The sequence below is a fragment of the Mangrovimonas cancribranchiae genome, from assembly GCF_037126245.1.
Classification (GTDB): Bacteria; Bacteroidota; Bacteroidia; order Flavobacteriales; family Flavobacteriaceae; genus Mangrovimonas; species Mangrovimonas cancribranchiae.
Genome location: NZ_CP136925.1, coordinates 607,672 through 665,342 on the forward strand (window position 1 = coordinate 607,672; position 57,671 = coordinate 665,342).

Genomic DNA, 57,671 nt, shown 5'->3' on the forward strand with positions numbered 1-57,671 from the left:
TTAAGGCGGTTAAAGTATTGTTTATTTCGTTTTGCATAGTGCAAAAATAATTTAATTGGTTTTAAATTATACTAACAAAAGAAGATATTCGAAAAGTTATATTTTTTATTAGGATAGATAACTTTCTTTAGTTAATTTAACTTTACTAAATTTATCAGCTAATTAAATATTCAATAATAACCTAATGAGGGTGATAGATAGGCTTAAAAGAAAAGAAAAAGTAGACAAAGTTGTTATACATATAGGAAAATGTGGCGGGTCTTCTGTTATTGAAGAGTTAAAGAAAAGAGACGTTAAGTTTTTTGAAAAGCATGTAGGAGAGGTAACTTACAGAAAAAAGAAAAAGTATATAATTGTAATTAGAAACCCGATATCTAGATTTGTATCGGCGTTTAATTGGCGTTATAAACTTGTGGTTGAGGATGGAACTCAAAAAGATTTATATCAAGGTGAAAAAGAACTTCTTGAAAAGTATAGTGATATAAATAGTTTAGCTGAAGCTATTTATGATGAAAAGGGAGCCTTAGCATTAGACTTTAAAAAAGATAAATTTTATATTCATCATCTTAAGGAAGATATTGATTTTTATTTAGGTGATTTTTTAAAGAAGTGTAAAAAGGAGCAAATTATAGCTATTCTTGCTACCGAAACGTTAAGTGAAGATTTAAAAACTCATTTCAATATTACACTTAAAAGCCATTTAAAGAAAAATAAAAAGAAAACTAACTTATCGAATCTAGCTGTTAATAATTTGATACAGTATTTAGAAAAAGATTATGACTGTATTGAAAAACTAAACAGTATGGACGTGTTAACAGAAAAGCAATACGAAAAATTATCTAATAAAGTATTTTAAACACCCTTGTTTGGTAAAGTAATAATATGAGAATAGGAAAATTAACGCTTTCTAAATTTATAAAAGGCTTTATAGGAACAAGACTTATAGATTCTATCGAGGTTTATTATATACCAGAAACAAATACGTTTTACCCCATAATATCTAAATCTGGTTGCTCTACAGTTAAGGTAGATCTTATAAGACGTTACAAACCCAATTTTACAAGTAAATTCCCTGAGATACATCAAGTTGATCCTGCTCTAAAGACTGATAACAAAGTATTGAGAAAACGTTTTTATAGTTTTAAAAAATACCGCAAGTTTAGTCGTGGTAAAGTGGCGCATTTAGTAATAAGAAACCCCTATGAGCGTATCTATTCATGTTTTTTAGATGTAATTGCTAACAAAAATGTAATGTATGAAGACCCTTCAGGACTTACTAGCTTTTTTGGGATTAAAAGCGAAATAAGTTTTGATGAGTTTCTTAAGAAAGTGGTGAAGTTACCCGATTATTTATCTGATAGACATTTTAGAAGTCAATCGTTTTATTTACAAAGAGGAGTAGAAGAAGTCTTAGAAAATAAAGAGATTGTTTTACTAGAAAACTACAATAAAAAAACAGGCGAAAAGGCAAGTAAGCTTAACACTAACAATAAAAAAATTCCACAAGAAATTCTTCAGAAGCTTAAAAAAAGTAATGCGTTTAATAAACGTTTTTCTAAGGATATAGAGATATATCAAAACATTAAAAACGGGTAGTTTTCTTTAAATACCAGCTTTCAATACGCTTTAAGATACTTTTTTTATTGGTGTTTCTAATTAACCTAAAAGCTTTTTCGGGATTGTTAATGGCATAATGTTTAAAAAGGTTATACTGTTTTGTTTTCTTAGCGTTAAATTTTAGGAAATCTTCAATTTTAAAATTCCCTAGATGTCTTTTTATTAAAGTTGTGCCTTCTTCCTTATATGTAATATTCTTATTCTTTTTTATAAATCTGTAAAAAGCAGCAACTACTGTAATTTGAAAGTTTAAAATATAAGTGCCTGTAATTAATTTATTCTGATTGTCCTTTTCGGACTTATAATATTTAGTGTAAATATCTTCAATTACCGTTAAATACGATGTAAGATTGTATAAGCTGTAATTTTTTGTTATAGAACTTTGATTGCCAATGTTATAATAGTACGTGACTTTAGAGTTGAAAATAATGTTCTTAGCATAATACATAGTTTCAAAAAACCAAAGTTCATCTTCATGGACAAATCCATCTTTAAACCACAAATTATTAGTGGTAATAAAGCTAGTATTATATAGCTTATTCCAAGCGACAACACTAAAAGGTGTTTTTAAGGCCAGCTCTACAAAATTCTTATCTTCAAGTAATGTATTTGTTGTATTATAATGTTCTAAAGTGTTAATAATTGTTGTTGTTTGGTTGCGAACGGAAGCGTTTTTTCCTACAACAATATCGATGCTTGGTTGATATAAATTGGTTAGACTTTCCAAACAATTTTCATCTAACATATCGTCTGGATCGAAAAAATAAATACAATCACCTTTAGCGTGCTTTAACCCTGTATTTCGTGCGCCAGAAAGCCCTTTGTTCTCTTGAGAAATTAGTTTGAAGCGCGCATCTTTATCTACCCATTTTTTTATTTCATTTTCTGTATTGTCTTTGCTACCATCATTAATAACTAAACACTCCCAGTTTGTATAAGATTGGTTTAGTACGCTTTCAAGTCCTTTATTTATAAAGTTTTCTACATTATAGCAAGGCACTATAATGCTTACAAAGGGTAATGTTGTGTTTTTACTCATCTTGTTTAAAATAAACTTTTAAAGAAAATTACTATCTTATCTATAATGGGCATTTTAGAGAAATAACCAGACTCTTTTTTTAAGTAATTAAAGAATGCCATGTTGTAGCTTTTGGCGTTTCTTATGGTTCGTATCAAAATATTGTCTATGTGTGCTTTAAATAACTCTTGATTATAATACTTATATTTTAAATTTAAGTTTTTAAGTGTTTTAGCAGCTTCAATTACTTGCTTAATATCATTTATAGGTAACTTTCGCTTTAATGAGACAGCATGTAAATAGTAATTGATATTAGTATCATTCTCGTCAATTCCTAAATGTATTAACTGACGCTTTTTTATAAGGATTTCAGATTTTATTAAATTGACTTTTTTTGTTTGACTAATATTTCCCGGATGCCACCTGTAACGCAATAAAGATTCTGGTATATTATGAAACTTAGTTTTAGCAATTAATTGACTCCATAAGCCGTAATCTTCAGCAGGAACATATTGGTGTTCAAATTGCAAATCACCTAATACCGACTTTCTAAACATAACCGTTGGGTTGCCAATACCACAGCTACTTAAAAATTGTATTTTAAGAGCCTCATGGTCTATGGCATGTTTTAATACCTTTTCTTTTTTATCACCAAACACAGTAAACCAGGTCCCGCAAACGCCCACATCGGGATTGGATTTTAAAAAATCTATTTGTTTTTCAAATCGGGTAGGAAGTGCAATGTCATCGGCATCTAATAAGGCAATAAATTCTGTTTTGGCCAACTTAATACCTTCATTTCTTAAGTTAGCAGGGCCTTGGTTTTCGGTTTTGCTTACAACATGAACCCTATGGTCTTGTTCCTTATAGCGATTAAGAATGTTGGGGGTACTATCAGATGAGTTATCATTTAACACTAAAAGCGTAAAATTTGTGTAAGTTTGGTTTAAAACACTATTTACAGCTTCTTCTAGATGTTTTTCGCCATTATAAACAGGCATAATAACAGTTAACTCAGGCATCTTAATTACAATTTATGCAACAAAAGTAGTTATTTATAGGTGTTAAAGTATATTTGTAAAAAATTATTCATGAAAAAAATACACGTTGGCTTTTTAGTATCCTACGATTATTACCTTTTAAAAAAGGCGTTGCCTTTTGTTTATAATGATGCCGATGAGATTTTTCTTGCCATTGATATAGATTTAAAAACATGGAAAGGAGATGATTTTACTATTGAAGAAGACTTTTTTTTATGGATTAAAACTTTTGATGTTGATAATAAAATAGCGCTTTATAAAGACCATTTTTACGTGCCAGAATTAACCACCATGCAATGTGAAGTTAGAGAGCGTATGATGCTTTCTGAAAAAATGGGATTAGAGAATTGGTGTATTCAACTAGATGCCGATGAGTATTTTATAGACTTTAAAGAATTTGTTGCTTATTTAAAGCAGAGTAATCACTTACTAAATTCTAAAAAACCTATACAAATAGCGGCCTTTCTTTATAACATGTTTAAGAAGTTAGACGATGGTTATTTATTAGTTAAAGAACCTACAAGAGTTTTAGTAACCACAAATACACCAAATTATAAAACAGGTAGAAAGGCCAAACAGCAAATAGTTTATAAGCGTCATATGGTTTTACATGAATGCTTGTCGCGAACAGAGGAGGAATTGATACAAAAGCTTGAAAATTGGGGGCATAACAAACAAGTTAACAATACCTTTTTAGATAAGTGGAAAACGACAGACAAATCTAATTATAAAAATAGAAGAGACTTTTTTTATATCGAGCCAGAAAAATGGAAAGAGCTTATTTATGTAAAAGGGAATAATATAAAAGAATTACAAGAAAATCTGTTACAAGACAACCAGGTGTTACCTTCTAAGTTTTATGTTTGGAAAAAAAACTTTGGACAGTGGTTTAAGTTTTTATTCAAGTAAACTTTTATAAACGTTTAAATATTGCTCAGCTGTTTTATTCCAAGAGTATGATTTGGCGTGAGCAATTAAGTTTTGAGTGTTTTCTTCTGGGTTTTTATTAAATTCCTCAATACTGCTACTATATATATAGCTCATGTAATCAGCGTTAAATTTTTCCCAGTAAAAGGCATACTTTCCGCCAACTTCTGGTAACGAACTTTTATTAGATAAAAACACGGGTTTGCCAAAGTTCATCGCTTCAATAGGTGGTATTCCAAAACCTTCGCGTAATGAAGGAAAAACAAAAGCTTCGCAGTGTTTGTAGTAATAGTTTTTATCGTTTTCAGGTATTTTGCCTAATAAAAACACACGATTTTCAAGTTTGTGATTTTTTATTAATTCTGAAATTTTGTTGGCATATTCAGTTGTGTTTTTTCCTGCAATTAATAATTGCCTGTTAGGTAAATGCGTCATCATTTCAACTAAAACATGAAAATTTTTCTTTTCCAGCACTTCACCAATAGTGAATAAAAAAGGCAATTTAGCAGAAAACTTAGGCGACTTAAAAGTTTGTTGCGTGTTAATCTCAGGACTCCCATTGTAAATAATGTATTCGGGTACATGGGGTACTTTAAAATACTTATGAGTCATGCTTTTGGCGTAATTAGAAATATAGGTTATGGCTTGACTTCGGTTAAGTTTTTCGTTAAACGCATGTATTCTTTTATTTAAGTCATCGCCAGTTAATTCTTCCATGAAATTTACATCATGAACCGTTAATAAATAAGGAATATCGTGATAAGGTTCTATTTTTGTATTCTGGTTTAGACTATGCCATAAATCGTATTTTTTTCTTATTCTAAATAATGGATAGCGCCTAAAAGAATGGTATTTTTTATAAGAAAATGTTTGACCAAATTCAGCTTGTAGCTTGTCAATATTTTTAGCGCAAAGTGTTACATTGTATTTTGATGGAATTTTTTTTGAAAGCGCTTTAATTAAATGGTAATTAAATTGTCCAAAACCAAAGTTGAGGTTTTTTATGTTGTGCGATTCTAAAAATATTTTGGGCATTCCAAGAGAGTTTTTACAAATTAACTAAAAGTAATTGTAATTTTGCTGTATGAAGCATGTTGTTGTTAAAAAGTTTCTTCAAGATGAAGTGATGCTAACGAAATTTATTTCAAACTTCGATTCCGAAGGAGAAGATTTCGGTAATCAAGATAGAAATTCGTTAAAATTATTTGATTTAAATGGGCTAACTATTAACGTAAAGTCGTTTAAAGTGCCTAATGTAGTTAATCAAATAGCCTATAAGTTTTTTAGAAAAAGTAAGGCGCAACGCTCTTTTGAATATGCTAACAAACTTGCTAAATTAGGAATAGGTACACCACAACCCATAGCTTATTATGAGTTTACAACCCCGTTTTTATTCCAAAAAAGTTATTATATAAGCGAACAATTAGATTGCGATTACACGTACCGCGATTTAACCCAAGATTTTAACATTCCCAATTACGAATCCATACTAAGAGCATTCACTAGGTTTACATATAAACTGCACGAAAATAATGTGTTGTTTTTAGATCATTCACCAGGAAATACACTTATAAAAGTAAATAATAACGATTATGAGTTTTTTCTAGTTGATTTAAACCGTATGGCGTTTAAACCTCTTGATTTTAATACTAGAATAAAAAATTTCGCGCGGTTAACCATTCATGAAAAAATGGTAGAGGTGATGAGCGATGAATATGCTAAATGTATAGGGGAACCTTATGAAAAAGTGTTTCGCCTTATGTGGCAATACACAAACGAGTTTCAATATAGGTTTTACCGAAAAAAAAGGTTAAAAAAGAAGCTTAAGTTTTGGAAAAAAAGCTAACGATTTTGCTTTATTAATTCTCTTAGTTTAATGTATTTTAAAAAACGCGTGTTTGCTGTTTGTACAGAAATTATTAATCCGTTTAACCCGTCTAAAAAACCAAGTTTAATAATATAGGATTGAAAAAATGCCCAAGTTGGGTTTAAAACTATTTTGTAAATAGGTGCCTTTTTACCTAATTTAAAATACGAATTAGCAGAAATTGTTGTAAAGTTTTCAACTTGCTTATTAAACTCTGAGTAGCTTTGATATGTTTTATGTAGAATATCTCCCTTTAAAAAACCAGCCTTGCTTTTTACTGGATCTAGAATTATTTTATCGTGTGGGTTAATACCACCCCATTGCGCCTTTTTTCTATTAAATACTCTAAGTTTTTTATCTGGATACCAAGTGGTATGTTTAATCCATTGCCCGCAAAAATAATTTAGTCGCTTACAATAATATCCATCATAAACCCAATTAGATTTTAATTCAAGTATAGATTTTTGAAGTGTTTCAGATAAGGCTTCGTCTGCATCTAAGGATACAATATAGTCATGAGAGGCTACATTCATAGCAAAATTCTTTTGCTCTACATAACCTAGAAATGTTTGTTCAATAAACGTAATATTATATTTTTCACAGATAGACTTAGTGTTGTCTTTAGAGAAAGAATCAACAACAATAATTTCATCTACTACTGGGAGTAAAGATTTCAGGCATCGTTCAATTTTAGCTTCCTCGTTATAGGTTATAATAACTCCCGAAAATTTAATCATCTTTTAAAAGTATTTTGGTAAAAATACCCAATTTAGATATAGAAATAAAGAAAAGGAATTAAAATGCTTTCTCGCAAAATAGTTTAATATATGTACATTTGTACTATAGCAGTCCGTGTAAAAAAGATGAAGCTATAAAGTAAAATAAGGTTATACGGCAAGTAGTCAAGTACGAACTAAATAACAAAAAACACCTAGGAATTTATTTAAAAATTATGTCACAATACCCAAAAATAACCGTTATCATGGCTACTTATAATAAAGTAGATTGGTTAAGTAAAGTTTTAGAAGGCTATAAATACCAAACGTATAATGATTTTGATATTATTGTAGCAGATGATGGTTCGACTGAAGAAACCAAAAACCTAATAGATAGCTTTAAAAAAGATTATCCCGTAAATATTACCCATTTGTGGCATGAAGACTTAGGATACAGAAGGCAAACCATTTTAAACGAGGCGATTATTAAAGCAAAACACGACTATATTTTGTTTACCGATGGCGATTGTATTCCAAGAGAAGACTTTGTAGAAACACATGCCCAATTGGCAGAAAAAGGATACTTCCTTTCAGGTGGGTATTGTAAGTTGCCTATGAATACAAGTGAAGCCATTACTCCAGAAGACATAAAAAACCAAGACTGTTTTAAAGTAAATTGGCTAAAAACTAAAGGAGTTGTGAGTTCAAAAAATAAATTAAAGCTATCTGCAAAAGGCGGGATAGCCAATTTTTTAGATGTAGTTACCCCAACAGGAGCAACATTTAATAACTGTAATTCATCGGCTTGGAAAAGTGATTTAATTGCTATTAATGGCTATGATGAGCGTATGCAGTATGGTGGTCCAGATAGAGAGCTTGGAGAACGTTTGTTTAACAAAGGTATTAAGTCTAAACAAATACGATATAAAGCTATTTGTGTTCATCTAGACCATGCCAGAGGCTATAAAACTAAAGAGTCTTTAGATAGAAATTTAGCTATTAGAGCTGAGGTGAAACATAAAAAGAAAACCTGGACAGACTTTGGGATAAAGAAAAAACAAGATTAAAACTGTTCTAAAAACAACTCTAATTTAGGAGTGATTAATTCCGGTGGAAAAATATCATAAAGCGCAAAAACATCTTTTTTCATCTCTTTCATGGTTTTTCCGTCGTAAAGTTCTGGTTTAATATCTTTTAAATGAATGGAAGCGTTTGTCTTGCCATCTTCAAAAAGACTCCAAGCGTCTTTTTTTATCCAAGGCGAAAAAATAGAAAATGTAGGTATGTTTAATGCTTTAGCCATATTTATGGCGCCACCTTCATTACCTATTAAAGCTGTGCAATGATTTGTAATGGCTAAAAACTCACGAAGGCTTTTACCAAAAACATCAAAATAAATGTGTTTTTTAGTTTCCGATGAACAAAAATTATAAATCGTTTTTGCTTCGGTATATTGTTTTGGAATGTAGTTAAATAAGATTTGACCTTTAGTTTGCTCTACAATAAAATCGATAACCTTTGCCATATGTGGTAAAGGGTAGGTTTTGGTGTTGCCACTTCCTAAAACGCCAATCATGAAAACAGGGTGCGATAAATTAATCCCAGCATCGCTTAGTTGTTTTTGTGAATTAACAATTTCATTATTGGTTAAGTAAATTTTTGGCTTGACTATTTCTTTAGATAATGCTTTAGAAATAGGGGCTAAAAGTTGTATTCTGTTTTCAATAGCTAAGCCTGCATTGGTGTCAGCTTTGTCTTTGTTTTTAAACGTATGCGTATAAATTGATTTGGTGTACCATTTATATTTAGAAATTTTTGTTTTTGCTCCCGAAAATGCTGTAATTAAATTACTGGAGGTTTTTGAATACACATCAATAACAACATCGTATTGTTCTTTTTTAATGTGTTTTAAAAACCGCCAAAAAGCCCGTTTATTGTCTTCTATTTCAGGAGTGAAAAATTTAAAGTCATCAATAAACGGGTTATTTTCTACAACAGGGAATGTGTGCGAATTAATCAAGTAATGAAGCTCCGCTTTAGGGTATTTCATCTTTATGGCTTCAAATAGAATACTACTTGTAAGCACATCGCCAATCATTTTTTGTTGTATAATAAGAACTTTCATTACACGGCTACATCATATTCACGTAAGGCATCGTTAAGTGAGGTCTTTTTATTAGTGCTTTCTTTACGTTTTCCAATAATTAAAGCACAAGGGACATTGTATTCGCCAGCAGGAAATGTTTTCGTGTAACTACCAGGAATAACTACCGATCTAGCAGGAACCAGCCCTTTTGATTCAACAGGGTTTTCACCTGTTACATCAATAATTTTTGTCGATGCAGTTAGCACAACATTAGCACCAAGAACAGCTTCTTTTTCAACCCGAACGCCTTCAACAACAATACAACGTGAGCCAATAAATGCATTATCTTCAATAATTACTGGGGCTGCTTGTAGTGGCTCTAAAACACCGCCAATACCAACGCCTCCAGAAAGGTGTACGTTTTTACCAATTTGAGCACAGCTCCCTACAGTTGCCCAAGTATCTACCATAGTACCTTCGTCTACATAAGCTCCAATATTTACGTAACTTGGCATCATTATAACACCTTTTGAAATATACGCGCCATGACGTGCTACAGCATGTGGTACAACACGAATACCCTTTTCTTGATATCCTGTTTTTAAAGGAATTTTATCATGATATTCAAAAATACCAACCTCTAAAGTTTCCATTTGTTGGATAGGGAAGTATAAAACAACAGCTTTTTTTACCCATTCGTTTACTTGCCAACCGTTTTCTGTTGGTTCGGCAACACGTAAATTACCAGAATCTAATAAGGCAACAACCTCACGTATGGTATTTATGGTGTTTTCTTCTTTTAGTAATGCTCTGTTATCCCAAGCTTCTTCTATAATTGATTTTAAGTTATTCATTTTAATAAGTATTTATGTTTGCAAATATAAGTGTATATACTTTTAATGTATAACATATCAAAAACTTTAAATCAAGTTGCTTATTTTTGTATAATATGGGAAGAATTTTAGCAATAGATTTTGGTGCCAAAAGAACAGGAATAGCTGTTACCGATGAATTACAAATTATAGCCTCTGGATTAACAACGGTAAACACAAAAGAGTTGTTGGCGTTTTTAAAAGCGTATATTTCAAAAGAAAAAGTAGAACTTTTTGTAGTTGGAGAGCCTAAACAGCTAAATAACCAAGCTTCTGAAAGTGAGGTATTAATTTTACCTTTTTTAAAGAAACTTGAAGCTGAAATTCCTAGTATCCCTATAAAGCGCATCGATGAACGATTTACCTCTAAAATGGCATTTCAAACCATGATAGATAGTGGCTTATCTAAAAAACAGCGTCGTAATAAAGCTTTGGTCGATGAAATTAGTGCGACTATCATTTTACAAAGCTATTTAGCTAGTAAATAAAAGCCATAAACTTTTAATTGTAAGTTAAAAGTGCTGTAAAACCTTAAAGGAATTGTATTTTTGCATCTGAAAAATTAAAACCATGATTTTACCAATTGTTGCTTACGGCGATCCAGTACTAAAAAAGAAAGCCAAAGATATTCCTAGTGACTACCCAAAATTAAGCGAGTTGTTAGATAATATGTATGAAACTATGGAAGGCGCTTATGGTGTTGGATTAGCCGCGCCTCAAATAGGATTGCCCATTAGAATTTTTATATTAGATACAGCACCTTTTGCCGAAGACAGTGAATTGCCCGAAGAAGAGCAGGCTTTTTTAAAAACATTTAGAAGAACATTTATAAACGCCAAAATTACTAAAGAAGAAGGAGACGAGTGGGCGTTTAACGAAGGGTGTTTAAGTATTCCAGATGTTAGAGAAGATGTGTTTAGAAAACCTAAAATAACAATTGAATACTTTGATGAAAACTTTAACAAGCATGTTGAAACATTCGAAGGACTAGCGGCAAGAGTCATTCAGCATGAATACGATCATATTGAAGGTATTTTATTTACCGACAAGCTATCTAGTTTAAAAAAGCGCTTAATAAAAGGAAAGCTTAATAATATTTCAAAAGGGAAAATCAACGTTGATTATAGAATGCGTTTCCCTAACCAAAAAAAGAGACGATAAATTTGGCAAACAATGCCAAACAAAGCATATTTGCACTTTTTAAAATAAACCTATGGGATTAGAAAAAGTTTTAGCTATATCAGGAAAACCGGGATTGTATAAATTAGTAGCACAAACAAGAACAGGGTTTGTAGCAGAATCTTTGGTAGATAAAAGAAGAATTTCTGTAAATATTCATCAAAATGTTAGCCTATTAAGCGAAATAGCTATTTACACGTTAACTGAAGAAAAGCCACTTCAAGATGTTTTTACTTTAATAAAAGAAAAAGAAAATGGCGAGCAAACAGCTATAGGTCATAAAGAAAGTAAAGACAAATTAGAAGAGTACTTTTTCAATATTTTACCAGATTATGATGAAGATCGTGTGTATGCTAGTGATATTAAAAAAGTAATACAATGGTATAACTTACTTCAAAAACATGACTTGTTAGATTTTGAAGAAGAAGTTTCAACTTCAGATGAAGAAGAATAAAAATTAACCTCGATTATCGAGTGTTTATAAAACACAAATAAAAATCTAGCTTTAACGGCTGGATTTTTTTATTTTAAAAAGTAACTTACACAAAAAAACACAATGAATTCTAGAGCAGAGCAATTAAAAGGGTTTGAACGTTTGTTAGACATTATGGACGATTTACGAGAACAATGCCCTTGGGATAAAAAGCAAACTATGGAAACATTACGTCATTTAACCATAGAGGAAACCTACGAGTTAGGCGATGCTATTTTAGATAACGATTTAAATGAAGTGAAAAAGGAGTTAGGCGATATTTTATTACACATTGTGTTTTATTCTAAAATAGGTAGTGAAGCCAACGACTTTGATATCGCTGACGTTTGTAATAGTATTTGTGATAAATTAATAGAAAGACACCCGCATATTTATGGCGATGTTACTGTAGAAAACGAAGAAGACGTTAAGCGAAATTGGGAAAATATTAAGCTAAAAGAAGGTAGAAAAAGTGTACTAGAAGGAGTGCCAAAAAGTTTGCCTGCTTTGGTAAAAGCAAACAGAATTCAAGATAAAGTAGCAGGCGTAGGTTTTGATTGGGAAGAACCTAATCAAGTCTGGGAAAAAGTAGAAGAGGAGCTAAACGAGTTTAAAGAAGAAGTGCAGAATGGCGATAAAAACGCTATGGAAAACGAGTTTGGAGATGTAATGTTTTCTTTGGTGAATTATGCTAGATTTTTAGGTATAAACCCCGAAAATGCTTTAGAAAGAACTAATAAGAAGTTTTCAAACAGATTTCAGTATTTAGAAACTAAATCTAAGGAAATAAACAAGTCTTTAAGCGACATGACCTTGAATGAAATGAATGTGTTTTGGGAGGAAGCGAAAAAAAAGTAATTTTTTTTTAAACTCTGTAATCCAAAAAAGAACTTTAATCGTATATATAATAAATGACGTTTAAAACACAGTGATTAATAGCTACATTTACTTCAAAAAATAAACGTCATTTTATAACATAAGTAGGTTATTTTAGTTGGGAAAAATAACTGTTTAGTTAGTTTAGTTAGGAACCTAAATCCTATTTGCTCTCGCAAATAGGATTTGGTTATTTTATACTAGTATAGTTTCTTAATTTTCTGAAGTTTTGTTTTCCATAAACTAAGTTCATCTTTATGTTTTTGAATGTTTTTATGAACATCTTTAACCAGAGGGTTGTCATCATCAACATTAGTGAAAAACTGGAGGTTGTTTTCTAATTGGGTGATTTCGCCTTTAATTTCCTTAATTTTCTTAGAAATAAACACTCTTTCATTATCAAGGTGTCTAGAGTCTTGATGGTTGTTTAGAACTTCTAATTTTTTATCAAATTTAATAAGCTCTGCTTCAGATGGGTTTAAGCCAAGTGTTTTAAAAAAACCATCTAGAGTTTTGTTTAACTCTTTTTCTATGTTGCGTTTATTTCTAGGAACATTACCTAAAGCTTTCCATTTTTCAACATAGTCTTTTATTACAGGTAAATCGGTTTCTTTATCGGCTACTTTTAAACCTTTAATTTCCTGTAGTAACTCCGATTTTTTATTGAAATTATCAAGCTCTTCTTCACTAGCTTTATTTCTTGAAGTGTGAAACTTGTCAAAATAATGATTACAAGCGGCTTTAAATTGTTTCCAGATTTTATCGCTATCTTTTCTAGGAACGTGACCTATTTTTTTCCAGTCGCTTTGTATCTTTTTCATTAAAGGCGTCGTGGTTTCAAAGTCCTCGCTATCCTTGTTGTCTTCGGCTATTTTAACGAGCTCTCGTTTCTTTTCAAGGTTTTTATATTGTTCCTTTTTAAGGTTTTTATAGAAGGCGTTTTTCTTTCTATTAAACGTTCTTACAACATCTTTAAATTTTGCCCATGTGGCTTCGTTAACTTTTATAGGTACTTTTCCTGCATTAAAAAAAGCTTCTCTTAAGGCTTCAACTTCTTTAATACTTTTTTGCCAACCATTGTGCGATGTTGCTCCGGTATCGCTTATTGCTTTAATTTGATCTATTATGTCCTGTTTTTTCTCAAGGTTCTTTTCGTAGATCTTATCTAATTCATTAAAGTAAATCTGTCTTTTATCATGAATTGTTTTGGTGGCATTTTTAAAACGTTGCCAAATTTCTTCGCGATATTCTTTGGCAACTGGACCTAATTCTTCTTTCCACATTTTGTGCAAAACTTGTAACTCTCTAAAGGCATGGTTAACGTCTTCCTCTTGTGCTAAAGCTTCGGCGTGTTCTATGATTTTTATTTTCTTCTCCAGATTATGTTTAAAGTCTAAATCGCGTAAATCTCTATTTAGATGAAGGAAGTCGTAAAAATTCTCAACATGATGATGGTACGTATTCCACGTATTATTGTATTTGTCTCTAGGAATTGCACCAGCATTTCGCCAGCGTTCTTGTAAGTCTTTAAAGTGTTTGTATGTGGTATTTATGTTTTCTTCAACATTTAACAACCCTTTTATTTCTTCTATAATTGAAAGGCGTTCTGCTAAATTTTCTTTTAAGTTTTTTTGTAAATTATTGTAGTGCGAATTACGCTTTTCTTTGTAAATGCTATACGCCTCGTTGAAGCGTTTTTGTAGTGGATTGGAATAATGGAAGTCTATTTCGTTGCCACCATTTTCTAGAAATTCTTCTTTCTTTTCTTCAACAAGAGCATTGAAATGAGATTTAAATTCTTTCCTAATTTCATACACGTGTTGCTTAATGGCTTGAATTTTTTCGTTTTTAACAAGCTTTTCTAATTCGTCAACCAATTCTTCTAACGACATTTTTTCATACGCTTTCATTTCAATAGATTCGTTAGAATCGTCGTCTTCTGCATCTTTGGCGTTGGACTCATCTATTTCTGAAATGGCTTTATCATCATCATTCGAAGCTTTATTATTAGCTTCGGTTTCTTGTGGTGTCTCGGCAGTAGTTTCTACGTCGTTTTCTGGTGTAATAGTTGTTTTGTTGTTTTCTTCTCCGTCTGCTTGTGGCAGGTTATCTTTCTCTGTTGACATCTGAAAAATGTTAAGGTTCTTAAAATCGCTTGTGCGTTAAAGATAGTAACAACTTTATTACAAACAAAACCTTATTTTTCTAGTAAAAGAAAATACAGTTTATTTATTCCAAATTGTCCAGGCTTTATCTGCTTGAAGTTGCAGCATTTTTAGACCATTTATTGTAATAGCTCCTTTTTTACGTCCAAGTTTTAGAAATGTTGTTTCTTCAGGGTTATAAATTAAATCGTATAAAATATGCCCTGTTGTAATGGCATTGTATGGTATTTTAGGGCAGTCTTCTACATTTGGGAATGTGCCTAAAGGTGTGCAGTTTATAATAATTTGGTAATCGCTAACCAGTTCTTTGGTTAAAGCATTGTATGTAAAGACGCCTTTATTTGAAGGGGTTCTTGATACAAACATGTAATCTATATCAAGTTTTTTTAATGCCTGTTCTATAGCTTTGCTGGCACCACCAGTTCCTAAAATCAACGCTCTTTTATGATGTGGTTTTAAAAGCGGTTTTAAAGATTTTTTAAAACCATAATAATCGGTGTTATAGCCTTTTAAGTTTCCTTTTGAAGTAATTTTTATAGTGTTTACAGCTCCAATTTTTTTTGCTTTTTTGTCAAGTTTATCTAAAAAAGGAATGATAGCTTCTTTATATGGAATGGTAACATTTAAGCCTTTAAGTCCTTGAGTTTTGGTTATAATATGCGGGAATTTTTCAATGTTATCAATATCGAAATTTTCATAAGAAGCATGGATGGCTTGTTTTTCAAACTTTTTTTTAAAGTAAGCTTTAGAAAATGAGTAAGCAATATTCTTTCCTATAAGTCCAAATTTATCCATTGATTTTTCTAGTTTTTTGTCCATAAATTTCTAAAGCCAAGACAATAAGAATTCCAAAAAAAGCAAAACCAATAGCGGTAAAGGTTTCCGTAGAGAGTTCGGGGATATAACGTTGGTAGTTTTCGATAATTTTTTTGCCTGCAGAATCTAAAATGAAACTATCATTATTCATTTTATAAATTGTTTTTTTCCAAGGCCAAACCACGCCTAAAGAACCTACGATAAACCCAATTATAGATGCTGTCGTAATATTTTTGTAATGTTTTAAAATGTAATTTAAAATATGGGAAAAAGTTACTAACCCAATTACAGAGCCAGCAGTAAAAACACCTAAAACCTTGAGCATTTTAACACGTTCGGGATCTTTTAAGAATGCCCAATTACCTTGAATTAAATCGGAAATACTATCGTAAAGCGCATTTACAGAATCTACTAATAGCAACACATAATTTCCTAAAAGGATAAGAATAAATGAGCCGGAAAACCCAGGGAGTGTCATTCCGGAAACACTAATTATGCCACAAAATAACACAAACCAAAGGTTGTCGTTTTCTTTTGCAGGATCTAAAAAACTGATACTTATGCCTAAAATGGTTCCTATTATAAGTGCGGAATATGTTTTAACATTCCATGCTTTAAAATCTTTACTAATGTAATATATAGAGCCGATAATCATACCAAAAAACACACTCCAGACGTAGAGTTGATAGTGTTCTATAAGATAATCTAGTATTTTTGAAACACTAAAATAACTTATCATCATACCTGTAAATAACAAGGCTAAAAAACGACCATTGATATATTGAAAACAAACCTTAAATCTTCCATTGATTAAAAGTTTAAAAGCTTTTCCGTTTATTTTTTGAAGCGAGTAAATAAACTCTTCATAAAAACCAGCAACAAAAGCCACAACACCACCAGAAACACCAGGCACTTTATTAGCGGCTCCCATACCTAACCCTTTAAAGATTAGGAATATTTTATCTCGAAATGTTCGTGTACTTTGCATGCAAGTTATTTTTTAGAGCCTATTTTTTCAAGAGCTAAGATAGTAACAAAACCCAGAATCATTAATACAATAGCTGTAGTTGTATGCGCATCAATATTACCATTCATATTTGAAAATGTGGTTGGTAAAACACTCCTTTCGGTAGCTACTTTATAGGTTTCAAAATTATGTATTTGCTGCTGAAATAAGCTTAAGGTATTTAAAGGGGTTAAATCACTTAAGGGGATTATCGTGCCTGTCGCTTTTTCCATAACAGTTTCTGTAATTTTCCAAGGCCATATTTTGTTTAACGATCCTAAAATAAAGCCGGTTAGAAGCGCCATTGTTAAGTTGTAATAATGTTTAAACAGCCATTTTAAAATTTTGCTGAAACTTAGCAGACCAACCACAGCGCCTAAAATAAAAAGCGCCAATCGTTTAAAATCCCAATCATGCACAGCGTCGCTAAGTGTTTTATAAGCACCTAAAACAACCAGTATAAAAGAGCCTGATATGCCAGGTAAAATCATAGCACAAATAGCTATAGCGCCTGCAAAGAATAGGAAAAAACTACTGTTGTTACTTGCTAAAGACGGTAGCGTAGAAATGTAATAAGCAAATGCTGTTCCTGCTAATAATGCAATGACTGTTGAAAGACTCCAAGAACTAACTTGTTTGCCTACGTAGTAAATACTTGCGATTATAAGCCCAAAAAAGAACGACCAAATAAAAATGGGATGGTTCTCGATCAAATATTTGGCTATTTTCATGAAAGAGACAAAGCTTATAACAATGCCTGTTAACAAGGCTAGTAAAAAGTTGCCATTTAGTTCTTTCCAAAATGTATTAAATCCTTCATTTCTTAAGGTGATAATGAGTTTAGGTTTAATATTGCTAATGGTGGTAATTAATTCTTGATAAATTCCTGCTATAAGGGCAATGGTGCCACCAGAAACACCAGGAACAGCATCGGCAGCTCCCATAGCGATACCTTTTAAGGATATAAAAAGATAATCAGAAAAACGTCTTCCCATGGTTAGGTTTTAATCTAACGTCAAAGGTAGCTATTTTTAAGTAGACGTTGTAAGTTAAGACGTGGCTTTTAATAAGTTTTTAACTTGTGGGTTAGAAATAACTTTAGGAAAAAGTTCTTCTAGAATAAAAGCATATTCGTGGTTATGTGCTAGAGCATTTTTTAAATGATATTGGCCTTTATCATTTTCATGTGCGGTATAGTATAAACCAGATAATCTATATTCAATTTCAGCATTTTCAGGATAAAATTCTGAGGCTTGTAAAAGACTTTGAATAGCTGTGTTAGATTCTCCTAAACGTAAAAGTATATCGGCTCTTAACAGCCAAGTATCTAATTCGTAATTGCCAAGTTCTAAGGCTTTTTTATAGCCTCGTTCTGCTTCTTCTAAAAAGTTAAGTCTATGATTAATTTTAGCATACTGTTTCCAGTATACTACATTATCACCATCAATATTAATAGCTTTATTTATGTAATAAAGCGCCTTTTGGAAATTCTGTTGTTTGGTGTAAAATTTTGTGATAGCTATCCAGCCTTTATCTAATAAAGGGTCTTCATGAATAGTTTTTTTATAATATTGAACAGCCAAGTCTTTTTCGCCTAATTTTTCATGACAAAATCCAATTCTTAAAAGCGCAAATGATGTTGGATCATCCAGATTTAAACTTAAAACATAGCATTCTAAGGCTTCTTTGTAGTTTTTAAGTTTCTCTAAAACTTTGCCTTTTTCTAAATAAGCACCCACAAAACGATCATCAGAAATTATGGCGAAATCAAAAGCGGTTAGTGCTTTTTTATAATCTTTTATCGAGAAATATTGCTTTCCTAATTGATGCCAAGCAACTTCACAATAAGGGTTACTATCTAAATATGTTGTAAGATATTCGATGGCTTCTTTGTGTTGATCAAGAAAATCAAAACAATACATAATGTTATACAAGGCCGAATAATCATGAATGTCTGTTTCTAGGCATTTCATAAAAAAGTATTTGGCCTCTTCAAACTCGTCTAGAAAAAGATGTTCCATGCCAATTAAAGAATAAATATCGGCTACATCATCGGTTAATTCTAAGGCCTTTTTTAGAGCTTTTATAGCTTTAGAATGATTATCTAGTTTAGACAGTATACTCGCTTTTTGAATATATATTTCTTCGTTTAAAGGTTCTAGTTCATGAAGTTCATTTAGAAGTTCATCGGCCAGATTTAATTTGTTTTCAAAAATATAAACTTCAACTCTAAATAATTTTAGATTGGTTGATGTTGGGTGTTGTTCTAGTCCTAATTTAATGGCTTTTTTAGCTAAAGCTACTTTTCCTTGTGATAAGTAGTAGTGGACTATATTTTCGAATTCTCCAGAGTCAAAAAACAACACGTGGTTTGTTTTTAACATTGATTCGAATTTGGTAAGTGGTAAATTGTTGTCTTCGTTAGGATTTAACTCCATAAGCACACGTTATATATTTACATGAATAAATGTAGGGTACTATTTGCCTTGTTTTATTTAAATGAGGGAAATGTTTTCAACAGATTAATCAACAATTGTTGTTTTACGTTAAAAAACACATGGCATTTAGGCTAATATTAAGGGTTTAGTTCATTTAAAGCATTTGTGATTATTTGGCAGCCTTGTACGATTTCCTCTTTAGTTATGGTGAGTGGCGGTGTTATGCGTATCGCTTTGGGTTCAAATTGCAACCAAAACAAAATAAGTCCTTGCTCTTTGCATCGTAATATAACCCGATTAGTTATTTCGCTAGAGGGTGTTATGGCAGCAAGCATTAGGCCTTTTCCACGAATTTCTTTTATTAAAGGGTGTTTTAAATGTTCTCGGAAGATAGTTTCTTTTATGAGTGTTTGAGATATTAAATTGCTTTTTGTAACTTCTTTAAGTGTGGCTAAAGCAGCGGCGGCAATAACAGGATGCCCACCAAATGTTGTAATATGACCAAGTTCTGGGTTGCTAGTTAAATAATCCATATGCTCACTCGAAGCGGTAAATGCACCAATAGGCATACCGCCGCCAAGACCTTTACCCATAACTAAAATATCGGGTATACATTGGTAGTGTTCAAAACCAAAAAGTTTTCCAGTTCTTCCAATGCCTGGTTGTATTTCATCTAAAATTAATAAAGCGCCAACCTTGTTGCATTGTTCTTTTACTTTTTTTAAAAAGTTATCTTTAGGAACAATAAACCCTGCGCCACCTTGAATAGTTTCAAGGATAACACAAGCAGTTTTCTTATTAATTTTTAAAATATCGTCTTCACAATTAAAGTTGATAAACTTCGTGCCCGGAATAAGTGGCCTAAAAGCTTGTTTGCGTTCTTCAATTCCCATAACGCTCATAGCTCCCATAGTGTTACCATGATAAGCATTTTTTGCGGCAATAACTTCGTATCTTCCTGTAACACGTTTAGCCAATTTTATAGCACCTTCAACAGCTTCGGTTCCCGAATTTGTTAAATAGGTTTTGTTAAGAGAGTTGGGGAGGTGTTTGGCTAAAAATTTTGATAAAGCAACCGCTGGTTCTTGGGCATATTCGCCATAAACCATAACATGTAAATAGTTGTCAATTTGCTTTTTAATTGCCGTTACAACTTTTGGGTGAACGTGCCCAAGCGTACAAGCAGAAACTCCTGCGACAAAATCTAGATAAGCTTTGTTATTGGTGTCGTAAATATAAGATCCTTTGGCATGGGAAATTTCCATGGCTAAGGGATGCGTAGAAGTTTGCGCTTGGTATTTTAAAAAATCTGAAATCAATATTTATAGCTACTTTATTTAAAAAACTTAGTTATTTTTCTTCTTTATCTGTTTTCTTGCTTTCTTCCGGATTTATTTTTTTTAAAACGTTTTTTGGAAGTTTTCTAGACGCTTTTAAAGGTTTGTTAAGGTTATTAGGGTTGTTTTGTTTTTTTTCTTCAGCTTCCTCAGCTTTTTTAATGCGTTTAAGCATAGAGGCATCAAAAAACTCTTCTTGAGGGACGTAAGGCTCTAGACCTTGAATAGTAGGAAGCTCTAACGGTGGGTCGTCGCTAAATAAATCTTCTACACTTTTAGGTCTTTCGTCTTCACGCCAAACAAATCCGCGAAGTTTTCTAGCGTTTTTAGGGAACTCAGATTCTGGATAAATTTTAGCATCTATTTGATTATATCTATAATAGCGTTCAACTTCAGCATTTTTAAATTTAATCTTTATGCTTCCTGCTTTGGCTTTATCAATACCTATAAGCTCTTGTTTATCATTTCTAGAGAAGAAAATAGATTCAGCGTTTTTAATTAAATCGACTTGTTTAAGTTTGTTCTCATCATTAAATAACCCAATAAGTTCTTTTCCTTTTATTTGATTATAATTATCTTCACTAACAGTGTCTTTGCTAATTAAAAAGGCGTCGTAAAACACAAAAAGGGAGTCGATTTTTTCGGTTTTTGGATTAGATTTTATGTGAATAGTATCACCTGTCATTTGGTTGCCTTCATTCCATAAGATAGGTCTTCGTTTAGAAGCAAAGGCATCCTGCGAACTTAATCTAGATAAGTTGATAAGTTGTGTTAAGCCACTTTTGTGGTCTACATGAATGGAGTCGGCTTTACCACTTAAATCGCTTTTGTATAGTTTAACATTTCTAAAAGCTCTTGTTATTCTACTTTCAGGTTTTCCTGTAACCATGAGTGTGTCGGCATGCATGTAAACCGAATCATTTTCTTGTACTGTAATGGCTAATGCTCTTTTGGTAATAAAAACGGAGTCTTTATTTTTATAAACTTCAGCATAATGCCCTTTTATAACACTATTATTTGTGGTGTCGGTAACCTTAATGTTATTTGTGGCAGAAGCAAAACTTCGCGTGTTATCAAAGTACATGCTGTCGCCTTCAAAAATACGGTTGTCGTAATCTATACGGGTTTTTTTAATACCGTAGCCTTGTTTTCTTTCGGTATCGTAAAAACCTCTTTCGCAATAGGTTTTACTATCTGAAGTTGTGATGGTTGAAGGCCCATATAAATAAGCGTGTCCTGTTTCGGAGTAAAAATCTAGTTGATTGGTATTAATATTATAGTCTGGATGAACTAAAATCACATCTTGAACAAACTGGTATTTGCTATTATCCATATAATAACGCCCAATTTTACTGGTTATCGTACCCGAGGAATCACGCACAACTTTCCCGCCACTTTTATAATAAGATTCCTGTTTTACTCTATCAAAATATAAGGTGTCTGTGGTGAGTTTAGAATTTGGGTCGGTTAAAACAACATCGCCGCTAGCAAAAGCTAGTTTAGTTTGGCCACTATACTCCACATATTTGGCATTCATATTTATGGTGTCGCCTTGTTTCATTTTTACGTTGCCATAGGCTTCAATAAAGTTGTCGTCGCTATACAGTAAGGCTTGATCGCACCACATGTTTACACCTTCATGGATAACATGAATTTGTTGTTTGTCATCTCGTGTCATGACTTTTAGTCCTGGTGTTTCGTTGTCGTTAAACTCTAAAAAACCAGAATATTTTATTTGAATACGCTTTTGTTCTTGTGCATGACTAATTCCAGACACTAACAGTATAAGGAGTAGGCTAAAAAACAAGTGCTTGGTTATTTTCATTACCTTGAATTTGGTTCAAAAATAAGGATTTAAACGTTTGGAGTTTCGTTGTTATGATTTTTTTAATATAAATAAAAAAAGCTCCACTAGAATTAGTGGAGCTTTTGTGTAAATGATTATTCTTTGTTTTACCTAAAAATAGTTTGTTTTCTGTCTGGGCCAACAGATACAATTTTAATAGGGATTTCAAGTTCTTTTTCAAGAAAATCGATATAGTCGTTAAGGGCTTTTGGTAATTGTGAAGCTTCACTCATACTTGTTAAATCGGCTTTCCAACCTGCCATTTCAGAATAAATAGGCGATACATTCTCTTCTTCAATATTGTAAGGTAAATGTGTAATGGTTTCACCTTTGTAATTGTAAGCTGTACACACTTTTAATGTTTCGAACCCTGATAATACATCGGCTTTCATCATCATTAACTGTGTAACGCCATTTACTTGGCAAGCATATTTTAAGGCGACTAAATCTAACCAGCCACAACGTCTAGGGCGTCCTGTGGTAGCGCCAAATTCGTTACCAACTTTTGCCATGGTAGCACCGTCTTCATCGAATAATTCGGTAGGGAAAGGTCCCGAGCCTACACGTGTGGTATAAGCTTTAAAAATACCAAAAACATCGCCGATTTTATTAGGAGCAATACCTAAACCAGTACAAGCGCCAGCAGCTGTTGTGTTTGATGAGGTTACAAATGGATAGGTTCCAAAGTCGATATCTAGTAGAGATCCTTGAGCTCCTTCTGCAAGGATACTTTTTTCTGCTTTTTGTGCTTGAAAAACATATTCTTCGGAGTCAATAAACTGCAACGTTTTTAGTTGTTCTACACCTTCAAAAAACTCTGCTTCAAGCTCGTCTAAATCGTATTGAATGTCTACGTTGTAGAAATCTATCATGGCTTCGTGCTTATTGGCTAAAGCGCGGTATTTTTCTTTCCAGTCACTTATTTCTAAGTCGCCAACACGAATACCGTTTCTACCGGTTTTATCCATGTAAGTTGGGCCAATTCCTTTAAGGGTAGAGCCAATTTTAGCTTTTCCTTTAGAGGTTTCGCTAGCCGCATCTAAAAGTCTATGCGTTGGTAGAATAACGTGTGCTTTTCTAGAGATAAGTAGGTTTTTTTTGTAGTCTACACCTTGCTCACTTAACTTGTCTAACTCTTTTTTAAAGATAACAGGATCTATTACAACACCGTTTCCAACTAAATTAATAGCATCTTCATGAAAAATCCCTGATGGGATGGTATGAAGTACATGCTTCTTTCCATTAAAAACTAATGTGTGTCCTGCATTTGGGCCGCCTTGAAAACGGGCAATAATATTGTATTTGGAGGTAAGAACATCGACAATTTTACCTTTGCCTTCGTCTCCCCATTGTAATCCAAGTAGTAAATCTACCGCCATTATAGTATAAAGTTATGTTGTTTTTTTTCGGTTTCCGTAAAAGTAGAGTGAGTGATTTTTTATTTCGATATCGAAAACTTCTTCTATAGTTTTTTTAATAGATTGAATGCGTGGATCGCAAAATTCAATCACTTCGCCTGTATCGGTTAAAATAACATGATCGTGTTGTTTGTCGAAATAGGATTTTTCGTAATGCGCTTGGTTTTGACCAAATTGGTGTTTACGTACCAAGCCACATTCTAAAAGAAGTTCAATAGTGTTGTAAAGTGTCGCGCGACTAACACGATATTTTTTATTTTTCATTGTAATGTACAACGATTCTATATCGAAGTGTTCTTCGCTATCATAAATTTCTTGAAGAATAGCATAGCGCTCTGGTGTTTTACGATGCCCGTTCTCTTCTAGATAGGCTGTAAACACATTCTTTACAATTTCTTGGTTTTTTGTATCGGTTTTTACACTCATAATATGCTTGCAAAGTTACACTTATTTTTAAACTCTTGATACTTTATCGATACCATTAATTTTTTTCAGATTATCGATAACTTTATTGAGCATAGCACTATTCTTAACTACAACATTTATTTTCCCAGAGAAAATACCATCTTCACTTTCAAAGCTAATACTTTTCATGTTTACGTGCATGTTGGACGAAATAACTTCGGTAATTTTGTTAACTAAGCCCATATTGTCTATTCCAGAAAGTTTAATTTGTGTAGCAAACTCTTGTTGCGATGAGTCTACCCATTTAGCTGTCATAATTCGATAAGCGTAGTTGGATTGAAGACTTAATGCGTTTGGACAGTTTTTTTTATGCACTTTTAAGCCGTCGTTTATTGTTAAAAAGCCAAAAACGGGATCGCCAGGAATAGGGTTGCAGCAAGATGCTAGTTTGTAGTCTAGTTTTTGTTCGTCTTTGCCAAAAACTAATTGGTCGTATTTTGTTGTAATTTCATCTTTTTCTATGTCATCTTTTGAGACGCTAGGCTTACGAACAATTTTATTTTTTATATAGCTAACAAGTGCATTACTTCGAGAGGAAGCATATTCCTTAAGTTTACTATTGTCTATTTTACCTATGCCAACACGGTAAAATAAATCTAAGCTTGTTTTAAGTTTAAAGTGGTTAACAAGTTCGTTAACGGTTTTTTCGTTAAGCGTTATTTTAAGTTGTTTTAATTTACGTCTTAAAATTTCTTTGCCTTCTTCGGCGATTTCTTTTTTCTCTGCTTTTAAAAGTGATTTTATTTTGCTTCTAGCTCTTCCTGTAGTCGCATAATCTAACCAGTTGGTGTTAGGTTTTATCGATTCTGAAGTTAAAATTTCTACGCGGTCGCCACTTTTTAGAGTATGACTTAGCGGTACTAATTTACCATTTACTTTTGCACCACGAGTTTTCATACCGACTTCTGTGTGTATGCTAAAGGCAAAGTCTAAAGGTGTAGCGCCTTTGGGTAACGATTTTAAGTCGCCTTTTGGTGTGAAAACAAATATTTCTTTTGAATATAGGTTGAGTTTAAATTGCTCTACAAAATCTACAGCATTGGTTTCGGGATTTTCTAAGGCATCTTGAAGTCTAGAAATCCACATGTCTAAGTTATCGTCGTTATCGCTACCTTCTTTATACTTGTAGTGAGCTGCATAGCCTTTTTCGGCAATTTCGTTCATGCGTTCGCTACGAATTTGCACTTCTACCCAACGACTCTTAGGGCCAACTACTGTAATGTGAAGCGCTTCGTAACCAGTAGATTTTGGTGAGGAAATCCAGTCTCTTAGGCGCGTAGGGTTGGGTCTAAAGTGGTCTGTTACAATAGAATAAATTTTCCAAGCTAGGAATTTTTCATTTTTTACATCGCTTTTGTAAATAATTCTTACGGCAAATTTATCATAAACCTCATCGAAGCTTACACCTTGATTTAACATTTTTCGCCTGATGGAAAAGATGGATTTGGGTCTTCCTTTTATTTCGTAGTTAAGGTTTTCTTTGTCTAAAGCCTCTTTAATAGCGTTACTAAATGTTTCAATGTAGGCATCTTGTTCTTCCTTACTTTCTTTCATTTTGGTAAGGATGTCGTTGTAAACCTCGGGTTCGGTATATTTTAAGCCTAAATCTTCAAGTTCGGTTTTTATGTTGTATAGTCCAATCCTATGAGCTAGAGGTGCGTAAATATATAGGGTTTCGGAGGCTATTTTTACTTGCTTGTCTGCGCGCATGGAGTCCATGGTTTGCATGTTATGCAAGCGGTCGGCTATTTTTATAATGATTACTCTTACATCGTCATTTAATGTTAGGAGCATTTTCCTAAAGTTTTCGGCTTGTAGAGAGATGTCTCCCGATTTTTTTAAGGAAGAGATTTTTGTTAATCCATCTACTATACGCGCAACTGTTTCACCAAAAAGACGTTCAATATCAGCGAGTGAGTAGTCTTCGTTATCTTCAACAACATCATGTAATAAGGCTGCAGCTATTGATGTGGCGTCTAAACCGATTTCTTGGGCGACAATTTTAGCCACTGCTATAGGATGAAAAATATAGGCTTCTCCAGATTTACGACGTTGTTCTTTATGAGCATCTAAAGCGACATCAAACGCTTTTCTAATGAATTTTTTATCGTCATCTGATAAGGTGCGGTAGCTTACTTTAAGGAGTTCGCGGTAAGCTTTGGCAATGGCTGCATTTTCTTTTTCTATATCCAATTCTGTCATACAACTAAAATAGTATAAAGTAATTTAATGGACAATAGTGTTGCAAACAAAAATAACCAGCCTTTTTCGGACTGGTTATTTGATGGTTTTGGTGGTCTAGTTTTATTTTGTGGTAATTATAATAACGCCGTTTTTTCCCTTTTCACCATAGCTTTTAGTAGCTTTTTCTCCTTTAAGAACTGTCATGGATAGAATTTTTTTAGGTGCTATTTTTTCTACTTCTTCTGGAGTAGCTTCTTTGTTGTCTATAATGTAAAGTGGTTTTTTAGTGTCTCCAATTATTTGAATGTTTTTGTTAGGAGAATCACTTTCGAAGGCCCAAATCATTTCATCTTCTTCACTATCCTTAGTTTGATTTGTCTTCTTTTATAATGATGATTTCTTTTTCTTCATCTGTATTTGGAGAGTCTTCTTCGATAATTTCTATGATTTCAACTTCCTGTTCATCATCATTTTTGTCATTGCTTTTTAATTCAATAATTTTCTTCTCTTTGTTGGTGAATATAATGTCGTCGGCTTTTTTTACAATGATTTTCTTTTTAATGTTTTTGTCATCATCGGTTTTAACAATGAAGACTTTTTTATCATCGTCTTTGGTATTGAATTTTATATTATTGCCGTTTTTGTTTACAACAATTTTCTCTACTAAATTGGCATTTCCAATAGAAATGTTATCCCCATTGGTGTTGTATTTAATTTGAATGGGTTGTATTGGCGTGTTATTACTTATGCTGTAATTGGCATTGGCGTTATCTGATTTTATATCAATTTTTATAGCGATAATTTCACCTTTAGAATTTCTTTTAATGCCTTTAAATTTTGCTTTAAGACCGTTTTTTTCAAGTGTTGCTTTTAAGGTGTTAAAATCTGCCTCGGTAAAATCTTTGGTAATTATATGAGCTTCAATGTCTGTTGTAGTTTTGCCATTAAATACAATGGCACCTTCTTTTCCTATTTCACCGTATTTAGCTATGCTTTCTTTTTTACTTAACTGTGTGATTGAGCCTTTTGTTTTTAAGGAGGTGTTGTTTAAGTTTTCCTTTTTATAGGTTTTTCCATTAATCTCGTAAATAGGGTTTTTTCCATGAGATTCAGGTTTTTTGTTTTCTTTAAATTCTGATGTTGTTCCGTTACCAATAGCTATCGTGCTTTCATTGGGTTTTTCTGTGGTAACAATAACATTGGTCTTACTTGCGTTTAACGCTACCGAAAATGTTGCAATAGCATTTTTTGGACTTTTTTTACTTATAGTAATGTTTTTTGTAAAGGTGCTTTCGTCTTTACGTTTTGTCTGTAGTGATATGCGTTCAATAAGGTTGTTTTGGTTTCTTGCAATGTCTGAAAACTTTATGCTTATATTTTTTGAACTTAGTTGTTCTTCTATATTATTTAGCTCGCTATTTGTTGTGGCTGAACTAATGACGTGCGATTTTAAATTAGCGTCTTTTTTTATGTAAACTTTTTTAGTGTTAAAGCTCATTAAAAAGAGAGCTAACGCTGGAAGTATTAAGGTGTATTTCCAAGCTTTTAATTTACTTGACTTTGATTTGTGTAACATAACGATTCGTTTTTTGATTAATGAATTATAAAAATTATTGGTCATGACCAATTGATGATTGTTTGTTGTGCTTGTTTTTACCAAAAGCATTTGATAGCTTTTTTCGCAATTAGAACTGTCTTGCGCTTTTTTATCGGCAATAAACTCTAGGTTTTGCTTAATTTCTTTCTTGTATAGCCAGATAAATGGATTCCACCATAAAAGCACCGTTGCTATTTGAGCTATTATAACATCTATAGAATGTAATTGTTTAGCATGTACTTTTTCGTGGTTAATTATATGTTTAAGCTCGGTTTTGTTAAACTGTGTAGGGTTGTAGGCAATCCATCTAAAAAATGAAAAAGGAGGGATGTTTGCAGAAGTTGTAATATAAGTGTAGTTGCCCTTTATGTTTTTATCTGTTTTTGTTAAAACAGTAAACAGTGCCTTGAATTCCAATATGAGTTTTATGCCTAATGTGGCCAAACCAGTAAAGTATACCCAAGTTAAAATGTTAATAAGTGAAATGCCTTTCTCTGCTGTTTGTGGTGTAGCTGTATTTGTGATTAAAAAATTGGATGTGTCAATGGGTGTATATTCAATATAAATAGGAATAGATATAAAAGGAGTAATCACTGCGAATATTAATCCTGTTAATAAGAACCAACGATTGCTTTCAAAAAAAGTCTCTTGCTGAAGGAATATTTTATAGCACAAATAAAATAAGACGATTATGGCTGATGATTTTAATAAATATTCCATGGTTATTTTTTGTTTTCAATTAGCTCTATAATTTCTTTAAGCTCTTCAATGCTTATTTTCTCTTCTTTAGCAAAAAAAGAAACAACATTTTTATACGAGTTGTTAAAGTAGTTCGCAATAGCAGTATTCATAAACCTTTTTTTGTAGGCTTCTTTAGTAATAATAGGGTAGTATTGGTGAGTTTTTCCATAAGCATGGTAGGATACATAACCTTTATCTTCTAGGTTTCTAATAATAGTAGATAGCGTGTTGTAATGTGGTTTGTCTTCTTGTATTTCTGCGAGTACATCTTTAACAAAAGCTTTTTCAAGCTTCCATAAAATATGCATAATTTCTTCTTCCTTGTTTGTTAACTTTTGCATAATTGAACTTTATTGTGCTTACACAAACCTATAACTATTTTTGTAGTTATACAACTATGAATATAGTTTTTTAACGAAATTTTTAGTTTTTGTATTAAAACAAAACTTAATACTATCTTCGCGTTTTTAATTAAACGTAGAACTAATTAACGTTTTTAAGTGTAATTTATGAGTGTAGTTTGGGTTTTGTTAGGACTTATGCTTTTAGTTGTTGGTGGAGAATTTTTGGTGAGGTCTTCTGTGGCATTGTCATTTAAGTTGAAACTTTCAAAGCTGGTAATAGGAATGACAGTGGTGTCGTTTGCTACATCTGCCCCAGAATTGTTGGTGAGTGTACAAGCTGCTTTAGATGGATCGTCCGATATTTCTCTTGGCAATGTTATTGGTTCCAACATAGCTAATATAGGTTTGGTGTTAGGGATTACAGCTATAATTTCGCCGTTGCTTGTCGATCGTGATTTTTACCGCCTGAACTGGCCAATGATGATGATTTTGTCCTTGTTGCTTTATGTTTTTTTAAGTCAGGATAAACTTTTAAGTAGGATTGAAGGTGTCATTTTTATGGTGGCTTTAATTGTTTTTTTAATTGTGCTTATTAGGGATTCCAGAAAAAGTAATCATGTTGAAGTTGAAGATGTAGATGATGCACTTCAAAAAACATCTAATTTTAAAATTGTCGTCTGGTTATTAATTGGTGCAGCGTCCTTGTATTTTGGTAGTGAATGGTTAGTAAGTGGTGCAAAAGATTTAGCTACATCGGTTGGTATTAGTGAGTATGCTATTTCGGTTACTGTAATAGCTATTGGTACAAGTGTTCCAGAGTTGGCGGCTTCGGTAATTGCTGCTCTAAAAAAGGAAAAAGCTATTTCTCTTGGAAATTTAATAGGGTCTAACATATTTAATATTGCTTCAGTTTTAGGGATAACAGCTATTATTAAGCCAATTCAGGTAAATCCTAATACGCCAGAAATTTTATCGACAAACATTTTCTGGATGATTGGCTTTGCAGCTATATTAATTCCTTTAGTTTTTATTCCTAAACGGTTTGAGATTGGCCGATTAAAAGGGTTTTTAATTTTCGGTGCTTATCTAGTGTTTATAATGTTGTCTGTGTTATAAATAAAAAAGACCTGCCCAAAAAAAAGCAAGTCTTTTTATTATAAACAAAAACAGATGTTTTTTATACGTCTGCAGATTTAACAGTCTCAACAATTCGTCCTGCGATTTTGTATGGGTCGCCGTTAGATGCTGGTCTTCTGTCTTCCAGCCAGCCTTTCCAGCCTTTTTCAACTGTGATAATAGGAATTCTTATAGAGGCACCTCTATCTGAAATGCCATAGCTAAAGTCATCTATAGATGCCGTTTCGTGATCTCCAGTTAAACGCTCGTCGTTAAACTCTCCATAAACAGCAATATGTTCTTTAGTTACAGGTCTAAAGGCTTCACAAATTTTCATGTAAGTCTCTTTGTCACCACATTCTCTTAAGATAGAGTTAGAGAAGTTGGCATGCATACCAGACCCGTTCCAATCTCCTTTTACAGGTTTTGGATGGTATTCAATATAATAACCATATTTTTCGGTTAATCGATCTAGTAAGTATCGTGCAATCCAAATTTCATCGCCCGCCTTTTTTGCTCCTTTAGCAAAAAGTTGAAACTCCCATTGTCCTGAAGCAACTTCTTGATTGATGCCTTCAAAGTTTAAACCAGCCTCAATACATAAATCTGCATGTTCTTCAACAAAATCTCTACCGTGCGTATTTCTTCCACCAACAGAGCAGTAATACATACCTTGAGGTCCAGGATATCCACCTATAGGAAAGCCTAAAGGTAATTGTGTGTGTGTGTCCATAATGAAGTATTCTTGTTCAAAGCCAAACCAAAAATCGTTGTTGTCATCATTAATTGTAGCTCTTGCATTTGATTCGTGAGGTGTGCCATCAGCATTTAATACTTCTGTCATTACTAAGTAACCATTTTTTCTAGCAGGGTCAGGAAAAATAGCAACAGGTTTTAAAAGACAATCAGAAGAATTTCCTTCTGCTTGTTTTGTAGAACTGCCATCAAAAGACCAAATAGGGCAGTCTTCAAGTTTGCCACTAAAGTTTTCTTCAATTTTAGTTTTACTTCTCATGTTTTGAGTTGGGTAGTAGCCATCAAGCCAAATGTACTCAAGTTTAGATTTTGCCATTACGTTATTAGTTTTTTAATTATGGTGCAAATATATGTTATCAATTTTAAACCTTGTTTTTTTTAGGGTTATTTTTATTTAAAAAAAAGGATTTTTGAAATTTACCCTGTTTTTTATGGGGTGTTTTTGGTTTTTTGTGGTAAAATGTTTAAAAAAGCTTCAGGATTGTTAATAATATGAGACAGTTTTACTTTACTCTTTTTATAGACCGTAGTAATTTTGTTTTTATCAACATAAAAATCAATTTAAAATGTCTACACTTAGATTTCATGCTATTAAAGAATCCTTAAATAGAACACCTGTTCAAGTTGAGGAGCCTTCAAGACGATCAGAAGTTTTTGGAGAGAATGTGTTCAATGAGCCCGCTATGCGTCAATTTTTAACCAAAAAAGCATATGAAAGTGTTATGTCTGCTATTGAGAATGGCGCTAAAATAGATAGAGATGTTGCAGACCATATTTCAACAGGGATGAAAGAATGGGCAATTTTAAAAGGAGCAACCCATTACACACATTGGTTTCAGCCATTAACAGGAACAACAGCAGAAAAGCATGATGCATTTTTTGAGCCTATAGGGAATGGTAGAGCGATAGAACGATTTGGAGGAGGGCAATTAGTGCAACAAGAGCCAGATGCATCTAGTTTTCCTAATGGAGGGATAAGAAATACATTTGAGGCACGAGGATATACTGCCTGGGATCCAACATCGCCTGCTTTTATTTATGGAACTACATTATGTATTCCAACTGTTTTTGTGGCTTACACAGGTGAAGCTTTAGATTATAAAACACCTTTATTACGTGCGCTTCAAGCGGTAGATAATGCGGCAGTTGCTGTATGTAAATATTTTGATAAAAATGTTAAAAAAGTAAACGCCTCTTTAGGTTGGGAGCAAGAATACTTTTTAATAGATAGCGCTTTGGCGGCGTCAAGACCAGATATAACATTAACAGGTAGAACTTTGTTAGGTCATGCGGCGGCAAAAGGGCAGCAGTTAGACGATCATTATTTTGGGACTATTCCTAATCGCGCTATGGCTTTTATGCGTGATTTTGAAAATGAGTGTATCTTATTAGGAATACCTGTTAAAACGAGACATAATGAAGTAGCGCCAAACCAGTTTGAATTGGCGCCTATATATGAGGAGGCAAATTTAGCGGTAGATCATAATTCGTTATTGATGGATGTTATGAATCGTGTGGCTGAGAGACATAATTTTAAAGTTTTACTTCATGAGAAACCTTTTGCAGGTGTTAATGGTTCTGGAAAACATAACAATTGGAGTTTAGGTACAGATACTGGTGTAAATTTATTAAGCCCAGGAAAAACACCTATGAGTAACCTGCAATTTTTAACCTTTTTTATCAATACAATTAAAGCAGTTTGCGATAATGAAGAATTGTTGCGGGCAGCAATAGCTTCGGCAAGTAATGATCATAGACTGGGAGCAAACGAAGCGCCACCAGCTATTATATCAGTATTTATAGGTGAGCAGTTAACAGGTGTTTTACAGGAATTGGAAAATGTAACCTCAGGAAAATTGTCACCTAAAGAAAAGACCGATTTAAAGTTAAATGTTGTTGGGAAGATTCCAGAAATACTTCTAGATAATACTGATAGAAACCGTACGTCGCCATTTGCATTTACTGGAAATAAGTTTGAGTTTAGAGCAGTTGGTTCTTGGGCAAATTGTGCTAATCCAATGACCGTATTAAACACTATTGTGGCAAAACAATTAAAAAACTTTAAAGTAGAAGTTGATAAGTTAATCGACACCAAAAAACTTAAAAAAGACGAAGCTGTATTTAATGTTTTAAGAGAGTATATAAAAGCTTCTAAAAGTATTCTGTTTGAAGGTAATGGCTATGGCGAAGCTTGGGAGAAAGAAGCCAAAAAACGAGGGTTGAGTAATAACAAAACAACTCCAGAAGCTCTAAAAGTAAAGGTTAGCGACAAGGTGATTAATCTCTTTGAGGAAATGGGGGTTATGAATGCTGTAGAGTCCAAAGCACGTTACGAAATAGAAATGGAAGAATATGTTTTGCGTATTCAAATTGAAGGTCGTGTTTTAGGTGATATAGCTAGAAATCATGTTGTTCCAACTACCGTGCGTTATCAAAATATTTTAATAGACAATGTTAAAGGGTTAAAAGAAATATATGGAGCTAATTATAAGAAGTTCGCAAAAGAACAATTAAGTTTAATCGAGGATATTTCTCAGCGTCTAGAGGTTATAAATTCAACCATAACCAAAATGATTGACGAGCGTAAAAAAGCAAATAAAATGACAGATATTGAAAAGAAAGCAAAAGCTTACTGTCATAAGGTGAAACCACTTTTCTCGGACATTAGATACCATTGCGATAAGTTAGAGCTTTTGGTTGATGACGAGTTGTGGCCATTAACCAAATACAGAGAGTTACTTTTTACAAAATAGCCTAAGGTTTTGTGTGCTTAAGTGTCGTTTATCTTGTAATAGACGTATGTTAACGAAAAAAGTGTTAAATGTATATTTCTAAGGCTGGTTTTTAGTATTTTAGTACTGCTATTAATCAATATTATATTAAACATGAAACGGCTCTTAATTAGTGTCCTTTTATTGATGATTGCTACATTTATTTTTTCGCAGTCAGATGATGAAAAAGAATCAAAGCAACAAGATATCGTCATGAAAGTACCAAGTAAATAGAACGAGTACCTCCTTAATCTAAATAGATAAAGAAAACAGAAACCTTTTTAGCTATTGCAATTTTGTAAAAGTTATTAAGGTTTTTTTTGTGTATTATATTGAGGTTTAAATAGTTTGATTTTGTAGTTTTAAATAAAAAATATATTAATCTTAATGCCTATTAATAAAAATCTTAAAGTCTTAACCTTAATTGTTTTTGGATGGAGTTTTATTACTGCTTTTTCTCAGGAAGCAAATTCTAGCTATTTCAAAAAAGAAAACTTCTTTATTTATAGAGGGAATAATGTTTTAGAAGGTGGATTAGGAACTTCGGTTATTAATGGAGATTATTCTAATCCCATGTTTGAAATTTATTTTAAAGCCGGATATAAGCGCTATATCATTCCATATGTTAATGTAAATGTGTCTTACCATAAATTTAATCTCGCGGCAAAAAATATTTATAATGAAGGGTTTATGTCTTTTGATGTTAATTTGGAGGCTACGTTAATGCCTTATGATAAATTTTCGCCACATATATATGTTGGAGGAGGAATTCATGCATCAAACTATTTTAATCAAACAGATCCTAAAGCACAAGCCGGTATAGCTTTGGAGTATATTTTTTCTGATAATATTGGGTTGAAAATATTTTCCGATTATAATCATGTTTTTTCCGATTTAGTGGATGGTTTAGCATATGGAAAGTCAAACGATGTTTACTGGCGTTTAGGCTTTGGTGTAAATTACTATTTTGGTAGAAAACGTGTAAAACATTCTAATCAGCCTACAATAATTAATTCAAACCCAATAATAGACAATAAATAAATTACAATTATTACTTTTGCATTTCAAACCCATCCTATGAGTAAAGAAATAAGCAAAAGATATGCTCAAAGAGGTGTTTCTGCCTCAAAAGAAGATGTACATAACGCTATCAAGAATATAGATAAAGGGTTGTTCCCTAAAGCCTTTTGTAAAATTGTACCAGATTACTTAACAAATAACGAGGATTATTGTTTGGTCATGCATGCCGATGGTGCAGGAACAAAAAGTTCTTTAGCCTACATGTATTGGAAAGAAACAGGAGATATTTCTGTGTGGAAAGGTATTGCGCAAGATGCATTAATAATGAATATTGATGATTTATTGTGTGTTGGAGCAACAGATAATATTATGTTATCGTCAACTATTGGACGCAATAAAAATGTTATTCCAGGAGACGTTATTTCGGCTATTATTAATGGCACAGAAGAGCTTATTTCCGAATTAAAAAACTTTGGTGTAACCATTCACTCCACAGGTGGCGAAACTGCAGATGTTGGTGATTTGGTTAGAACAATTATCGTAGATTCCACGGTAACGGCAAGAGTAAAAAGAGATCAAGTTATCGATAATGCCAATATTCAAGCAGGTGATGTTATTGTTGGGCTAGAATCGTTTGGGCAGGCAACATACGAAACATCGTACAATGGCGGTATGGGAAGTAATGGGTTAACATCGGCACGTCACGATGTTTTTCATGAGTATTTAGCAGAAAAATTTCCTGAGAGTTTTGATAGCTCGGTTCCTGAAGATTTAGTGTACTCTGGAAATGTAAAACTAACCGATTCTGTAGAGAATTCACCAATAGATGCAGGTAAGCTTGTATTGTCTCCAACAAGAACGTATGCTCCCATAATTAAAAAAATCCTTGATCATTATGATAGTAAGGATGTGCATGGCATGGTACATTGTAGTGGTGGCGCACAAACTAAGATTCTTCATTTTGTAGATAATTTACATATTGTTAAAGATAATATGTTTAGTATTCCACCGTTGTTTAAGCTAATTCAAGAGCAATCTAAAACAGATTGGAAAGAAATGTATCAGGTGTTTAATTGTGGTCATAGAATGGAGTTGTATGTAAATAAAGAGATTGCGAATGATATTATTGCAATATCAAAAAGTTTTAATGTCGATGCTAAAATTATAGGTCGTGTTGAAGCTTCTCCAGAGAAGAGACTAACTATTAAAAGTGAGTTTGGAACGTTCGAATATTAATAATTTATAATACTTTTTAAAATGAGAGTCTTGTTTTGTTTAGTGGTTCTGTTTGTGTCTAATTTATGCATGGCTCAACCAGATTCTTTATTTTTTTATGTAAATGACGATGTAAAGTTGCCAACAAAAGGGACTTGGGAGCAGACTAACAAAGCTGGTTTAGATATAAGTGAGGTGGCTTTTGTTAACTGGAATGCTGGTGGTAGTAACTCTATTTCTGCGTTGTTAAGTTTCCAAAGTCAGCTAAAATATCAATTCAGACACTTTTTTTGGAACACTAATTTGCTCACGCGCTACGGAATAAATAAACAGCAAGAACAAAAAATGCGTAAAACAGATGATATTATAGATATTAGCTCTGTTGTAGGGTATCGAAAAGATACGCTAACCAATTGGTATTATTCTGCACGATTTAATTTTAAATCGCAGTTTACTAATGGTTATAATTACCCCGATAAAAATAAGGCTATTTCAAGGTTTATGGCACCAGGATACTTGTTTTTGGGAGGTGGTGTCGAGTACGGGAAAAATATTGATGAATTTTCTAGTTACTTTTCTCCGTTAACATTAAAAGCGACCTTTGTTTTAGATGAAGAGTTGGCGAATTTAGGCTCATTTGGAGTGCGGCCAGCAGAATATGATAGCGAAGGCAATTTAATTCGTGAAGGAGAAAAAGTAAGAAAAGAAATAGGTGTGTTGCTTACAAATGCCTATGAAGCTCAGTTATTCGAAAATATTTCAGTAAAACATTTTGTAAGCTTCTACACAGATTACCTAAACAACTTTGGTAACATTGATGTTGATTGGCAGGTAAACTTTGATTTTAAAGTAAATGACTTCGTAAGAGCGACATTAGGATCGCATTTAAGATATGACGATGACACTAAAGTTTTAGTCGAAACTGATGTAGAAGGCGAGTACGAAGAAGAAGGTGCAACCGTACAATGGAAACAGCTACTTGGTGTAGGTGTTGTAGTCGATTTTTAAAATTCATATTAAACAATATACATTTTAGTTAGTTTTAAAAAATTGTCAACTTTTTATTGTTGATAAATTTTTAACGCGCTGATTTATAGTGGTGTTGTTGGTTTTTCCTGATAACTTCATGACTTTTGTTATTTTTTAAGTTGGTAATTTTTGCTATGTTCACACCAAGTTTTAATCCAGCAAAAATCACAAAATCATTATGAGTATCAATACGGTTGAAAAACCAAAATCCACCTATACACAAGACCAAGCTTTCGAAGCTTCCTTAAAATACTTTGAAGGAGACGATCTAGCGGCACGCGTTTGGGTAAATAAATATGCTTTAAAAGATTCTCAAGGACATATTTACGAACGCACACCAGACGATATGCATAAACGTATTGCTAAGGAAATTGCGCGAATAGAAAAGCGTTATCCTAACCCAATGTCAGAAGATCACGTATTCAATCTTATTAAGAATTTTAAGTATATCGTCCCTCAAGGAAGTCCTATGGCAGGCATAGGTAATCCTTATCAAATTGTATCCTTATCAAATTGTTTTGTTATAGGTAACGAAGGGGCTTCAGACTCCTATGGTGGCATTATGAAAATAGATCAGGAACAAGTACAGCTAATGAAGCGTCGAGGCGGTGTTGGTCATGATTTATCACATATCAGACCTAGAGGTAGCGAAGTGAAAAATTCCGCCTTAACATCAACAGGAATTGTACCGTTTATGGAGCGTTATTCAAATTCAACTCGTGAAGTTGCTCAAGATGGTAGGCGAGGTGCTTTAATGTTATCGGTGTCTATAAATCATCCCGATGCCGAAGATTTTATAGATGCTAAAATGGAGCAGGGGAAGGTTACTGGGGCTAATGTATCGGTAAAAATAGATGATGGCTTTATGCAGGCAGTAAAAGATGATACTAATTACATACAAAAATATCCCATATTTAGCCATAATCCTAAGTATTCAAAAGACATAAAAGCTCAAAAGTTATGGAAAAAAATTGTTCATAATGCCTGGAAATCTGCTGAGCCTGGAATTCTATTTTGGGATACCATAACCAGAGAATCGGTGCCAGATTGTTATGCCGATTTAGGTTATAAAACAATTTCCACCAATCCGTGTGGAGAAATTCCTTTGTGTCCTTACGATTCTTGTCGATTATTAGCAATAAATCTCTTTTCGTATGTAGAAAATCCTTTTACAGATCAAGCGACTTTCAATTTTGAATTATTTAAAGAGCATATTGCCTATGCACAGCGTATCATGGATGATATTATAGATTTAGAACTGGAAAAGATAGATGCTATTATTAAAAAAATAGACGCCGATCCAGAATCGGATGAAATAAAAGCAACCGAGCGTAATTTATGGGTAAATATTAGAACCAAAGCCGAAGAAGGAAGACGAACAGGAATTGGTATCACGGCAGAAGGCGATATGTTAGCAGCGCTAGGAATTCGTTATGGATCTAAAGAAGGAAATGCGTTTTCTGTTGAGGTTCATAAAACGATGGCTATTGCAGCTTACAAGGCATCGGTTTATACAGCTAAAGAGCGAGGAGCTTTTTCAATTTTTGATATTGAGCGTGAGAAGAACAATCCGTTTATTCAGCGTTTAAAAGAAGCTGATGAGCAATTATATAACGACATGGTAAAATATGGAAGACGTAATATAGCGTTATTAACTATTGCGCCAACAGGAACAACAAGTTTAATGACACAAACAAGTTCCGGTATAGAGCCTGTTTTTCTGCCTGTTTACAAAAGACGTCGAAAAGTAAATCCTAATGATAAGAATGTGCGTGTAGATTTCGTAGATGAGGTTGGCGATTCTTGGGAAGAATATGTAGTGTTCCACCATAGGTTTAAACAGTGGATGGAAGTCAATAACATTAAAGTTGATGATAATTGTTCTCAGGAAGAATTAGATGCTATTGTAAAGCAATCGCCCTATTATAAAGCTACGTCGAATGATGTAGATTGGTTAAGTAAAGTAAGTATGCAAGGCGCTGTTCAAAAATGGGTAGATCATTCCATAAGTGTAACGATTAATCTGCCTAACGATGTGTCTGAAGATTTAGTTGGAAACTTATATTTAAAAGCTTGGGAAGTGGGCTGTAAAGGCGTGACAGTGTATCGAGATGGTTCGCGTTCTGGCGTATTGATTTCTAATGATGATAAAGAACAAGACACCGAATCCTTAACAAACTTTCCTACAAAACGCCCACAAATATTAGAAGCCGATGTGGTTAGATTCCAGAATAATAAAGAAAAGTGGATTGCTTTTATAGGTAAAATTGATGGTAAACCTTATGAAATTTTTACTGGTTTAGCCGATGATGAAGATGGTATTCTAATACCAAGATGGGTGACAGAAGGATTAATTATTAAAAATAGAAATGAAGACGGAACATCTCGTTACGATTTTCAGTATAAAAATAAGCGCGGTTATAAAACAACTATCGAAGGTTTGTCTCATAAATTCAATCCTGAATACTGGAATTACGCAAAGCTAATTTCTAGTACGTTAAGACATGGTATGCCAATAGATAAGGTTGTGGATTTAATTAACAGTTTGCAATTAGATAGCGCTTCTATTAATACCTGGAAAAATGGTGTTGTTCGCGCTTTAAAACGCTTTGTTGAAGATGGTACAAAAGCTAAAGGAAAATGCTCCAATTGTAATTCTGATAAGTTAATCTATCAAGAAGGGTGTTTAACGTGTCAAGATTGTGGTTCATCCAAATGTGGATAAGTAAATTTTATAAAAAGAGTGCTGTAAAGTGCTCTTTTTTTTTGCTTAAATGAATTCTTTAATTAGTACAAAGGATAGTAGCGACACTATTAAGTCTAAAAAATAAATAAAGCTAAAAAACTTAAATTCAGAAATATCTAATCTTTTGTAAATCATAAGCTTATGATTGAGGTTGTTTTCTTTTTCCTTAATTGTAAACCATAAAAATAGCACCATAAGCAACTTGATTAGAGCGATAGATGTAACTTCTGGAGATATTACGGTAATAAAAATAGTTACTCCAAAAGACCAAGTTATTAAGCTTCTATAAAATATTAATATGGCGCCTAAGTGTTGTGTCATGAAAGAGTAAACGGTTTTTTTAGAAAAATATTTTGGTGTTTGTAAGTCTTAATCTTATACTTGGTTACAAGCAATTCATAAATTATCGTATTTTTGCTCAACTAATTTAAAAAGGTAGATGTTAGAGAAGTTAGAAATAGTAAAGCAACGTTTTGACGAGGTTAGCGATTTAATTATCCAACCAGATATTATCGCAGATCAAAAACGTTACATTCAGTTAAATAAAGAATACAAAGATTTAAAAGTTCTAGTTGATAAGCGAGAAGAATACAAAATGGTATTAGATCGCATACAGGAGGCCGAAGAAATTATTGAAGATGGCAGTGATGAAGAAATGGTTGAAATGGCTAAAATGCAGCTAGAAGAAGCCAAGGAAAAAATTCCGCCACTAGAAGATGAAATTCGCTTCTTATTAATCCCGAAAGATCCAGAAGATTCTAAAAATGCTGTTGTAGAGCTGCGTGCTGGTACAGGAGGTGACGAAGCAAGTATTTTTGCGGGAGATTTATTCAGAATGTATACCAAATACTGCGAAAGTAAAGGATGGAAAGTAAGTACCGTAGATTTTAGTGAAGGCACCAATGGCGGCTTTAAAGAAATTCAATTTGAAGTAGAAGGCGATGACGTATACGGAACATTAAAATTTGAAGCTGGTGTACATCGTGTACAACGTGTGCCACAAACAGAAACGCAAGGCCGTGTACATACAAGTGCGGCAACCTGTATGGTATTTCCAGAAGCCGAAGAGTTTGATGTTGAAATCGATCCTAAAGATGTCCGTATCGATTATTTCTGTTCTTCTGGTCCAGGAGGGCAATCGGTTAACACAACCTACTCAGCTGTGCGTTTAACGCATGAGCCAACAGGTTTGGTAGCGCAATGTCAAGACCAAAAATCACAACATAAAAATAAAGAGAAAGCCTTTAAAGTGTTACGTTCTCGTTTATACGATTTAGAATTGGCTAAAAAGCAAGAGGAAGAAGCAGCTAAACGTGGTAGTATGGTAACCTCTGGTGATAGAAGTGCAAAAATTAGAACATATAACTATCCGCAAGGTCGTGTAACAGATCATAGAATAAACTTAACGTTATATGATTTGCAAAATATTATAAACGGCGATATTCAAAAAATTATAGATGAATTGCAGTTAGCCGAAAACACCGAAAAGTTAAAAGCTAGCGACGAAACTATTTAATTAATAAGCCTCATTTTGGGGCTTTTTTTATAACATGACAACACAACAACTTACTCACCAAATTAAAACAAAAAAATCCTTTCTGTGTATTGGATTAGATGTTGATTTAGATAAAATACCAAACTATCTTTTAAACGAAGAAGATCCTATATTTGCTTTTAATAAAGCTATTATAGATGCCACACACCATTTGGCAGTAGCGTATAAGCCAAACACAGCATTTTACGAAGCTTATGGGTTAAAAGGGTGGAAATCATTAGAAAAAACGATTCATTATTTAAATAAAAATTATCCAGAACTGTATACTATTGCTGATGCCAAGCGTGGCGATATAGGTAATACCAGTAAAATGTATGCTAAGGCATTTCTGGAAGACTTAGGTTTTGATAGTGTAACTGTGGCGCCTTATATGGGAAAAGATTCGGTAGAGCCTTTTTTAAGTTTTCAAGACAAACATGCTATTCTTTTGGCGCTAACCTCAAATCAAGGCGCATTCGATTTTCAAACGCTTAATGTTAATAACCAGGAATTATATAAACAAGTTCTCGAGACCTCTAAAACTTGGGATAACGCCGAAAATTTAATGTATGTAGTTGGTGCTACAAAAGCAGAATACTTAAAGGAAATTAGAAAGATTGTCCCTGAAAGCTTTTTATTGGTGCCTGGAGTTGGTGCGCAAGGAGGAAGTTTAAAAGAGGTGTGTAAATATGGAATGACCAAAAATGTTGGGTTGTTAATTAATTCTTCTAGAGGGATTATTTATGCATCTAAAGAGCAGGATTTCGCCCAGGCTGCAGCAATAAAGGCTGAAGAACTTCAACAGCAAATGGAAGCCATTTTAACCCATGCAAGTTAAAGACCAATTGCATAGAACGCTTGTTTTTCAAGATGTGCCTAAACGCATTGTGTCGTTGGTGCCAAGTTTAACAGAGCTATTGTGCGATCTTGGTTTAAAAAAACAATTGGTTGGTGTTACTAAGTTTTGTGTTCATCCTAAAACGATAAGAGAGGATACATTAATTGTTGGCGGAACAAAACAAGTGCATTTCGATAAAATAAAAGCGTTACAGCCCGATATAATTCTTTGCAATAAAGAAGAAAATACACAAGATATAGTTGAACAGTGTTCTCAAATAGCGCCAGTTCATGTTAGCGATATTTATACTGTTACCGATTGCTTAGCGCTGATTAAAATGTATGGAAGCATATTTGATGTTAAAAAAGAAGCAGCGGCATTGGTGACTTCAATTTCTAACGAGCAAAAATCATTTCAAAATTTTATAGTGGATAAGCCGGTTCTTAAGGTGGGTTATTTTATTTGGAGTTCGCCGTGGATGGTTGCAGGTAACCATACATTTATAAACTATTTACTGGAACAAAATAACTTTAAAAATGTATTTGTTTCTTCATCGCGTTATCCAGAGATTTGTTTAAACAATGAAAAGTTAAAGGCGGCTGATGTTATCATGCTCTCGAGCGAACCTTATCCGTTTAAAAAAGAGCATAAAGAAACCTTAGAAAAACAATTTCCAAATACTAAAGTAGTGTTAGTAGATGGCGAAATGTTTTCTTGGTATGGTTCTAGACTTAAAAAAGCATTTCCTTATTTTAAGTGTTTGCATAAAAACGACTTACAATAATTTAACATAGCCTTTTCTAGAGAATAGGCTTAGCTATACAGTTATCGTTAAAGCTTACTGTTCTTGAAATGGCGTAAGCTGTTTCTGGGAAATTTTCAGAAAAAGTCTTAGTGTCTTTAGTGGTCTTGTTTTTGGTAGGATTGGGTGTTGTTTTTCCTACTTTGCAAAATTGTTTTCTCATACGTAATTATTTGTTTTTAATGTGTATTCTTAATTACGTAATAATTAATGGGTTAGATGTAATCTAAAGGTTAAAATTATTATAAAAAACTATAAAGCGGGTTTTTTAATAAACTCCCTATCTAAATATTTAAGTTTATTTAGCTTATTTAAGAGTTTTATGGCTTTATATTCTGTAAAATCGCTTTCGGCTGAATCGGTTTGTCTTAAATTATAAGCTTGTTCAATTAGCTGTTTGTATTGCTGTTGAAGTTTACTTTGCTTGCTTTTTATTTTGGCTAGTTTTTTCATAGTTGAAGAAGTTGTTCTATAAATATATTTAATTTTTTGAAATACAGCAAGTTATATTTTCGTGTAAAATAAAAAAAATCGGCTCTTATAGAACCGATTTTTCAACTAACTAACTTGTACTAATCCAAATTTTTCAGAATGAAGTAGATATTCCTTTGTTTGAAATACAGTGCAAATATCAGATTTAATCCGCACTCCAATGTTATGTAAATATTAGGTTTAGATTAAGGTAGATTAAATATTTTATAATCTGATAATTAATGAGTTAAGTTTTTTAAGTAAAGAATAAATGCTATAAACAAGATGTTGTTAATCTTGTAAAGCAAATACTTTCCTTAGCAAATCTGTTGTGCGTGAAGATACTTTGTTTCTTATTTCAAGCTCTTCAACAGCAATCATTTTATACACGCCATTTAAGGCTTCACTAGTAACATAATCTGTTAAATCAGGATTTACATTATTGGTAAAAGGAATACTGTTGTACTTATTTATTAAGTTGGTCCAAATTTGGTCGGCACCAACTTTAGAAAAGGAGTTGTTGATAACAGGGTGGAACTTACTGTAAAGTTCTGTTTGTGTTTTGGAGGTTAAATATTGTGTAGCAGCATCGTCGTTACCAAGTAAAATGTTTTTTGCATCTGTAAAAGTGATGTCTTTTACAGCATTAACAAAAATAGGTGTGGCCTCTTTTACGGCATCTTCAGCAGCACGATTTAGGGCTTTTATACCTTCGTCTGCTAAATTGTCTAAACCAATGTCTCGTAGGCCTTTTTCAACTTTCTTTAATTCTTCAGGTAGTATAATTTTTACTAATTCGTTTTTGTAGAACCCATCTTTTTGAGTAAGCTTAGTAACTTGTTCGTCAATACCTTTGTCTAAAGCTTCTCTTAATCCAGAGGCAATATCGTCGTTACTTAAACCTACAGTAGTTGTGTCGGGTAATTGCTCTACAACTTCTTGTAGTTCGGCACAATTAAAAAAAGAAATCATTAAGAAAATGGCAAGGACTTTACGGTACATAATTTGTTTTTTTTTGAGAGGATAAAGATAGTTTTTTATTTTAAAAATAACGGACTCTAATTTAATTGCAGATGTTGTTTTTGGTAAAAAATAGATGTAAAATCATATTTTAGCACAATAATTGCTTTAATAGTCTTGTTACTTTGTAAATATGAATATAAAATCGATTTATTTTAGCGTAATAGCCGTTTTGGTTTTTTCTGTTGGATTTTCGCAAGTTGAAATATCTCAAAAAATACAAGACTCTAAAATAGCTCAGTCTAGTGAAAATAAGCTTTACTTTATAGATTTCTGGGCTACTTGGTGCGGTCCATGCGTTTATGCTAACGAGTATTTAACCGTATTACAAAAACAATTTTCAAATGATTTTTATGTGGTGTCTTTATCTGAAGAAAATTCTGCGATAATTGAAAAGCATTTAAAAAAACATCCTTCAGAATTAGCAGTTTTTTCAGATTTTAATAGTCAAACTATGAAAAAATTTGGTGTACAGTTTTTGCCTTATGGTGTGTTAATTAATGCTTATGGAAATAAACTTTGGGAAGGTAGTCCTACAGATTTTAAGCCTAATGATTTGCAGCGATTTTTAAGGCGTTCCAATATTAGAGGTAATGTGGATGATGTTTTTATTGTAAAGAATAATAATCTCTCCGAGTCATCTATTCAAGATTACAAACCAACAAAACCTATCGAGATTAAGAGGTTAAATACTGTAGATAATCTATCGCTCGAGGTTTCTAAAGAAGATAGTTACGTTAAGTTAGAAGGTAATTTACAGGAGGTTTTAAGTTATTTGTTAAAAACGCATGCTTCGCAATTGTATTTAAGCAAAGACGATAATGCTTCGTATCAGATTTATGTACATACTTCAGTGCTAGAACATGCTTTTGATGAAGTTCTTGAAGAATTAGGTTTAGTTGCGGAGACGTTAACTAAAGAAAAGGAATGTTTGGTTATGGATTTTAAGAATGCTCAACTTTGGAATACGCATCAAATAGATTGGGGGGAAGATGCTGAAAGTTTTTTAATTGGCGATACAGAAATTCAAGCTAATGATGTTTATTTAGATGATGTGAAATTTCGTTTGTCTTTGGTATTAGATTTGCCAATAAAATATATCAACATTAAAGATTTTAATACTTCTTTACACGATTGGCAAATTCATTACAAGTACTATAGTTTAATGGAGCAAAACCTTTTGGATGTTTATGGGATTAACATTGAGAAGAAAAACGATGAAATAACAACTTACCATATAAAAAAAGCACCTAAATAAATAGGTGCCTTTTTTGAATAAATTAATAGTACTTATGTTTAGTTATTATTGATAACTCTAAATTCTGTTCTACGGTTTTTGCGGTGTTCAGCTTCAGAACAATCTACCCCATTAGAACAACGATTTGTTAATCTAGTTTCTCCAAAACCTTTAGCCGTCATTCTGCTTCTTGAAAAGCCTTTTCCAACTAAGTAATTAACAACAGCGTTAGCACGTTGTTGAGAAAGAGACATGTTAAAACTATCGTTTCCTCTAGAATCTGTATGTGCCATGATTTCAATGTTTACATTAGAATCTGTTAATATTGGCACCAATGTTTCGTCGATTACTTTCTTAGAAGCAGGTGTTAATCTGGCGCTACCTAGTTCGTAGAAAATAGGAAGTACAGTAGGAGTTAATAATTCGCAATCAACCTCTTCCCAAGTTGTAATGCCACCTTTTTTATCAAGAACTGTTCTTGTAACTGTTTCAGATTTAGCAGGAATAGTAACGCTTGTTGTGGTGGCTGGTTGGTCAACAACACGTTTTGTAATGGTTGCGTATTCTGCAGGAATTTCAATTTCGTCAACTCTAGCAGGTGTTTTAATTACTTGCTTTTTATAAGTTGTTGTTTGTTCTGCAACAGGGACGTCTTCTGTATTTGCGTCTTTAGTTAATGTTGTAAAAGGGACATCTCTATACTGTGCTGGATATTCTACAAAACAAGCAGCAACACAATCTTCTTTGTTTACGGATGGGCAATCTTCAAGAATTTTGTATTCCCAACCAGAGGTTTTTGGATAAACCTCAAACGTTCTAGAGTCTTTTCCAAAAGATGCTGGAACTACAGTAAGATCAGTTCTGCCAGCTTTTTTCACATACGATACTTCAACAGTTTCATATGTAGCGGGAACATATACAAACTTTTTTGTTGCTTCTTTTACTAAAACGCGCTCTTCAACAGTTTTGTAGGTTGCGGGAACAACTTCTAATTTATTATAGGCTGGATAAACCTCAATAGTTTCAGTTACTTCTTTAAACTCGTCTTTTGTAATACATTTTACATAGCATTTTCCTGGATCTGGATTATCAGGTAATCCTTGAGCAAATATGCTACCAGAAATGAAGAGTGATAGAGTTAAAAATAATAGATTTCTCATGTGTTAAAATTAATTTGGTTAATAAATAAAATTAAACTTCTTTTTTTTTGTCTATTAGTTTAGACACAGTATTCTTGTGTTAGTCACTTAGTTAGTTCGAAAAGAAATATTGATGTTATTTTTTTGTATTGTGATGTGTATTTATTAATAAATATGTTAAAAAAATGTGAAAAATACAAGTTTTTAAGTGTTTTTAATATTTAAAAATAGGACTTAAATATGGTGGGTAGGTTATTACAATGTTACTATTACTTCAATATTTAGGAATAATAGTTGGAAGTCGATTTAGAATATAAAAAGCAATTCGCTGTTTTTATTGAATAATCCGTAAATTTGTGCTCCTTAAAAACACATTTTTTATCAATGGAACAAATTGCACCTTATAAACCTAAGCATAAAGTAAGAATTGTAACAGCAGCTTCGCTATTTGATGGGCACGATGCGGCTATAAATATCATGCGTCGTATTATTCAATCTACAGGCGTGGAAGTTATTCATCTAGGGCACGATCGTAGTGTTGAAGAAGTGGTTAATACAGCCATACAAGAAGATGCCAATGCCATAGCAATGACCTCCTATCAAGGAGGTCACAACGAGTACTTTAAATATATGTATGATTTACTGAAGGAAAAAGGCGCTAGCCATATCAAGATTTTTGGCGGCGGCGGCGGCGTTATTCTTCCTGAAGAAATTAAAGAACTTATGGATTATGGTGTAACACGTATTTATTCGCCAGACGATGGCCGTGAAATGGGGCTTCAAGGGATGATTAACGATTTGGTAAAACAATCTGATTTTGCCATTGGCGATCAATTAAATGGAGAGGTTAACACACTTTCTGAGCAAAACCCTAAAAACATAGCGCGTGTTATTTCTTCTGCTGAAAATTTTCCAGAAATAGCTAAAGAGGCATTAGATGTTATCCATAACAAAAATAAAACATCAAAAACGCCGGTATTAGGAATTACAGGAACTGGTGGTGCTGGTAAATCTAGTTTGGTAGACGAATTGGTGCGACGATTTTTAATCGACTTTCCAGAAAAAACCATCGGTATTGTTTCTGTGGATCCTTCAAAACGCAAAACGGGTGGTGCATTATTGGGAGACCGTATTCGTATGAATGCCATTAACTCGCCACGTGTTTATATGCGTAGTTTGGCTACACGTCAGTCCAATCTAGCGTTGTCAAAATATGTCAATGAAGCTGTTGAAGTCTTAAAAGCAGCTGAATATGACATCATTATTTTAGAAACTTCGGGTATTGGCCAAAGTGATACCGAAATCTTAGAGCATAGCGATGTGTCATTATATGTGATGACACCAGAATTTGGAGCGGCCACGCAATTGGAAAAAATTGATATGTTGGATTTTGCCGATTTGGTAGCGATAAACAAATTCGATAAACGTGGCGCTCAAGACGCCTTGCGTGACGTGAAAAAACAGTATATGCGTAACCATCAATTATGGGATGTTAAGCAAGAGGATTTACCTGTATTTGGAACCATTGCTTCGCAATTTAACGATCCAGGAATGAATACGCTTTACAAGGCGATTATGGATAAGATTGTGGATAAGACCGAAGCTGATTTGCAATCGACTTTCGAGATTTCGAAAGAAATGAGCGAGAAGATTTTTGTTATTCCGCCTTCAAGAACACGTTATCTATCTGAAATTTCAGAAAATAATCGTGCTTATGACAAAACTGCTGACGAACAGGTTGTCGTAGCTCAAAAATTATATGGTGTTTACAAAACCATTTGTTCAGTAGCAGAAATTATAGAAGATAAAGAACAGTCTATTCTTGATAAAAATGGTTTAAATCAAGAAGCTATTCTGAATGATAATCAGGACGATAGTACTAAGGATTTCTTAAACTTATTACTAAAAGAATTCGACCGTGTTAAAATGAATCTTGACCCTTATAATTGGGAAGTTATTACAGGATGGGACAATAAAGTCAATAGATATAAAGACCCTATTTATTCGTTTAAGGTTCGCGACAAAGAAATTAAAATTGAAACCCATACCGAGTCCTTATCACATACGCAAATACCAAAAGTAGCCTTGCCAAAATATCAAGCTTGGGGAGATGTGTTGCGTTGGGTATTGCAAGAAAATGTACCGGGAGAGTTTCCTTATACATCAGGATTGTATCCGTTTAAGCGTACAGGTGAAGACCCAACACGAATGTTTGCTGGCGAAGGTGGACCAGAACGTACCAACCGTCGTTTTCATTATGTGAGTTTAGGAATGCCAGCAAAGCGTTTGTCAACAGCTTTTGATAGTGTAACGCTTTATGGAAACGACCCAGATCATAGACCTGATATTTACGGAAAAATCGGAAATGCAGGGGTGAGTATATGTTGTTTGGACGATGCTAAAAAATTGTATTCAGGATTCAACTTAGCCGATGCGATGACGTCGGTAAGTATGACTATTAATGGTCCAGCTCCAATGTTATTAGGCTTTTTTATGAATGCCGCTATTGATCAACAGTGTGAATTGTATATTAAGGAACACGGTTTGGAAGCCGAAGTAGAAACGAAGATTGCTGATATATATAAAGGAAAAGAACGCCCAAAATATCACGGCGAACTGCCAGAAGGGAATGATGGATTAGGATTGATGTTACTAGGAGTTACCGGTGATCAAGTGTTACCAAGTGAAGTTTATGAAGAAATTAAAGCCAAAACCATTGCGCAAGTTCGTGGTACGGTACAAGCCGATATTTTAAAAGAAGATCAAGCGCAAAATACCTGTATTTTTTCTACGGAATTTGCCTTGCGTTTAATGGGTGATGTGCAGGAATATTTTATAGAAAATCAAGTACGTAATTTTTACTCAGTATCTATTTCTGGATATCATATTGCTGAAGCTGGTGCTAACCCAATTACACAATTGGCATTTACCTTAGCCAACGGATTTACTTATGTAGAGTATTATCTCTCGCGAGGTATGGACATCAATAAATTTGGGCCAAACTTATCGTTCTTCTTTAGTAATGGTATCGATCCTGAATATGCAGTTATTGGTCGTGTGGCTCGTAGAATTTGGGCTAAAGCCTTAAAACATAAATATGGTGCCAATGCGAGAGCGCAAATGTTGAAATATCATATTCAAACGTCCGGGCGTAGTTTACACGCGCAAGAAATTGATTTTAATGATATTAGAACAACACTTCAAGCATTGTATGCGATTTACGATAACTGTAACTCGTTACATACTAATGCCTATGATGAAGCCATTACAACACCAACCGAAGAAAGTGTGCGTCGTGCAATGGCCATTCAGTTGATTATCAATAAAGAATTAGGGTTGGCTAAAAATGAAAACCCAATTCAAGGGGCATTTATTATTGAAGAATTAACCGATTTAGTTGAAGAGGCAGTATTGACAGAGTTTGATAGAATAACCGAACGTGGAGGTGTTTTGGGTGCTATGGAAACAATGTATCAGCGAAGTAAAATTCAGGAAGAAAGTTTGTATTATGAAACTTTAAAGCATAATGGTGACTTCCCAATTATTGGAGTGAATACGTTTTTAAGCAGTAAAGGCTCGCCAACTATTCAACCAAAAGAGGTCATTCGAGCAACTGAAGAAGAAAAACAAAACCAGATAAGTACGTTGGAAAACCTTCATAAAACCTATGAAGATAAAATTGAGGCGACTTTAAACAAAGTGCAACAGGCAGCATTACATAATGAGAATATGTTTGAAGAGCTTATGGAAGCTACAAAGGTATGTTCGCTTGGTCAGATTACAACAGCGTTATTTGAGGTAGGTGGGCAATACAGAAGAAATATGTAGCCTTAAAAAATTATAGAATTATATAAAAAAACACCCCAAACTTTTAGTCTGGGGTGTTTTTAGTTTAAACCTTTATTTACATACCCAAAGCGGAAGTTCTAAGTCTTCATTAAAAAGTTCTTCGGTGACATTACCGACTAATAACGAAGAGAATGTATTTCCGCCTTTATCTGAAACCATGAGCATATCAAAATCTTCTTTTTTACATTGTTCGTGAAGGTTTTCATCTATACTAGAGCTGCGTCCTGGAATAATTTCAAAAGCAACATCTTTAGCGTCGTCTTTAAGTCGTTTAATGAATTTTTTAGATTTTTCCTCAATATGTTTCTCAATGGTTGGAATTAAGTTTTGTTTGGGTAAATAAGGAGAAAATTGTAGAGGTACATTGTATATATGGACAGCTTTTACAATGCAGTTTGTGGCCTCTTTAAGTTGCCTAGCCATAATAAAGCTTTTTCTTGACGCGTTAGAAAAGTCGGTACCAATACAAAGATTATTAATGGTTGGCTTTGAGTCTTTTGGAATAGTAAGTAGATGGCATTTTAGCATACGCAATAATTTTCCACTTACAACACCAGTACCTTTAACTCTATTTTTGTTACCAACTATAGTTAGTTGTATACTGTATTTATTAACGATGTAGCTTATTAATGATTCTGAATAGGGATCGTTAGAGATTAGTACTTCCCAGTCTGATTTGCTCTCAAAAAGGTTTTCTATAGTTTCGTTCAATTCGTCACCTATCATTTCTTCTAGGTTCAGGTCTTCTAGTTGATTTTCAAATAATTCTGAGATTTCATACTTTTTTATGTTGTGAACAAAATAGACTTTTTTTGCTTTTAAAACATGAGATAAATAGGATGCATATCTAATTAAAGTTTCATCTATATCAGATAAATCTAAAGCGACAAGTATGTTGTTAATTGTAGTTGCCATAAATTATTTTTTAGGTTCTTTAATCTGTCTTTTTTTAACAATACCGGAGACAATGTCTTTGTAGTTATCAATTTCCTTTTGCTGTTCACGTTTTTTAAGTTTAAAAAGGTCTTCTTTAAGGCCTTTTAGTAACGAATAGCACATGACGAGTAAAATTAATGCAAAAGGGAGTCCAGTAACTATTACAGCTGTTTGAAGTGCTTTAAGTCCGCCACCAACAAGTAATACAGCTGCGACGGTACCTTCTGTTACTGCCCAAAATACACGCTGTGCAACTGGAGCATCAATTTTGCCTCCAGAGGTAATACTATCAACCACTAACGATCCTGAATCTGAAGAGGTGATAAAAAAACCAGCGACTAATATAATGGCAACAATGTTTAATACTGTAGCTAAAGGAAAATCTTCTAAAAAGACAAACATAGCGGTTGCTACATCGTCTTTAACAGCTTCTACAATAGTTAGGTTGCCCAAAAGCGCTTCTTGTACGGCTGTACTTCCAAAGGCGTTAATCCAGAAAAAAGTCACCAAAGCAGGAATAATTAATACGCCTAAAATAAACTCCCTAACTGTACGTCCTTTGGATATACGCGCTATAAAAATACCAACAAAAGGAGACCATGCAATCCACCAGCCCCAGTAAAAAACGGTCCAACTATTTTGCCACCCGGTATTGTTGTAGCTTTCGGTCCAAGTCGCTATTTCTAAAAAGTTATAAAAATAGCTTCCGGTATTCTGTACAAAAGACTGAAATATATATATGGTTGGTCCTAAAACAACAACTAATAATAATAGTAGCACGGCAATACGCATATTCCATTCGCTTAAAAACTTAACACCTTTATCTACGCCTAGTACAACAGAGATTGTGGCTATTGCTGTAACACCTGCTATTAAAGATATTTGTGTTGTTAGTCCGCCGGGTATGTTAAATACGTGGTCTAAACCTCCAGCTATTTGTTTTACACCTAATCCAAGGGAAGTGGCCAACCCAAAAATGGTTGCTAAAACAGCAAAAATATCAATAATATCTCCTATAACACCATATACTTTATCGCCTAAAAAAGGATAGAATACAGACCTTATAGTTAAAGGCAGTCCTCTAGAATAAGTGAAATATGCTAATGCAAGTCCTACTAAAGCATAAACACCCCAGGCGTGAAAGCCCCAGTGGAGGAATGTGAAATTCATAGCTTCTTGTGCTGCTACGGCGCCACCTTCGGTTGTTATTGGGGGTGAAGAAAAATGTGTAATAGGTTCTGAAATACTCCAGAACAAAAGGCCAATTCCCATTCCAGCACTAAAAAGCATAGCAAACCACGACATAGTTTTAAATTCTGGTTTAGCATGTTGCCCACCAATTCTTAGTCTGCCATATTTGCTAAAAGCTAGATAGACCATAAAAAATAAAAAGACATTAACCATGAGGATAAAAAACCACCCACCTTTATTAGCGACAGCACTTTGTATGTTGTCGAAATGTTCTTTAGCGGTGTCTTTAAATACTAATGTTAAGACTATTGTAATAATAATAATGATAGCAGAAGAAAAGAATACAGGGCCATTAATTTCAAGACCGAATATAGATTTCTTTTCGTCGCTTCTAATAATTTTTTTTGCCATAATAGACGTTGTTTAAAAGTAATATCCAATATTTATATTAAATCTGGCTTCCCATTTTGCATCTGGATTTCCTTGAGCAAAATCGTCAATAAAGTTTCCGCCTAACCAAGAATTGTTTTTCCCGGCAGCAAAATCAAAATAAGTATAAAGGTGTCCTGCAGAAACACCAACTCCAGTGACATTCATGTAACTATCTGTAAACCCTTTAGTAATTTTATTAATATACCCAAAATCGTTGTAAAACTGAAAACTTTCAATAGGTTTCCAATTTACAGGTATTGTGTAAGCGATAGCTAGCGTTGCCATATTTGCTTTTGAAGCCACTAAATAAGGTGTGCCATAAGCAGCCATAGCAAAAACCGATTTACTTTCATACTCTGGGTTTTTTGGTGATTTTGTATAATGTAAAAGCTCAGATTTTATATTTAGTTTTTTATAATCTAATTCGTAAAATATACCATAACCATAATGGTTTCCAATGTCTTTGGTGTCTAAATTGTAAAGACCGCCATATTGGGTGTACGCACCCATTTGATGTTTAAAATCTTTGCGGTTTAGCTTGTAGTTTACTTTAAAATTAAACTGATTTATTTCTTTATTTCTATAATCTAGTTCGCCATCTCCATCAACATCCATAGATGATACGTCGTAAGAATATCTGCTAAAAGAGGTGTCGCTATTTCCTCCAAAGGAGATAGCTTCGGCATTTTTAAAAAAAGCTATTTGGTAGTTGAAACCTTCTTCCTTTTCGTGAATAAACTTAACGCCAATATCATGATCGTCTTCTAGGCCAACATAATAACCAATGTTGAAAAACCAGTTATGAGAATTGTATTGTTGAATACCAAAAGGAACCTGGGTTAAACCAACTTGTATGTGGTTTCTGGCATTGAAACTGTAGCTAAGCCATCCTTGTTTTAAAACACCGCCACCAAACGCATCAGAATATAATCGGTATTCGGCATTCAATTTAATGCCTTTGTATGCTGCTTTAGCATTAACACGAAACATATCGTACATAAAATCACCACCTTGTTTTTTTTGCTCGGGCTTCCAAGACGAGTAGATGTAATTAAATCGTAACGCGCCACCAAATTTTATTTCAGGGGTGTCTTGTGCTGTGCCAATAAATGGAATAGTAAAAATAAACCACAAGAGATTTTTCAAAATACAGGTTATTTAAGGTTAAAAGCTTGTTTAGCCTAACACAAAGCGTAGGTTAGTTATAGTTTTGAGTTGGAGTAAAACTATAAATGAGGTGGAGGTACAAACCGATGGGGTTGACATCTATTAACGCCGTATGCGCGAGAATAGACGCGACTATTATTAAGGGTGTATAATTTAATGACCTTCATGTATACTACAAATATAGCTTTTTTTGGGAATAGGTAGAAGGGTTTAATATAGCATATAAAAAAAGACGGCATAAGGCCGTCTTTTTTATGTAATAAAAAGTTGTTTATTTAGTCTTTTAAGACATTTCTTGAAATAACAATTTTTTGAATTTCACTTGTACCTTCATAAATTTGAGTGATTTTAGCATCACGCATTAAGCGTTCTACATGGTATTCTTTTACAAAGCCATTACCGCCATGAATTTGAACAGCTTCTACTGTTGTGTCCATAGCAACTTTACTAGCATATAGTTTAGCCATAGCACTAGATTGGTCGTAATTATTACCTTGGTCTTTATCCCAGGCAGCTTTCATTACTAAATGACGAGCAGCTTCAATCTCGGTAGCCATATCTGCTAATTTAAATGCAATAGCTTGATGATTACATATTTCAGTACCAAAGGCTTGTCTCTCTTTAGAGTATTTTAATGCTAGTTCGTATGCGCCAGCAGCAATACCTAGTGCTTGAGAAGCAATTCCAATGCGTCCACCAGAAAGTGTTTTCATGGCAAATTTAAATCCAAAGCCGTCTTCACCAATGCGGTTTTCTTTAGGTACTTTTACATTGTTAAATTGTAATGTATGCGTGTCGCTACCGCGAATACCTAGCTTGTCTTCTTTTGGGCCAACATCAAAACCTTCCGTGCCTTTTTCAACAATAAAAGCGTTAATTCCTCTGTGCCCTTTGTCTTTATCTGTTTGTGCAATTACCAGATAAACATCGGCACGTCCACCACTAGTAATCCAGTTTTTTGTACCGTTTATAATGTAATGGTCGCCTTTATCTTCGGCGGTTGTTCTTTGTGATGTAGCATCGCTACCAGCTTCAGGTTCGCTAAGGCAAAAAGCACCTACAAACTCACCAGTAGCTAATTTTGTTAAGTATTTTTGTTTTTGTTCTTCTGTACCAAAGGCTTCCAGACCGTAGCATACTAAAGAGTTATTTACAGAAACAATAACCGAAGCCGAAGCATCGATTTTAGAAAGTTCCTCCATAATTAAAACGTAAGACGTAGCATCCATACCGCTACCGCCATATTTTGGGTCTACCATGATTCCCATAAAACCAAGTTCCCCCATTTTTTTTACTAACTCTTGTGGGAATTCTTGTTTTTCATCACGTTCTAAAACGCCTGGTAAAAGTTCGGTTTTTGCAAAATCGCGAGCAGCGTCGCGAATCATCATATGTTCTTCTGTTAAGCTAAAATCCATAAGCCTATGTATAGTGAATTATTAATTTGATAAAAAATGTTGTCAAAGATAGCTTTTTAATGTGATTTTTTCAATAAGGATTTCTATTTTTACCGAATATGTTAAAGGAAGATTATAATGTAATAGGTGTTATGTCTGGGACATCTTTAGATGGCGTAGATTTAGTTTACGTGAATTTTAAGGTGAATGATGGAATTTGGTCTTTTAATTGCCTTGATAAAGAGACTGTTTCGTATACTAAAAGCTGGGTGCAAAGACTTAAAAATCTAACTGAGCTCTCCGAAAAAGACTTACAACAAGTTGATTGTGATTATACTGTTTATTTAGCTGAAATTATTGATGAGTTTATCAATAAGTATAAACTAAAGTATATAGATGCTGTATGTTCTCATGGTCATACAGCTTTACATCAACCTCACAATGGATTTACATATCAAATAGGTAATAAGAAGCTATTAGCTGAAAAATTAAACCAAGTTGTAGTTTGTGACTTTAGAGTTCAGGATGTGTCTTTAGGTGGGGAAGGAGCGCCGCTAGTGCCTGTTGGAGATAAGCTATTATTTAACGATTTTGATTTTTGCGTAAACTTAGGAGGTTTTGCTAATATTTCAACCAAAATAAATAATGAGAGAATTGCTTACGATATCTGCCCAGTTAACATAGTACTAAATTATTATGTTGATCAATTAGGTTTTGCTTATGATAATCAAGGAAAAATAGCTTCCTCTGGAACAGTAAATAAAACATTGCTTGAAGAACTTAATAATTTGGAATTCTATAAAAAAAGTTCGCCTAAATCTTTAGGGTTAGAATGGGTGAAAGCCATTTTTATTCCTATTGTAGAATCATACAACCTACAAGTTAAAGATGTGCTTTCTACCGTGTGTGAGCATGTTGCTGTTCAAATTGCTATGGCGGTAAACCATAAAAAATGTGCAAAGGTTTTAATTACTGGAGGAGGTGCATATAATACATATTTAATAGAACGATTAAAATCGATGACATCACAAGAGATCGTTATTCCAAAAAATGTAATAGTAGATTTTAAAGAAGCTATTGTTTTTGGTTTGTTAGGTGTCTTAAAATTACGTAATGAAATTAATTGCCTATCAAGTGTTACAGGCGCGAAATATAATCATAGTTCAGGAACAATTTTTAAACCTTAAATTTATTGAAAATTTAATATTTAAGGTGTAGAGTTTTATATATTTGTTAACTAGAATAACTAACCTAAATGAAAGACTTACTTCAAAAGTACGAAGCGAAAGAACCCGAAATAATTTTTAACTGGAAAGACCCTGAAACAGAGGCCGAAGGCTGGACTGTTATCAACTCGTTACGAGGTGGTGCCGCTGGTGGAGGTACTAGAATGCGACAAGGTTTAGATATGAATGAAGTGTTATCTCTTGCTAAAACAATGGAGATAAAATTCACCGTTTCTGGTCCGCCAATTGGTGGCGCAAAATCAGGAATTAATTTTGATCCAAACGATCCTAGAAAAAAAGGTGTTTTAGAGCGTTGGTATAAAGCGGTTTCACCTTTATTAAAAAGTTACTATGGTACAGGAGGCGATTTAAATGTTGATGAAATCCATGAAGTCATTCCAATTACCGAAGAAAGTGGTGTTTGGCATCCTCAAGAGGGCGTTTTTAGTGGGCATTTTAAACCAACCGATGCTGATAAAATTAATAGAATTGGGCAGTTAAGACAAGGTGTAATTAAAGTTTTAGAAAATCCTAATTTCTCACCTTGTGTGGCTAGAAAATATACTGTGGCCGATATGATTACCGGTTATGGTGTGGCCGAAGCTGTAAAACAATATTACAGCATTTATGGTGGAACAGTAGAAGGTAAACGTGCCATTGTTCAAGGTTTTGGTAATGTTGGCTCTGCAGCAGCGTTTTATTTAAGTCAAATGGGCGCTAAAATAGTAGGTATTATAGATATTTCTGGTGGC

52 protein-coding genes (2 of these 52 only partly in view) are annotated in these 57,671 nt (G+C 33.4%); 22 read left to right on the top strand and 30 right to left on the bottom strand.

Annotated elements, in window-relative coordinates:
* Nucleotides 1-37: the beginning of an L-threonylcarbamoyladenylate synthase gene (locus R3L15_RS02725; RefSeq protein ID WP_338733080.1), read on the bottom strand. 524 nt of this gene lie to the left of the window's left edge; the window shows 37 of its 561 coding nt (coding positions 1-37); it begins with the start codon at nt 35-37; its stop codon lies beyond the left edge, outside the window.
* Nucleotides 38-184: 147 nt separating this feature from the next.
* Between R3L15_RS02725 and R3L15_RS02730 the strand changes: the two genes are divergently transcribed.
* Nucleotides 185-856, top strand: coding sequence for a sulfotransferase family 2 domain-containing protein (locus R3L15_RS02730; RefSeq protein ID WP_338733081.1), 672 nt, complete (start codon nt 185-187; stop codon nt 854-856).
* A gap of 26 nt (nt 857-882) precedes the next feature.
* Complete coding sequence (locus tag R3L15_RS02735; protein WP_338733082.1) at nt 883-1,596, top strand: sulfotransferase family 2 domain-containing protein; 714 nt, start codon at nt 883-885, stop codon at nt 1,594-1,596.
* Here R3L15_RS02735 and R3L15_RS02740 read toward each other — a convergent pair.
* Nucleotides 1,583-2,656 (bottom strand): glycosyltransferase family 2 protein, encoded by a 1,074-nt coding sequence (locus R3L15_RS02740; protein WP_338733084.1) that lies wholly within the window; start codon nt 2,654-2,656, stop codon nt 1,583-1,585. The two genes, R3L15_RS02735 and R3L15_RS02740, sit on opposite strands and share 14 nt — an antisense overlap.
* Before the next feature lie 5 nt (nt 2,657-2,661).
* A complete protein-coding gene (locus R3L15_RS02745) occupies nt 2,662-3,657 on the bottom strand; it encodes a glycosyltransferase family 2 protein (protein ID WP_338733086.1) in 996 nt (331 codons plus the stop codon).
* A gap of 69 nt (nt 3,658-3,726) precedes the next feature.
* Here R3L15_RS02745 and R3L15_RS02750 point away from each other — a divergent pair, with 69 nt between their 5' ends.
* Nucleotides 3,727-4,584 carry a hypothetical protein gene (locus R3L15_RS02750; RefSeq protein WP_338733087.1) on the top strand — a complete coding sequence of 286 codons (858 nt, stop codon included), beginning with the start codon at nt 3,727-3,729 and terminating at the stop codon, nt 4,582-4,584.
* On the opposite strand, the gene R3L15_RS02755 is transcribed toward R3L15_RS02750, so the two are convergent.
* A complete protein-coding gene (locus R3L15_RS02755) occupies nt 4,573-5,637 on the bottom strand; it encodes a glycosyltransferase family 1 protein (protein WP_338733088.1) in 1,065 nt (354 codons plus the stop codon). The genes R3L15_RS02750 and R3L15_RS02755 overlap by 12 nt on opposite strands.
* 49 nt (nt 5,638-5,686) lie before the next feature.
* Between R3L15_RS02755 and R3L15_RS02760 the strand changes: the two genes are divergently transcribed.
* The gene (locus R3L15_RS02760) at nt 5,687-6,448 is read left to right on the top strand and encodes a lipopolysaccharide kinase InaA family protein (protein WP_338733089.1); all 762 of its coding nucleotides are present in this window, start codon (nt 5,687-5,689) and stop codon (nt 6,446-6,448) included.
* On the opposite strand, the gene R3L15_RS02765 is transcribed toward R3L15_RS02760, so the two are convergent.
* Nucleotides 6,445-7,206, bottom strand: coding sequence for a glycosyltransferase family 2 protein (locus tag R3L15_RS02765; RefSeq protein WP_338733090.1), 762 nt, complete (start codon nt 7,204-7,206; stop codon nt 6,445-6,447). The genes R3L15_RS02760 and R3L15_RS02765 overlap by 4 nt on opposite strands.
* 215 nt (nt 7,207-7,421) lie before the next feature.
* On the opposite strand from R3L15_RS02765, the gene R3L15_RS02770 reads away from it, so the two are divergent.
* Nucleotides 7,422-8,252 carry a glycosyltransferase family 2 protein gene (locus R3L15_RS02770; RefSeq protein ID WP_338733092.1) on the top strand — a complete coding sequence of 277 codons (831 nt, stop codon included), beginning with the start codon at nt 7,422-7,424 and terminating at the stop codon, nt 8,250-8,252.
* Here the strand turns inward: R3L15_RS02770 and R3L15_RS02775 are convergent.
* Both R3L15_RS02775 and R3L15_RS02780 read right to left on the bottom strand, forming a co-directional pair.
* Nucleotides 8,249-9,310 (bottom strand): glycosyltransferase family 9 protein, encoded by a 1,062-nt coding sequence (locus R3L15_RS02775; protein WP_338733094.1) that lies wholly within the window; start codon nt 9,308-9,310, stop codon nt 8,249-8,251. The genes R3L15_RS02770 and R3L15_RS02775 overlap by 4 nt on opposite strands.
* The gene (locus tag R3L15_RS02780; RefSeq protein ID WP_338733096.1) at nt 9,310-10,125 is read right to left on the bottom strand and encodes a 2,3,4,5-tetrahydropyridine-2,6-dicarboxylate N-succinyltransferase; all 816 of its coding nucleotides are present in this window, start codon (nt 10,123-10,125) and stop codon (nt 9,310-9,312) included. Before R3L15_RS02780 ends, R3L15_RS02775 begins: the two co-directional genes overlap by 1 nt.
* Before the next feature lie 95 nt (nt 10,126-10,220).
* Here R3L15_RS02780 and ruvX point away from each other — a divergent pair, with 95 nt between their 5' ends.
* The 4 genes from ruvX (at nt 10,221) to mazG (ending at nt 12,652) form a co-directional block, all read left to right on the top strand.
* Nucleotides 10,221-10,631 (top strand): Holliday junction resolvase RuvX, encoded by a 411-nt coding sequence (ruvX, locus tag R3L15_RS02785; RefSeq protein WP_338733098.1) that lies wholly within the window; start codon nt 10,221-10,223, stop codon nt 10,629-10,631.
* Between the two features lie 82 nt (nt 10,632-10,713).
* Complete coding sequence (gene def / locus R3L15_RS02790) at nt 10,714-11,304, top strand: peptide deformylase (protein ID WP_338733100.1); 591 nt, start codon at nt 10,714-10,716, stop codon at nt 11,302-11,304.
* A 52-nt stretch (nt 11,305-11,356) separates the two neighbouring features.
* Nucleotides 11,357-11,776 carry a DUF5606 domain-containing protein gene (locus R3L15_RS02795; RefSeq protein ID WP_338733101.1) on the top strand — a complete coding sequence of 140 codons (420 nt, stop codon included), beginning with the start codon at nt 11,357-11,359 and terminating at the stop codon, nt 11,774-11,776.
* 102 nt (nt 11,777-11,878) lie between these two features.
* Nucleotides 11,879-12,652 (top strand): nucleoside triphosphate pyrophosphohydrolase, encoded by a 774-nt coding sequence (gene mazG / locus R3L15_RS02800; RefSeq protein ID WP_338733102.1) that lies wholly within the window; start codon nt 11,879-11,881, stop codon nt 12,650-12,652.
* A 218-nt stretch (nt 12,653-12,870) separates the two neighbouring features.
* Here the strand turns inward: mazG and R3L15_RS02805 are convergent, their stop codons facing one another.
* From R3L15_RS02805 to R3L15_RS02865, 13 genes are all read right to left on the bottom strand, one after another.
* Nucleotides 12,871-14,796 (bottom strand): DUF349 domain-containing protein, encoded by a 1,926-nt coding sequence (locus tag R3L15_RS02805; protein WP_338733104.1) that lies wholly within the window; start codon nt 14,794-14,796, stop codon nt 12,871-12,873.
* A 99-nt stretch (nt 14,797-14,895) separates the two neighbouring features.
* Nucleotides 14,896-15,654 (bottom strand): shikimate dehydrogenase, encoded by a 759-nt coding sequence (gene aroE, locus R3L15_RS02810; protein WP_338733106.1) that lies wholly within the window; start codon nt 15,652-15,654, stop codon nt 14,896-14,898.
* A complete protein-coding gene (locus tag R3L15_RS02815) occupies nt 15,623-16,639 on the bottom strand; it encodes a DUF368 domain-containing protein (RefSeq protein WP_338733107.1) in 1,017 nt (338 codons plus the stop codon). Before R3L15_RS02815 ends, aroE begins: the two co-directional genes overlap by 32 nt.
* Nucleotides 16,640-16,644: 5 nt before the next feature.
* On the bottom strand, nt 16,645-17,652 hold the full coding sequence (locus tag R3L15_RS02820) for a DUF368 domain-containing protein (RefSeq protein WP_338733108.1): 1,008 nt from the start codon (nt 17,650-17,652) through the stop codon (nt 16,645-16,647).
* A 54-nt stretch (nt 17,653-17,706) separates the two neighbouring features.
* Entirely contained in the window at nt 17,707-19,095 is a 1,389-nt protein-coding gene (locus R3L15_RS02825; RefSeq protein WP_338733109.1) for a tetratricopeptide repeat protein, read from the bottom strand.
* Between the two features lie 137 nt (nt 19,096-19,232).
* Nucleotides 19,233-20,414, bottom strand: a complete 1,182-nt coding sequence (locus tag R3L15_RS02830) for an aspartate aminotransferase family protein (RefSeq protein ID WP_338733111.1) — start codon at nt 20,412-20,414, stop codon at nt 19,233-19,235.
* Between the two features lie 31 nt (nt 20,415-20,445).
* The gene (locus R3L15_RS02835; RefSeq protein ID WP_338733113.1) at nt 20,446-22,257 is read right to left on the bottom strand and encodes an OstA-like protein; all 1,812 of its coding nucleotides are present in this window, start codon (nt 22,255-22,257) and stop codon (nt 20,446-20,448) included.
* Nucleotides 22,258-22,385: 128 nt separating this feature from the next.
* The gene (locus tag R3L15_RS02840) at nt 22,386-23,657 is read right to left on the bottom strand and encodes an adenylosuccinate synthase (protein WP_338733114.1); all 1,272 of its coding nucleotides are present in this window, start codon (nt 23,655-23,657) and stop codon (nt 22,386-22,388) included.
* A 12-nt stretch (nt 23,658-23,669) separates the two neighbouring features.
* Nucleotides 23,670-24,122, bottom strand: coding sequence for a transcriptional repressor (locus R3L15_RS02845; RefSeq protein WP_338733115.1), 453 nt, complete (start codon nt 24,120-24,122; stop codon nt 23,670-23,672).
* A 27-nt stretch (nt 24,123-24,149) separates the two neighbouring features.
* On the bottom strand, nt 24,150-26,363 hold the full coding sequence (locus tag R3L15_RS02850; RefSeq protein WP_338733116.1) for a RelA/SpoT family protein: 2,214 nt from the start codon (nt 26,361-26,363) through the stop codon (nt 24,150-24,152).
* 102 nt (nt 26,364-26,465) lie between these two features.
* Nucleotides 26,466-26,690, bottom strand: coding sequence for a hypothetical protein (locus R3L15_RS02855; protein WP_338733118.1), 225 nt, complete (start codon nt 26,688-26,690; stop codon nt 26,466-26,468).
* A 19-nt stretch (nt 26,691-26,709) separates the two neighbouring features.
* Entirely contained in the window at nt 26,710-28,662 is a 1,953-nt protein-coding gene (locus R3L15_RS02860) for a M56 family metallopeptidase (protein ID WP_338733119.1), read from the bottom strand.
* Nucleotides 28,663-28,664: 2 nt separating this feature from the next.
* On the bottom strand, nt 28,665-29,024 hold the full coding sequence (locus R3L15_RS02865) for a BlaI/MecI/CopY family transcriptional regulator (protein ID WP_338733120.1): 360 nt from the start codon (nt 29,022-29,024) through the stop codon (nt 28,665-28,667).
* 168 nt (nt 29,025-29,192) lie between these two features.
* Between R3L15_RS02865 and R3L15_RS02870 the strand changes: the two genes are divergently transcribed.
* Nucleotides 29,193-30,143, top strand: coding sequence for a calcium/sodium antiporter (locus R3L15_RS02870; protein ID WP_338733121.1), 951 nt, complete (start codon nt 29,193-29,195; stop codon nt 30,141-30,143).
* Nucleotides 30,144-30,204: 61 nt separating this feature from the next.
* Here R3L15_RS02870 and R3L15_RS02875 read toward each other — a convergent pair whose 3' ends face one another.
* Nucleotides 30,205-31,215, bottom strand: a complete 1,011-nt coding sequence (locus tag R3L15_RS02875; RefSeq protein WP_338733122.1) for a glutamine synthetase beta-grasp domain-containing protein — start codon at nt 31,213-31,215, stop codon at nt 30,205-30,207.
* A 250-nt stretch (nt 31,216-31,465) separates the two neighbouring features.
* Here R3L15_RS02875 and R3L15_RS02880 point away from each other — a divergent pair, with 250 nt between their 5' ends.
* The 5 genes from R3L15_RS02880 to R3L15_RS02900 all read left to right on the top strand — a co-directional run bounded on the left by R3L15_RS02880 (nt 31,466) and on the right by R3L15_RS02900 (nt 39,659).
* Complete coding sequence (locus tag R3L15_RS02880; RefSeq protein WP_338733123.1) at nt 31,466-33,652, top strand: glutamine synthetase III; 2,187 nt, start codon at nt 31,466-31,468, stop codon at nt 33,650-33,652.
* Between the two features lie 405 nt (nt 33,653-34,057).
* Nucleotides 34,058-34,711, top strand: coding sequence for a Curli production assembly/transport component CsgG (locus R3L15_RS02885; protein ID WP_338733124.1), 654 nt, complete (start codon nt 34,058-34,060; stop codon nt 34,709-34,711).
* 36 nt (nt 34,712-34,747) lie between these two features.
* On the top strand, nt 34,748-35,926 hold the full coding sequence (locus R3L15_RS02890) for an AIR synthase related protein (protein ID WP_338733125.1): 1,179 nt from the start codon (nt 34,748-34,750) through the stop codon (nt 35,924-35,926).
* A 69-nt stretch (nt 35,927-35,995) separates the two neighbouring features.
* Nucleotides 35,996-36,913: a DUF3078 domain-containing protein gene (locus R3L15_RS02895; protein ID WP_338733126.1), complete on the top strand. Its 918-nt coding sequence runs from the start codon at nt 35,996-35,998 to the stop codon at nt 36,911-36,913.
* Nucleotides 36,914-37,112: 199 nt separating this feature from the next.
* A complete protein-coding gene (locus tag R3L15_RS02900; protein ID WP_338733127.1) occupies nt 37,113-39,659 on the top strand; it encodes an adenosylcobalamin-dependent ribonucleoside-diphosphate reductase in 2,547 nt (848 codons plus the stop codon).
* 45 nt (nt 39,660-39,704) lie between these two features.
* Here R3L15_RS02900 and R3L15_RS02905 read toward each other — a convergent pair whose 3' ends face one another.
* Nucleotides 39,705-40,001, bottom strand: coding sequence for a hypothetical protein (locus R3L15_RS02905; RefSeq protein ID WP_338733128.1), 297 nt, complete (start codon nt 39,999-40,001; stop codon nt 39,705-39,707).
* A gap of 118 nt (nt 40,002-40,119) precedes the next feature.
* Here R3L15_RS02905 and prfA point away from each other — a divergent pair, with 118 nt between their 5' ends.
* Genes prfA through R3L15_RS02920 form a run of 3 tightly spaced genes read left to right on the top strand, consistent with a single transcriptional unit; the run spans nt 40,120 to nt 42,836 of the window.
* Nucleotides 40,120-41,196, top strand: coding sequence for a peptide chain release factor 1 (gene prfA / locus R3L15_RS02910; RefSeq protein ID WP_338733129.1), 1,077 nt, complete (start codon nt 40,120-40,122; stop codon nt 41,194-41,196).
* A gap of 34 nt (nt 41,197-41,230) precedes the next feature.
* On the top strand, nt 41,231-42,052 hold the full coding sequence (gene pyrF / locus R3L15_RS02915; RefSeq protein ID WP_338733130.1) for an orotidine-5'-phosphate decarboxylase: 822 nt from the start codon (nt 41,231-41,233) through the stop codon (nt 42,050-42,052).
* Nucleotides 42,042-42,836 carry a helical backbone metal receptor gene (locus R3L15_RS02920; RefSeq protein ID WP_338733131.1) on the top strand — a complete coding sequence of 265 codons (795 nt, stop codon included), beginning with the start codon at nt 42,042-42,044 and terminating at the stop codon, nt 42,834-42,836. Before pyrF ends, R3L15_RS02920 begins: the two co-directional genes overlap by 11 nt.
* A 16-nt stretch (nt 42,837-42,852) precedes the next feature.
* On the opposite strand, the gene R3L15_RS02925 is transcribed toward R3L15_RS02920, so the two are convergent.
* From R3L15_RS02925 to R3L15_RS02935, 3 genes are all read right to left on the bottom strand, one after another.
* Nucleotides 42,853-43,017: a hypothetical protein gene (locus R3L15_RS02925; protein WP_338733132.1), complete on the bottom strand. Its 165-nt coding sequence runs from the start codon at nt 43,015-43,017 to the stop codon at nt 42,853-42,855.
* An 89-nt stretch (nt 43,018-43,106) separates the two neighbouring features.
* Nucleotides 43,107-43,307 carry a Lacal_2735 family protein gene (locus tag R3L15_RS02930; RefSeq protein WP_338733133.1) on the bottom strand — a complete coding sequence of 67 codons (201 nt, stop codon included), beginning with the start codon at nt 43,305-43,307 and terminating at the stop codon, nt 43,107-43,109.
* A gap of 309 nt (nt 43,308-43,616) precedes the next feature.
* Nucleotides 43,617-44,327: a DUF4197 domain-containing protein gene (locus tag R3L15_RS02935; protein ID WP_338733134.1), complete on the bottom strand. Its 711-nt coding sequence runs from the start codon at nt 44,325-44,327 to the stop codon at nt 43,617-43,619.
* 151 nt (nt 44,328-44,478) lie between these two features.
* Here R3L15_RS02935 and R3L15_RS02940 point away from each other — a divergent pair, with 151 nt between their 5' ends.
* Nucleotides 44,479-45,603 carry a TlpA disulfide reductase family protein gene (locus tag R3L15_RS02940; protein ID WP_338733135.1) on the top strand — a complete coding sequence of 375 codons (1,125 nt, stop codon included), beginning with the start codon at nt 44,479-44,481 and terminating at the stop codon, nt 45,601-45,603.
* Between the two features lie 38 nt (nt 45,604-45,641).
* Here R3L15_RS02940 and R3L15_RS02945 read toward each other — a convergent pair whose 3' ends face one another.
* A complete protein-coding gene (locus tag R3L15_RS02945) occupies nt 45,642-46,742 on the bottom strand; it encodes an OmpA family protein (protein ID WP_338733136.1) in 1,101 nt (366 codons plus the stop codon).
* 363 nt (nt 46,743-47,105) lie between these two features.
* On the opposite strand from R3L15_RS02945, the gene R3L15_RS02950 reads away from it, so the two are divergent.
* A complete protein-coding gene (locus R3L15_RS02950; protein ID WP_338733137.1) occupies nt 47,106-50,549 on the top strand; it encodes a methylmalonyl-CoA mutase family protein in 3,444 nt (1,147 codons plus the stop codon).
* A gap of 72 nt (nt 50,550-50,621) precedes the next feature.
* Here R3L15_RS02950 and R3L15_RS02955 read toward each other — a convergent pair whose 3' ends face one another.
* From R3L15_RS02955 to R3L15_RS02970, 4 genes are all read right to left on the bottom strand, one after another.
* A complete protein-coding gene (locus R3L15_RS02955) occupies nt 50,622-51,485 on the bottom strand; it encodes a universal stress protein (RefSeq protein WP_338733138.1) in 864 nt (287 codons plus the stop codon).
* 3 nt (nt 51,486-51,488) lie between these two features.
* On the bottom strand, nt 51,489-53,108 hold the full coding sequence (locus tag R3L15_RS02960; protein WP_338733139.1) for a BCCT family transporter: 1,620 nt from the start codon (nt 53,106-53,108) through the stop codon (nt 51,489-51,491).
* A 12-nt stretch (nt 53,109-53,120) separates the two neighbouring features.
* On the bottom strand, nt 53,121-54,275 hold the full coding sequence (locus tag R3L15_RS02965; protein WP_338733140.1) for a hypothetical protein: 1,155 nt from the start codon (nt 54,273-54,275) through the stop codon (nt 53,121-53,123).
* Between the two features lie 296 nt (nt 54,276-54,571).
* A complete protein-coding gene (locus R3L15_RS02970; RefSeq protein ID WP_125467572.1) occupies nt 54,572-55,714 on the bottom strand; it encodes an acyl-CoA dehydrogenase in 1,143 nt (380 codons plus the stop codon).
* Between the two features lie 98 nt (nt 55,715-55,812).
* On the opposite strand from R3L15_RS02970, the gene R3L15_RS02975 reads away from it, so the two are divergent.
* A complete protein-coding gene (locus R3L15_RS02975; RefSeq protein ID WP_338733141.1) occupies nt 55,813-56,880 on the top strand; it encodes an anhydro-N-acetylmuramic acid kinase in 1,068 nt (355 codons plus the stop codon).
* Nucleotides 56,881-56,948: 68 nt separating this feature from the next.
* Nucleotides 56,949-57,671, top strand: partial view of a Glu/Leu/Phe/Val dehydrogenase dimerization domain-containing protein gene (locus R3L15_RS02980; protein WP_338733142.1) — the 5' portion only. Its footprint extends 504 nt past the window's final position; only the first 723 of its 1,227 coding nucleotides appear in the window; its start codon is at nt 56,949-56,951; the stop codon falls past the right edge of the window.

What these genes read in the sequence shown, in the direction of transcription:
- R3L15_RS02900 (WP_338733127.1), top strand. Translation starts at nt 37,113, where the DNA reads ATGAGTATCAATACGGTTGAAAAACCAAAATCCACCTATACACAAGAC.
- R3L15_RS02745 (WP_338733086.1), bottom strand. Translation starts at nt 3,657, where the DNA reads ATGCCTGAGTTAACTGTTATTATGCCTGTTTATAATGGCGAAAAACAT.
- R3L15_RS02920 (WP_338733131.1), top strand. Translation starts at nt 42,042, where the DNA reads ATGCAAGTTAAAGACCAATTGCATAGAACGCTTGTTTTTCAAGATGTG.
- R3L15_RS02825 (WP_338733109.1), bottom strand. Translation starts at nt 19,095, where the DNA reads ATGGAGTTAAATCCTAACGAAGACAACAATTTACCACTTACCAAATTC.
- R3L15_RS02845 (WP_338733115.1), bottom strand. Translation starts at nt 24,122, where the DNA reads ATGAGTGTAAAAACCGATACAAAAAACCAAGAAATTGTAAAGAATGTG.
- R3L15_RS02975 (WP_338733141.1), top strand. Translation starts at nt 55,813, where the DNA reads ATGTTAAAGGAAGATTATAATGTAATAGGTGTTATGTCTGGGACATCT.
- R3L15_RS02905 (WP_338733128.1), bottom strand. Translation starts at nt 40,001, where the DNA reads ATGACACAACACTTAGGCGCCATATTAATATTTTATAGAAGCTTAATA.
- R3L15_RS02805 (WP_338733104.1), bottom strand. Translation starts at nt 14,796, where the DNA reads ATGTCAACAGAGAAAGATAACCTGCCACAAGCAGACGGAGAAGAAAAC.
- R3L15_RS02885 (WP_338733124.1), top strand. Translation starts at nt 34,058, where the DNA reads ATGCCTATTAATAAAAATCTTAAAGTCTTAACCTTAATTGTTTTTGGA.
- R3L15_RS02815 (WP_338733107.1), bottom strand. Translation starts at nt 16,639, where the DNA reads ATGCAAAGTACACGAACATTTCGAGATAAAATATTCCTAATCTTTAAA.
- def (WP_338733100.1), top strand. Translation starts at nt 10,714, where the DNA reads ATGATTTTACCAATTGTTGCTTACGGCGATCCAGTACTAAAAAAGAAA.
- R3L15_RS02875 (WP_338733122.1), bottom strand. Translation starts at nt 31,215, where the DNA reads ATGGCAAAATCTAAACTTGAGTACATTTGGCTTGATGGCTACTACCCA.
- R3L15_RS02820 (WP_338733108.1), bottom strand. Translation starts at nt 17,652, where the DNA reads ATGGGAAGACGTTTTTCTGATTATCTTTTTATATCCTTAAAAGGTATC.
- R3L15_RS02925 (WP_338733132.1), bottom strand. Translation starts at nt 43,017, where the DNA reads ATGAGAAAACAATTTTGCAAAGTAGGAAAAACAACACCCAATCCTACC.
- R3L15_RS02795 (WP_338733101.1), top strand. Translation starts at nt 11,357, where the DNA reads ATGGGATTAGAAAAAGTTTTAGCTATATCAGGAAAACCGGGATTGTAT.
- R3L15_RS02750 (WP_338733087.1), top strand. Translation starts at nt 3,727, where the DNA reads ATGAAAAAAATACACGTTGGCTTTTTAGTATCCTACGATTATTACCTT.
- R3L15_RS02945 (WP_338733136.1), bottom strand. Translation starts at nt 46,742, where the DNA reads ATGAGAAATCTATTATTTTTAACTCTATCACTCTTCATTTCTGGTAGC.
- R3L15_RS02735 (WP_338733082.1), top strand. Translation starts at nt 883, where the DNA reads ATGAGAATAGGAAAATTAACGCTTTCTAAATTTATAAAAGGCTTTATA.
- R3L15_RS02895 (WP_338733126.1), top strand. Translation starts at nt 35,996, where the DNA reads ATGGCTCAACCAGATTCTTTATTTTTTTATGTAAATGACGATGTAAAG.
- R3L15_RS02865 (WP_338733120.1), bottom strand. Translation starts at nt 29,024, where the DNA reads ATGCAAAAGTTAACAAACAAGGAAGAAGAAATTATGCATATTTTATGG.
- R3L15_RS02930 (WP_338733133.1), bottom strand. Translation starts at nt 43,307, where the DNA reads ATGAAAAAACTAGCCAAAATAAAAAGCAAGCAAAGTAAACTTCAACAG.
- R3L15_RS02850 (WP_338733116.1), bottom strand. Translation starts at nt 26,363, where the DNA reads ATGACAGAATTGGATATAGAAAAAGAAAATGCAGCCATTGCCAAAGCT.
- R3L15_RS02935 (WP_338733134.1), bottom strand. Translation starts at nt 44,327, where the DNA reads ATGTACCGTAAAGTCCTTGCCATTTTCTTAATGATTTCTTTTTTTAAT.
- R3L15_RS02880 (WP_338733123.1), top strand. Translation starts at nt 31,466, where the DNA reads ATGTCTACACTTAGATTTCATGCTATTAAAGAATCCTTAAATAGAACA.
- R3L15_RS02765 (WP_338733090.1), bottom strand. Translation starts at nt 7,206, where the DNA reads ATGATTAAATTTTCGGGAGTTATTATAACCTATAACGAGGAAGCTAAA.
- R3L15_RS02940 (WP_338733135.1), top strand. Translation starts at nt 44,479, where the DNA reads ATGAATATAAAATCGATTTATTTTAGCGTAATAGCCGTTTTGGTTTTT.
- mazG (WP_338733102.1), top strand. Translation starts at nt 11,879, where the DNA reads ATGAATTCTAGAGCAGAGCAATTAAAAGGGTTTGAACGTTTGTTAGAC.
- R3L15_RS02770 (WP_338733092.1), top strand. Translation starts at nt 7,422, where the DNA reads ATGTCACAATACCCAAAAATAACCGTTATCATGGCTACTTATAATAAA.
- R3L15_RS02840 (WP_338733114.1), bottom strand. Translation starts at nt 23,657, where the DNA reads ATGGCGGTAGATTTACTACTTGGATTACAATGGGGAGACGAAGGCAAA.
- aroE (WP_338733106.1), bottom strand. Translation starts at nt 15,654, where the DNA reads ATGGACAAAAAACTAGAAAAATCAATGGATAAATTTGGACTTATAGGA.
- prfA (WP_338733129.1), top strand. Translation starts at nt 40,120, where the DNA reads ATGTTAGAGAAGTTAGAAATAGTAAAGCAACGTTTTGACGAGGTTAGC.
- R3L15_RS02780 (WP_338733096.1), bottom strand. Translation starts at nt 10,125, where the DNA reads ATGAATAACTTAAAATCAATTATAGAAGAAGCTTGGGATAACAGAGCA.
- R3L15_RS02835 (WP_338733113.1), bottom strand. Translation starts at nt 22,257, where the DNA reads ATGAAAATAACCAAGCACTTGTTTTTTAGCCTACTCCTTATACTGTTA.
- R3L15_RS02855 (WP_338733118.1), bottom strand. Translation starts at nt 26,690, where the DNA reads ATGATTTGGGCCTTCGAAAGTGATTCTCCTAACAAAAACATTCAAATA.
- R3L15_RS02955 (WP_338733138.1), bottom strand. Translation starts at nt 51,485, where the DNA reads ATGGCAACTACAATTAACAACATACTTGTCGCTTTAGATTTATCTGAT.
- R3L15_RS02870 (WP_338733121.1), top strand. Translation starts at nt 29,193, where the DNA reads ATGAGTGTAGTTTGGGTTTTGTTAGGACTTATGCTTTTAGTTGTTGGT.
- R3L15_RS02760 (WP_338733089.1), top strand. Translation starts at nt 5,687, where the DNA reads ATGAAGCATGTTGTTGTTAAAAAGTTTCTTCAAGATGAAGTGATGCTA.
- R3L15_RS02730 (WP_338733081.1), top strand. Translation starts at nt 185, where the DNA reads ATGAGGGTGATAGATAGGCTTAAAAGAAAAGAAAAAGTAGACAAAGTT.
- R3L15_RS02890 (WP_338733125.1), top strand. Translation starts at nt 34,748, where the DNA reads ATGAGTAAAGAAATAAGCAAAAGATATGCTCAAAGAGGTGTTTCTGCC.
- pyrF (WP_338733130.1), top strand. Translation starts at nt 41,231, where the DNA reads ATGACAACACAACAACTTACTCACCAAATTAAAACAAAAAAATCCTTT.
- R3L15_RS02970 (WP_125467572.1), bottom strand. Translation starts at nt 55,714, where the DNA reads ATGGATTTTAGCTTAACAGAAGAACATATGATGATTCGCGACGCTGCT.
- ruvX (WP_338733098.1), top strand. Translation starts at nt 10,221, where the DNA reads ATGGGAAGAATTTTAGCAATAGATTTTGGTGCCAAAAGAACAGGAATA.
- R3L15_RS02755 (WP_338733088.1), bottom strand. Translation starts at nt 5,637, where the DNA reads ATGCCCAAAATATTTTTAGAATCGCACAACATAAAAAACCTCAACTTT.
- R3L15_RS02860 (WP_338733119.1), bottom strand. Translation starts at nt 28,662, where the DNA reads ATGGAATATTTATTAAAATCATCAGCCATAATCGTCTTATTTTATTTG.
- R3L15_RS02740 (WP_338733084.1), bottom strand. Translation starts at nt 2,656, where the DNA reads ATGAGTAAAAACACAACATTACCCTTTGTAAGCATTATAGTGCCTTGC.
- R3L15_RS02950 (WP_338733137.1), top strand. Translation starts at nt 47,106, where the DNA reads ATGGAACAAATTGCACCTTATAAACCTAAGCATAAAGTAAGAATTGTA.
- R3L15_RS02960 (WP_338733139.1), bottom strand. Translation starts at nt 53,108, where the DNA reads ATGGCAAAAAAAATTATTAGAAGCGACGAAAAGAAATCTATATTCGGT.
- R3L15_RS02775 (WP_338733094.1), bottom strand. Translation starts at nt 9,310, where the DNA reads ATGAAAGTTCTTATTATACAACAAAAAATGATTGGCGATGTGCTTACA.